Consider the following 57,671-nt stretch of genomic DNA (forward strand, 5'->3'; position numbering starts at 1 on the left):
GAAAGATTCCGTGACAATAGCGGAGGGGTCACACCTGTTCCCATGCCGAACACAGAAGTTAAGCCCTCCAGCGCTGATGGTACTTGGACGGTGACGTCCTGGGAGAGTAGGTCGTTGCGGGATTTTTGTTCCTCAGTAGCTCAACGGTGGAGCACTCGGCTGTTAACCGATAGGTTGCTGGTTCGAATCCAGCCTGGGGAGCCATTTTTTAGCCTGGCCCCTTGGTCAAGCGGTTAAGACACCGCCCTTTCACGGCGGTAACAGGGGTTCGAGTCCCCTAGGGGTCACCATTTATTTTTAAAAGATTATCTATATCACTATGGCCCGGTAGTTCAGTTGGTTAGAATGCCAGCCTGTCACGCTGGAGGTCGACGGTTCGAGTCCGTTCCGGGTCGCCATTTAAATAAATTAAATATATTTTATGCTGGCGTGGCTCAACGGTAGAGCAGCTGACTTGTAATCAGCAGGTTGTAGGTTCGATTCCTATCGCCAGCTCCATATATTCTTTGAAGTAACTTTGGATTTGTTAGAGATTTCATTATTAACTGGAGGGATTCCCGAGTGGCCAAAGGGAGCAGACTGTAAATCTGCCGGCGGAGCCTTCGAAGGTTCGAATCCTTCTCCCTCCACCATTATGATCTATGACACTCAATATCTACCTGACCCATTAGCTCAGTCGGTATAAGTAGGGAGCCAAAATCATGAAATGATTTTTCGCGAGTCACTTAATTCCGATGATATTTTAGAGTGAAGCTCATATTTAATAGCAACAAAGGCACGTAATATCTACTTGACCCATTAGCTCAGTCGGTAGAGCACCTGACTTTTAATCAGGGTGTCCGGCGTTCGAGTCGCCGATGGGTCACCATTTTTTTATTTTATCTGCGGGAGTGGCGGAATTGGCAGACGCGCTAGACTTAGGATCTAGTGTCAAATGACGTGCAGGTTCAAGTCCTGTTTCCCGCACCATATAACCTGTGCCTGTAGCTCAGCTGGATAGAGCAACGGCCTTCTAAGCCGTAGGTCCGGGGTTCGAATCCCTGTAGGCACGCCATAAGAAATTTCGTGACAATAGCGAAGGGGTCACACCTGTTCCCATACCGAACACAGAAGTTAAGCCCTTCAGCGCTGATGGTACTTGGACGGTGACGTCCTGGGAGAGTAGGTCGTTGCGAGATTTTTTCTTTTTTTTTGAAGATGTTAGTGGGATTTTTCTTTTTAGAGGTAGACGATATTGTCTACCTTTTTTAGTATGTAAAAACATAAAAACTTATATAATCAAAATAAAGGCATACAATAAGGACATATGTCCTTATTGTCAAGGAGAAAATTATGCTATAGTGATGAGGAGGTGCGTAGATGATACACCATATATGGAAAGAAATATCCCAAATTCCCGATGCTAAAATTAAGGAATTTAAAGAAATTTTTAAGGAAAACCCCAATGAAATCCTGGATTTCTGCCAAGTTGTTACAATACAAACGGGAACAAGGTTTATAATCGCTGACGAGGATATAAGCACAATATGGATTCTATTATCTGGCAAAGTGAAAGCATTAGAAGAGTATGCTACGGGGGAAATCTACACCTTTCAGAAATTTCCCGCTCCAGAAGTATTTGGAGAAATGGAAGCCCTATCGGATATATCAAAATTTAGAGCAAGTTTAATAACAGAGTCAAAATGTACTTTTATAACCCTTCCTGTAAATACCTATATAGATTTTTTGAAAAATCATTCCCAATATCTATATAGGAGAACAAGAATTACATTAAAACGTGTGTTGGACGAGCAAAAACAGCAAAGAATTTATCTAATGTTAAAAGCCATTGATCGCATTAAAATATACCTTATACAACACTATAAATTAAATATTAAAAACAATCTCTCTATCCTAAAGATTACACGGGGGCAAATGGCGGAGGAGACAGGGTATGCTGTTAAAACTGTAAATCGTGTAATGAAAAAACTGGAAGGTCAAAATTTATTAAAGATAAAAGGTCAGAGGATAATCATTACAGAGAAACAGTATAATGATATGGTAAAAAGTGTGGAGAATTTCATGAAATTTTAATATTAATTTTTATAAAAAAGGATGATGCAAAATGACTGATGTATTGGATTTGATAAAGTCTAGAAAACTTGCTTATGAGCAAAAAGTATTATCTTTGGCCCATGCCGCAGAGAATAGTGTCGATGTACTTCACATACCAGAAAAGACAAAATATTATTTTGAAAAAAATGCAATTGATCATTTATTCGAGGGGAACGCTCCTTATCGGCCACGCTATATATTACCGGACTATGATAAGTTTATTGAAAATGGTAGCGAGTTTTTACAATTAGATCCACCCAAGGATTTGGATGAATTGCTAAATTCTTTGATGATTCTTTATCGCCATGTTCCATCTATTACTAGCTTTCCGGTTTATTTAGGGAACTTAGACAAGATGATTGAGCCTTTCATTGCAGAATATAGTGATGATGAAGTACGGAAAAAATTAAAACTTTTTTTAAATTATCTGGATAGAACGATTACAGATAGTTTTTGTCATGCTAACTTGGGTCCTGAATATACCCGTGCAGGAAGGTTGATATTGGAGGTAGAAAAAGAAGTACAAAATGCTATACCTAATCTGACATTAAAATATAATCCAGATATTACTCCTGATGAGATGGGTGAATTAGCCCTTAATACAAGTCTTTTTTGTGCTAATCCGGCAATTTGTAACCATAAGCTCAATAAAGACACCTATTGTTGTGACTATGGAATAGCAAGTTGTTATAATATTTTGCCCTTGGGGGGAGGAGCTTACACTCTTTCGAGAATCGTACTCCCAAAGGCGGCGAAACTGGCTAAAAATATTGATGACTTTTTTCATACTATACTTCCTGACTGTCTTCAGTCCATGGGGGACTATATGAATGAACGGGTAAGTTTTTTAGTAGAAGAATCAGGATTTTTTGAAAGTTCCTTCTTAGTTAAAGAAGGACTTATTGACAAGGATAAATTTGTTGGCATGTTTGGGATTGTGGGTTTAGCAGATTGTACAAATATCTTACTAGAAGGTACGGGCAAACGTTATGGACATGATGCTGATGCAGATGATTTAGCGGATAAAATTATGCATACCATATCTGATTTTGTCACAAGTTTCCCTGCAAAATACTCACCAATTGCTGAAGATCATTTTATGCTCCATGCTCAGGTAGGAATGGATTATGATAAGGATGTAACAGCTGGAGTAAGAATTCCTGTGGGAGATGAACCGGAGAATATATCAGATCACCTTCGTCATAGTGCACGTTTTCATGAATTAATTCCAACAGGATGTAGTGATATATTCTCTATGGAAACTACTGCTAGAAACAATCCCGCCGCTATGTTGGATATTGTAAAAGGAGCCTTTTCTTTGGGCGTAAAATATATAAGCTTTTATGAAGAAAATAGTGACTTGGTAAGGATAACAGGATATTTAGTCAAGAAAAGTGAGATGGAAAAATACAGAAATGATCAAGTAGTCTTACAAAATACTACGCAACTAGGAGCACCAAATTATGATAGCAATAAATTAGATCAGAGAAAGGTGCGAGGGGTATGAAACCAGCCCTAATCCATAAGATCATCCCCCACAGCATTGTAGATGGGCCAGGAAATCGTACTTCTATATTTGTACAGGGCTGTAATCTTAAATGTGCCTATTGCCATAATCCAGAGACACAACAAGTTTGCTCTAACTGTGGAATATGTGTGGAGAAATGTCCTACGGGATCTCTCTATTTTGAAAATGGAGAGGTTCTATGGGAGGAAGAAAAATGTGATTCCTGTGGCAGCTGTATACAACATTGTCCTTATCATTCATCCCCAAAGCCTAAGTGGATGACGGCGGAAGAAGTGTTTAAAGAGGTAGAAAAGAATATTCCCTTTATACGGGGGATTACCGTCTCAGGAGGGGAATGTACTTTATACCCAGAATTTTTACAAGAACTGTTTATCCTTGCTCAAAAGGCCCAACTATCCTGTCTTATTGATAGTAATGGAACCACGGATTTATCCCAATATCCAAAACTTATGGAAGTCTGCAGTGGAGTTATGTTAGATGTTAAAGCTTGGGATAGGAAGAAATTTAAAAGACTTACGGGTGGAGAAAATGAGATGGTAAAGAAGAATCTAAAATTTCTAGCCCATACCAATAAATTAGAGGAAATGAGAATTGTATGTATTCCTGGAGAAGTAGATGTTGAAGACATCTTAGAAGGAATTAAAACAACAATTGGAGACAAAAGCAGGAATATAAAACTAAAGCTAATTAAATTTAGAAATCATGGAGTCAAAGGAAGATTAAAAAATACAAATAGCCCTTCTGATGAATATATGAAGGATATACAGCGGAAAGCATTGGAAATGGGATTTCAACATGTAAACATTACCTAGTGAAATCAGACTCATATTCATGTATCATAGAGTATAGGGCTAAAATGGCCCAAGATAGAAAGCTAACAAAGGAGGGAAGATATGACAGATAAACAATTGATAAGAGAGGCATTTATTGCGCGAGAAGCTTCTTATGCTCCCTATTCTAAATTCCATGTAGGGGCGGCACTATTAACAAAAAAAGGAGATATTTATAGGGGCTGTAATGTGGAAATAGCTGGCCAAAGCTCAAGCAATTGTGCGGAGAGAACTGCCTTTTTTAAGGCCATTTCTAATGAAGAAAAAGAATTTGAAGCAATTGTCATTGTAGGGGGACCAGAAGGGACCCTGCAAAATGAATATGACTATTGTGCTCCCTGTGGAGTATGCAGACAAGTTATGGCGGAATTTTGTGATCTAAAGGAATTTAGGGTGATTTTGGCAAGAACAGAAGAGGATTATAAAGTTTACTCCCTAGAGGAATTATTACCTTTAAGTTTCGCCCGAAAAGATATAACAAAATAGAAGATAGAATTATTTTAAGAATATTGATGGAATAATTCTATTAGGAAAAGTGTGTATAATTTTATAGCAAAGGATGGTGAAAAATTTGCCACCACTTAGTTTGCTTATTAAACCTTCTTCAAGTGAATGCAATTCAAAATGTAAATATTGCTTTTACAACTCAATATCTGAACTCAGAAATGAAAAATCATACGGTCTAATGTCCTTAAAAACATTGGAGATTATTGTTGAAAAGGCCTTAACCTATAGTGATTATGAGTGTACTTTTATGTTTCAGGGAGGAGAACCTACTCTTGTAGGCTTGGAATTTTATGAGAAACTAATAGAATTTCAAAACAAATACAATAACAAAAATATAAAAGTATATAATGCAATACAAACCAATGGTATAAATATAAATGAACAATGGGCTATGTTCTTTCATGAACATAATTTTTTAGTAGGTATTTCCTTAGATGGGCCTAAAGAGATTCATGATAGGAATAGAATGAATTTGGCCGAAAAAAGTACTTTCAATCAAGTAATGAAGGCCATTGGTTTACTTGATAAATATCAGGTTGAGTACAATATATTATCTGTTATCAGTGGTTATGCTGCAAAACATGCTCAGAAAATATATAGTTTCTTTAAACGACAAAACTTTAAATATTTGCAATTTATCCCTTGTTTAGATCCCTTAGATGAAGTACCAGGAACTCTGGACCATTCTCTAACTCCAGAAAACTATACAATATTTTTAAAAGAGAGTTTTGATCAATGGTACAGAGATATTATGAAGGGGGAAATAATAAGCATAAGATATTTTGATAATTTGCTTGCAGTATTACTAGGTCATTCCCCTGAAGCTTGTGGGATGTCAGGAAAATGTTCCTGCCAGTTTGTAACAGAAGCTAATGGGAATATCTATCCCTGTGATTTTTATGTAACAGATAACTGGTATTTAGGAAATATTGCAAAACATGATTTTGAAGAAATAAAAAATTCCCAAAACAGTAAAAAATTCATAGAAGAATCCTATAATATAGGAAAGGAATGTCGGGATTGCAAATGGTTTAATCTATGTAGGGGTGGGTGTAAAAGATATAAAGAACCAATGGTAGATAATCAGCCATCTGAAAATTATTTTTGTACATCATATAAGGAATTCTTTGACTATGCCTATGACAGATTATATAAAATAGCATCAATGATATCCCAAAGGCAATAATACAAAGCTTTAATGCCTCGAAACACTCTTCTATAGGAAAATATAGGGAAAAGGAATAGCACAGAAAAGACTGTCGAGATTTGTTGAAAATTATACCTGAAATCGTTGACAGGATGTATCGGTGCTATTATAATAAAAAAAGGCACTTAAACGATTAAGAAATCTAGAGAATAACAAATTTATTTATCCCGCATGAATAGGTGAAAAAAGCCTATTTAATAATATAAAAAAATAATATAAAAAACAAAAGGGGGAACTAATGAATGAAGTTTTCAAAAAAGATTATTGTGATTGCTGTTGTATGCATGCTAGTAATCGCTACCTTTGCAGGATGCAGTGGAAAGCCTGCGACAAATGATTCAGAACCTTCCGGCGACAAAAAAGTTAAGGTAGGTCTTATCGCATTAGAATTTGGTACACAAAGTTTCAATGATGATATACTTAAAGGTTTAAAATCCGCTGAGGAGGACCTAGAAGTAGAGGCGATGAGTCTAGAAGTTCCTGAGGTTTCAGATGTGGCCAACAGTCTTAGAACATTGATTGGACAAGGTGCAGAATTTTTAGTTGTCTCTACCTCTGAATTTAAAGATGGAATGTTAGAAGTTGCTCAAGAATTCCCAGATGTTAAATTCCTTTATTTATCAGAAGTTCTAGAGGGATATGATAATGTCATGTCTATTGCCTATAAGGAACATGAAGCTGCATTCCTAGCAGGCGCTTTAGGAGGACTAATGACAGAAACGAATACCATTGGTGCTGTCCTTGCCTTAGAAGAAGACATTCAATATCGTTATCAAAATGGCTACAAGGCTGGTGCAATGGCAGTGAATCCTGATGCTAAAGTCTTAACAGCGTTTACCAATAGTTATTCAGATATTGGAAAGGGCAACGAAGTAGCAAATGTTATGTATAGCAAAGGTGCAGATTTTGTAGGAACTTACGCTGGTGCTTGTAATCTAGGTGTATTTAAAGCGGCAGAGGATGCTGGTGAAGGAAAGTATGCCTTCGGTGCTGCAAATGGACAATTTGACCAATCTCCAGAAAAAATTGTTGCTTCCGTTGTAAAACCTATAGATCAAGCTATTCATGGGATTATTGAAGAATATCTTGCAGGAAAATTTGATACTTCAGCTCCAAAGGCATTAGGACTTAAAGAATCAGGTGTAACCTTGTTATATACTCCAAATGAGGAGTTATTAAAGACCATCCCAGAAGATGTAAAAGCCATTATGGATGACCTTACAGAAAAAGTTATTTCAGAAGAAATAAAAGTTCCTAGTTCAGAACAAGAACTTAAAGATTTCAACTATAAGTATGAAAAATAGAGTTTTAAAAGCAATTGCTAGAAAAATATATCAAGTTTAAAAGTATATATACTTTATACCCCAGCGGAAAGACTTCAATCTTTCTGCTGGGATTGAATCATAAAGATGGGAATAATACAACCTTACATGCATAGAATGAAAAATTTCACATTAAAAAGTATAAATAATTTTGTAAAGAAATTATTTATTTTTTCATTCATAACTTAAACGTTTCAAAAGAAAATCTTATTTGAGGTGAGAAAATGGGGTATATCATCCAGCTTAAAAATATTACCAAAGGCTTTCCAGGAATAATAGCAAATGATCATATATCCATTGATATTGAAGATGGAGAAATTCATGCTTTAGCCGGAGAAAATGGAGCCGGAAAATCTACCTTAATGAATATCCTTTATGGATTATATCAACCAGATGAAGGAGAAATCATTATCAATGGACAGCCTGTAAGATTCAATAGTTCCAAAGATTCTATTGAGCAAAAAATAGGAATGGTACATCAGCATTTCATGCTAATTCCTAAGCTTACTGTTGCGGAAAATATTATTGTAGGCCAGGAAATTGGCAACAAATTTAAAATAGATCGTGAAAAGGCTGAAGAGAAAATCACAAAATTATCTGAACAATTTGGACTAAAGGTTGATCCAAGGAAAAAAGTAGGACAAATGTCCGTTACAGAACAACAGAGGGTGGAAATTTTAAAAGTTCTTTATCGAGAAGCCCAGATCTTAATTTTTGACGAACCTACAGCGGTTTTAACTCCCCAAGAAATTGATGAATTTTGTGAGATTATGCTCAACCTGAAAAAGATGGGAAAAACAATTATTTTTATTAGCCATAAACTAGCTGAGGTAATGAAAATATCTGATCATATTACTGTAATTAGAAAAGGTAAAGTGATAGGAACGGTGGAAAAATCTTCAACAAACCCTGATGAATTAACTCGTATGATGGTAGGAAGAGATGTTGATTTAGGGAGAAAGGAACGACCACATTTTGCCCATTATGAAAATCTCTTAGAACTAAAGGATATTCATTATGTGAATAGGGAGAAAATTGATAAACTTAAACATATTAATCTATCCCTAAGATCTGGAGAAGTATTGGGGATTGCAGGGGTAGATGGAAATGGACAAGAGGAATTGGTACAAGTGATTTGTGGACAATTGCCTGTTGACAGCGGTTCCTTATTGCTTAAAGGTAAAGACATCACCCAATCCAAAACTAGAGAGCGAAAAGATCAGGGTATTGGACTCATTCCTGAGGATAGGCATAGAGACGGGCTGGTATTAGATTTTTCCATAGCGGAGAACCTGATTTTAGGCTTACATTATCATGGACAATTTGCTAAAAATGGTTTGTGGATTGATGATAAAACTGTGAAAGAGAATGCCAAAAAGTTGCGGGAAGATTTTGACATACGATGTGCCAATACTGAAGTAAACGCGGGAACCCTTTCTGGAGGAAATCAGCAAAAAATTGTTATTGCCCGAGAAGCTACTCGAAACCCTGATGTTTTTGTTGCAGTACAACCCACAAGGGGCCTAGATATTGGGGCAATTGAATTTGTACAAGAAACTCTTTTGAAACAGCGTAATAATGGTAAAGGTGTCATTCTGTTCTCCCTTGAATTAGATGAAATTCTTTCAGTCAGTGACCGAATTGCCATTATGTATAAGGGAGAGATAATTGACGTAGTGGATGCCGAAAAAATAACCCGTCAGGAATTAGGATTAATGATGTTAGGCTCTCGAAAAAAAACTAAGGATGGTGAAAAAAATGTTGCAGGCTAAAAAACATTCTACGATGTTCATTAATCTTCTTATTTCTCTTATATCCTTATTTATGGCAATTGTTGTAGGGGCTATAATCATCGCTTTATTGGGGAGCAATCCTTTTGAAGCCTATGGTGCCTTGCTAAAAGGAGCCTTCGGCACACCTATGGCATGGACTATTACGCTTACAAAATCTGTACCTATGATTATAACAGGTTTGGCTGTTGCTCTTGCTTTTAAATGTAGTGTGTTTAATATAGGGGTAGAGGGACAATTACTTCTTGGGGCCATGGCAGCCGCTATAGTAGGTGCCCATATAAAACTTCCCACTTTTTTGCATATCCCCGTAGTTTTGATTGCTTCAATGATAGGTGGGATGTTATGGGCATTTATACCAGCTCTTTTAAAAGAAAAAAGGAATGTCCACATTGTTATCAGTACCATTATGTTTAATTATATAGGACAATATCTAGTTCAATATTTGATTATGGGACCCTTTAAGGGAGAAGGAGCAGCCTTAGCCACTAAGGCAATTCATGACACTGCAAGGTTACCTAAATTCCTTCCCCCTCCTTACGTATTAAATCTGGGTATTGTGATTGCTATCTTTGGTATTTTCGTAGTGTATATTCTTCTCAATAAAACATCCATAGGCTATGAGATGCGAGCAGTGGGTTTAAATAAACATGCAGCCCGCACCAATGGGATTAATGTAGAAAGAAATATGTTCTTTGCCCTATTATTTAGTGGAGCTATAGCAGGTTTAGCGGGGGGAATTGAAGTCACTGGTTCCTTAGGGAAAATTGTCAATGGCTTTTCACCAGGATATGGATTTAATGGAATACCCGTTGCCCTTATGGCACGAAATAATCCCTTTATGATTTTTTTCACTGCCCTATTAATTGGGACCATGCGTAGTGGATCTTTGATGATGCAGTCTAGCGTAGGAGTTTCTCAAAATATGGTAGATATTATTCAGGGTTTGATTATTGTATTTTTATGTGGTGAACATGTAATTCGATATTATTTAGTGAAAAAACCAAGCAAGGGAGGTAAACAGCATGCTTAGTTTTATAATGTATATGTTAACATCTACCATAAGAATGGGTACCCCCATTGCTTTTACTGCCCTTGGGGGAGTAATGTCTGAGCGTTCTGGGGTAGTCAATATTGGACTAGAGGGAATTATGTTAGCCAGTGCTTTCGGAGCAGTAATAGGTTCTTATTTGAGCGGGAATGCTTGGGTAGGAATTTTAGTGGCTATACTTTTAGGAGTATTCATTTCAGCTATCCACTCTATGATCGCCATCACATGGGGGGGAAACCAATCGGTAAGCTCTATGGCACTGATTTCTTTGGCCACAGGATTTTCTGGTGTAGGACTGCAAGCTATTTTTAAGCAACAAGGAAGCTCGCCTAGAGTTGCTAATATGGCAAGTACCCCAATATTGAAAGGAATACCCGTTATTGGAGATTTTCTTGCCTCCCTTTCTCCCTTGGTATATTTAGCTTTAGTTGCCCTATTTGTAGTGCATTATATATTTAAAAAAACGCCCTTAGGGCTTAGAATTATAACTGTGGGTGAAAATCCTAGGGCTGCAGAAACTGCTGGAATTTCTGTGCATAAAATAAGATATCTATGTGTAATCGCTTCAGGCATTTTAGGAGGACTAGGAGGAGCATTCTTATCTATTGGTCATATGAATCTATTCCAAGAGGGCATGGTAGCTGGTAGGGGTTATCTTGCTTTAGGAGCTGTAACTATGGGCAGATGGACACCTCTAGGTTCTTTTGCTTCTGCAATGTTGTTTGGATTTTTTGAAGCCGTTCAACTTTATGTTCAAACCATCCCCAACAATCCTATACCTAGTGAATTTATACAGATGATACCTTATGTTGCCAGCTTGGTAATTCTTACTGGTGCATTGAAAAAAGAATCTGATGCAGGAATTTCATCCAGTGGAAAACCCTATACAAAATATGTACAACAAAGATAATTGTAGGATGTTTTAATTATAATATTGAGGACTAGAAAGGTGATCATTATGCCAACAATTAAGGATATTGCCCAAGCAGCTGGAGTTTCTATTGCTACGGTGTCTATGGCCTTAAATGGGAAAAAAGGTATTTCCCCTAAAACCAGAGATAGAATATTGGATATTGCTCAAAGCATAAACTATGTGCCTAGTGCTGCAGCTAGGGCCTTAAAAACAAAACACAGCTATACCCTTGGAATGATCATCGGGCAACTTAGTAACTCTTATTCCATAGACATTATTACAGCTGCGGAAAAGGTGGCTCGGGAACGAGGCTACAACATTTTTATTTTAAATGCTGAGTTAAGCATAGAAAAGACCATTGAGTGCCTCAGAATATTAGATCATCAAGAGGTTGATGGTATTTTAGTTTCGGTGTTTTTATACTCGGAGCAATCCTATATTGAGGAAATACACAGACTAATGAATAAGGGCATTCATGTGGTTTCCTTAACACGAAATCTAGAAGGCTATGGTATTCCTGTTGTCAGTTATAAGGAGGATCAACAGGTTTATCAATCCCTTATTGAACTAATAGAATTAGGCCATCGTGATATTGGCTTAGTTGCTGGTCCTAAGGGATCTCTAATGAATATCTATCGCTTTAGTACATTCAATAAAGCCTTAAGAGAATATAATTTATATAATAAAGACTACATTACCTATTCTCAATTAGATATGTATAGTGCTAAGGAAAAAACAATTGAATTGTTAACAAAATTCCCAGAGATTACCGCAATATATGCGATAAACGATATGATCGCTTTAGGGGTATTACAAGCAGCTTATCACCTTGGCCTTAAAGTCCCCCAAGACCTATCCATATTAGGGACCGATGGTATACCTTATGTGAACTTTACAATTCCCAATATTACTACCATTAAAACTCCAAGATATGAAATAGGGAAATGGGGAACAGAGATGTTGATTAATAGAATAGAATCAACAGACACGGATGAAAATGAAATTATTTTATTTCCCTGTATTCCTTCTAAAGGCGAATCGGTGGCATATCCACCCTTTATAACAAAAGATAGGAGAGTGAAGTGATATGGACAAAAAACCAAATATAATTTTTATACAAAACGATCACCAAGCATACTATAGATGGGGTTGGGATGAAGGAACAAAGCCAAAGCGGCCAAATTTTGATCAATTAGCAAAAGAGGGGGCTACTTTTAACAATACCTATTGTGCTACCCCACTTTGTGGTCCAACGAGAAGAACCATGCTTACAGGATTACTCTCTCATACCCATAGGCAAACCCATAACTATAGCGATCCTCCATATAATCACGAAGTATATCTAGATACCCTTGCTGAAACAGGATATCAGAATTATTATTATGGCAAATGGCATGCTGGTCCAGGTGCGGCCAATGATCATCAATGTGAAGGATATTCCCAGACGGATTATGGAAATCCTTATACCGGCCAAGCCTATGCAGACTATCTTGAACGTTACAATTTACCAAGGGCTGTCCATCATATCAAAAAGGCTTTTGAGATTCCAGAGATTACTGCCCAAGGAGATTTTCTAAAATTAAAGGAGGGGGCAGATTATCAATGTGAATCCTTCTGGTGTGGGGAACATGCCATAGGAGTAACCACTACACCAAAGGAAACCCATGAATCCTTCTTTTTGGCAAAGCTTGCTTGTGAACAGCTTGAAAAATTAGCCCAGGATAAAAGCGGAAAACCTTTCTCTTTAAGGGTAGACTTTTGGGGTCCTCATCAACCTCATTTTCCCACTCAGGAATTTTTGGATATGTACCAAGACTTTGATGTGCCTGAATATGGGAGTTTAGCTAGTGATTTAACAGGAAAGCCAGACTTTTATCATAGAGAAAGAAATATTCCTCTAGGTAAGGACAATCAAATTATCCATCCTACTCCTCTTTCATGGAATGAGTGGAAAGAAATTGTGAAGTATTGCTATGCTCATATCTCCATGATTGATGCTGCAGGGGGAATGATTTTAGATAAGATAAAAGAGCTTGGATTGGATGACAATACGCTGATTATCTGGACAACAGATCATGGAGATGCTCTTGCAAGCCATGGAGGCCATTTTGATAAAGGTTCCTATATGTCCGAGGAGGTCATGAGAATCCCCTTGGCCATGAGTTGGAAGGGAAAAATACCTTCAGGTCAGGTAAGGGATGAATATGTCAGTACCATAGATTATCCAGTGACTATTTTGGATGCTGCAGGTACAAAATTTACAAAAAATAAAATCCATGGGCAAAGTCTATTGCCTTTAGTCACAGGAGAAAGTGATGAGTGGCGAGAGGACATTATGTCTGAAACCTATGGACATGGATATGGCGAGGATATTGTAAGCAGAATGATTGTTCACGAAGATTATAAATATATAGCCACCAAAGATCATATCCATGAACTGTACAATTTAAAAGAAGATCCCTTTGAATTAGTCAATCTTATTGAACATCCGGAATATGCGGATATACTTAAGGATATGCAAGAAAGGCTTATTAAATGGCAGTCAAAAACCGATGATCCTGAAAAGATCCTATAATGAATTTTAAGAGGGATAGATTAAGGACATTTATATTTATCTAATAAAATCAAAGTTTTGTTATATAAGGAAATTGTAATATTACAATTTCCTTATATGATTTATACAATATTAAAAATGAATTTTATACAAATGTGAAGGAATGGGAGGAACATATTATGAGAATGTATGACCTAATAAAAAAGAAAAAGAATGGGGAAGTATTAACAGAGGAGGAAATAAAGTTTTTTGTGGAGGGATATACAAAAGGAAATATTCCTGATTATCAGGCTTCTGCTTTTATGATGGCCGTATACTTTCAGGGAATGAACAATCACGAGACCTCCACATTGACGAAATATATGGCCCAATCAGGGGATACGGTAGATCTTTCATCCATTCCTGGGATTAAAGTAGACAAACATAGTACAGGAGGGGTGGGAGACAAAACAACTATGGTCATCGGACCTATTGTAGCTTCCTGTGGCGTTCCCGTAGCCAAAATGTCGGGTCGAGGCCTTGGGCATACAGGAGGTACTTTAGATAAACTGGAATCTATACCCAATTTGACTACTGCGGTATCGAGGGAAGACTTTTTGAATCAAGTAAAGACTATGGGACTTAGTGTAATTGGACAGACTGGCAATCTTGCTCCAGCCGATAAAAAACTTTATGCCCTAAGAGATGTTACCTCAACAGTAGATAATGTTTCCCTCATTGCAGCAAGTATTATGAGTAAAAAAATTGCTGCAGGTTCAGATGCAATCCTGTTAGATGTGAAGACGGGTAGCGGTGCATTTATGAAGACCATTGAAGATTCTATAGGATTAGCTCAAATCATGGTTTCCATTGGTGAGCATGTAGGGAGAAGGACCATTGCACTCATTACTGATATGGATAGGCCTTTGGGGAATGCTATAGGAAATTCACTAGAAGTTATGGAAGCGGTAGATACTTTAAAGGGAAATGGGCCGGATGATTTTACCGAAGTCTGCTTACATCTTTCCGCCAATATGCTATATCTTGCTCAAAGAGGGAGCTTAGAAGAATGTATGAAAATGGCTGAGGAAGCATTAAATAGTGGTAAAGCCTTTGAAAAGTTCAAGGAAATGGTAGTTGCTCAAGGGGGCGATGTATCCTTTATTGAAAATACTGACCAATTTGAAAAGGCCCCAATAATTCATGAAGTAAAAGCCCATCAAGAGGGTTGGATTGATAAAATAGATACCGAAAGCTGTGGAATTGCTTCTGTAGTCTTAGGAGCAGGAAGAGAAAGCATGGAAGATATTATTGATTATAGCGCAGGGATTATTCTAAAGGCAAAACTGGGCGAAAAAATCACAAAAGGACAAACTTTTGCAGTGATATATACGGCAAAGGCAAAAGCTGTGCAGGAGGCTGAAAATATGTTAAGAGAAGCAATACATATTGGCTCAATTCAGCCTCAAATTACTCCTTTGATCCATGCAAGAGTCACTAAGGATTCCATAGAAAGATTCTAAAAGTTTCATATATTCATTGACGGTTTATAAGGGGGGAGATAAATTGACAAAAGAAAGTAAAAGAAGGTTGCTTATCGAAATTTTTATGAGCTTCTTCAAAGTAGGTTTATTTACCTTTGGAGGAGGCTTTGCTATGATTCCTCTCATCGAAAAAGAAATGATAGACAAAAAAGCTTGGGTAGAGGAGGAAGAAATTATTGATATTTTTGCTCTATCCCAGTCAGTACCAGGTTCCATAGCGATTAATTCTTCTACATCTATAGGCTATAAAATCGCTGGAACCTATGGAGCCGTTGTGGCTACCATTGGAGTTGTCCTTCCCTCCTTTATGATCATTACCATTATTGCAGCATTCTTGAGTAATTTTCAAGATAATGCTATAGTCCAAGCTGCTTTTATGGGGGTGAGGTCGGCAGTAGTGGGCCTAGTACTTATGGCTGCTATTAAGATAGGCAAAACATCTATAAAGGATGCTTTGGCAGCCCTTATCACCATCCTAACCGTTATTCTTATTCTTGCCATCAACCTTAATGTGATCTTTGCAATAATCGGTGGTGGATTAGTAGGATGGATAGTGGGTTATATCATTCCTTTGAAAAAGAAGGAAAAATCACACAAAGAAGGTCATAAAGATGGTTTATCTTAAACTTTTTCTTACATTTATGAAAATTGGTTTATTTAGTTTTGGAGGAGGCTATGCCATGATCCCTCTTATACAAGGGGAGATCGCATCCAATGGCTGGTTAAGTTCCTCAGAATTTATAGATATTATTGCGGTGGCAGAGATGACTCCTGGACCGATTGCAGTTAATTCAGCTACTTTCGTGGGGTATAAAGCGGCGGGCATTTTAGGAGGGGCTGTAGCTACAATCGGGGTAGCATTGCCATCTCTTCTAATTCTTCTTATCCTATCAAAATATCTATTTAAGTACCAAAAACATCCAGCAAATACAGCCGTGTTTTATGGCATTAGGCCTGTAATCGTGGCATTGATTATAACTGCAGCGGTATTCGTAGCTGAAACAGCCATATTTAAGGATACTTCATCAATAAATAATATTTGGAGTGCCTTAATGACTAAGCCTTTGGGAATTATTAATATAAAAAGTATAATAATCCTGGCAGCCACACTTATAGTACTTTTAAAATATAAAATTAATCCTATAGTAGCAATTATTGGTTCTGGTGGTTTAGGAATTTTATTATTTTATGTCCTATAATAAATCTTAGAAAAAAACAATAAATTTATTAGAACTAAATTATAAAAAGATCTGAAAATTTTCAGATCTTTTTATAATTTAGGAAAGTTGGAGTTGCTAGTAAGGACTAAACTTTCCTAGATCAGTAGAGCGGAAATGGCCGCCTTCCTATAGAATTAGTTTTAAATTTATTATTTGTAAAGCATAAGTTATTAGAAAAGAATTAACTTTTCCTTAGGAAGATTTATCAATAAGGTTTGTTTCTCATAAGGAGATTCGGATTTACTAAATTCAAAGCGAAGAGGCTTATGTCCTGTATCGAATATCAAAACTTGATTGAACATTTCCTCAATAGTATTGGCTACGGGAAAAGAGAAAGTATTTTCCCCTTTAGTTTTCCCCATTTCCAGATGGTTTGCCCGAATAGCTACATGGGTGATACTGTCCTTAACCTGTTCCTCTGTATGAAGTACAATATTCCAATCCAATGCTCTTAGGCTATGATGGGATATTTTTTTTGCCCGGGATATATTTTTACACCCAGATAATATGGTAGCTGCCAATGTTTTTGGGAACTGAAATAATTCATGTTTTGTACAAGGTCTTTCACTTTTACCATTGTCCATAACCACAATCCTATTGCACAATCTGTAGACCTCATCTCGATTATGAGATACAAAGAGCACAGCGCCCTTATAGTCCTTTAATATATTCATCATTTCTTGCTCTAATTGCCATTTTAAATAGCTATCTAAGGCAGAAAAGGGTTCATCGAGCATGAGGAGCTCGGGCTGAGAGGCAAATATTCTTGCAAGAGCCACTCTTTGTTGTTGGCCTCCTGATAATTGGGAAGGATATCTTTTTTCTAAGCCCTTTAGCTGAAATCTTCTTATATATTCTGAGATAATTTCTGAGTTGCCCCTTTTCCCCAAACCACAACCTATATTTTTCTCCACTGTCATATTGGGAAATAGGGCATAATTTTGAAATAGATAGCCTACTTTCCGCTGTTGAGGAGGGAGATTGATGCCCTTAGTGGAGTCATATAAGACTCTTCCATCTAATTCAATTCGTCCTTCATCGGGCTCAACAATTCCTGCAATACACTTTAAAGTTAAACTTTTACCACAACCTGAGGCTCCCAATACCCCTAAAATTTCTTTGTCAGCTTCAAAGTCTACATTTAGGAGGAAGTCACCGAATTTTTTCTTGATATTGACCATTAAACTCAATTTAGTTCCTCCTTTTTTGTACCCGTTGATGTTGATTAAAATAGTTCATACCTATGATCATAACAAAGGAAATGACTATAATGACGAAAGTCCATTTATAAGCTGTGGCTCGATCTCCACTTTGTACCGCACTATATATAGCAATGGGGATGGTTTGGGTTTTTCCTTTAATATTTCCAGCTAACATCATCGTAGCTCCGAATTCCCCTAAGGCTCTGGCATAGGCCAAAATAATTCCCCCCATAATTCCCGATAGAGCATTAGGGAGAATCACTGTCCAAAATATTTTGATATTGCTCATTCCCAAGGTCTGGGCTGCAAAAATCAGATTTTCATCTACATCGTCAAAGGAACTTAAAGTAGAGCGGTACATCAAAGGGAATGCTACTACGGCAGCTGAAATTACCGTAGCTTCCCAAGAAAAAATAACATTGATATTTAGAGTGCCTAAAAACCTACCCAGTATACTGTTTTTGCCAAAAAGAATAAGGAGAAAAAAACCTAAAACCGTTGGTGGCAACACCATGGGGAGAGTGAATATTCCATCAATTAATCCACGAAATCTATTCATTTTTCTCACCTTATTGGCAGCGAATAAACCCAAAATAAAGGCAAAGAGTGTAGAGAGTAGAGAGGTCTTAAGAGAAATGATCAATGGTGTAATATCCATGAGTAGCCCCCTTTCTATTTTGTTTCTTTCTCTTTAATTACAGGGTAGAAAAACCATATTTTTCAAATACTTCCTGTGCTTCTTTGGTGGATAGAAAATCTAAGAAAGATTTAGCAGCTTCTTTATTTTTCGAATCTTTAATAAGGGCAGCAGGATAAATAACAGGCTTATGAGAATCTTCTGGTGCCTCAGTAACTACCTCTACCTTATCAGTAGTAGCTGCATCAGTTGCATAGACAATACCACATTCTACTTCACCTGTTTCTACCCATGAAAGAACTTGACGTACATCGGTGCCATATACTGCTTTTGCCACTGCTTGATCTTTAATATTTAAAGCATCAAAAACTTCTTCAGAATATTGTCCTACAGGGACACTTTCAGGTTCTCCTAGAGCAATTTTCTTTACTTTATCAGTAGAGATATCTTCAAAAGTTTTAATATCGGCATTGGAATCTTGGGGAGTAATTAAAACCACCTTGTTTAACAATAAATCCTTACGGCTATCTTTGTCAATCATATCTTTTTCCTCTAAAGAATCCATTTGCTTTTGGGCCGCGGATAAAAACACATCTACAGGGGCACCTTCTTCAATTTGAGATTGAAGAGCACCAGAAGCTCCAAAGGTAAATTCAAAAGTTGTATTTGAATGATCCTTCTTATACAATTCTTCAATTTCCTTCATGGCATCTGTCAAACTGGCAGCAGCTGCTACTGTTAGCTCTAGGGCTTCCTCATTAGATTGTTCAGGATTGTTCTCAGGGTTTTGCGTATCTTGAGAACAACCCATAAACATAGTGGCAACCAAACCTAAAATGATGAATAACACTAAAGATTTTTTCATTTTCTTTCCTCCTGGCATAATAAATGATGGGATAAAACATGACGATACATGATGAAAAGAATATTTTATGTAATGTTATGTCACGTTATCACCCGTTCTACATTTTAAAGTATAACGACAATTTATAACTTAGTCAAGCAGTTATTCTAGGGGAGGATAAATATTCAAATGTTACCAACAATGATATAATGAAATATATCAATTTTATGTTGGGAAAGGTGGGATATGAGGTGAAGGATAAGGCTTTGAACGCCCAAGAGGTAGCAGATATTTTAAAAATTGCCAAAAACACGGTATATGAATTGGTAAAGCGGGGAGAAATCAATTCCTATAAAGTAGGGAGAAATCTACGATTTACCTTAAAGGATGTCGAAGATTATATTTCTAATTCGAAAAATCTTCAGCCTACAAAGAAAGCTAAAGTAGAAGGGGCAGTGGAAAACCTACCCTCCCCTACTTTAGAAGGTTTAGGTAAAGGGTTTGTGATCTCTGGCCAAGATTTAATGTTGGATATTTTATCAAATTATATAGAGCGTCATCCTAAAGGAGTTCGGACTCTGCGGTCTTATATTGGTAGTTATAATAGTTTGATTGAATTGTATCGGGGGAATATTCAAGTGGCTTCTACTCATTTGTGGGATGGGGATACTGGAGAATATAATATTCCTTTTGTCAGAAGATTGCTCCCAGGTATTCCTGCTGTCATTATTCATCTTACTTATCGTATGCAGGGTTTTTACGTTGCAAAAGGAAATCCCAAAAATATTACAACGTGGGAAGATTTAAAGAGAAGCGAGATTACCATGGTCAACAGAGAAAAGGGGGCAGGTTCTCGGGTACTTTTAGATGAAAACTTACGATTGCTAGGTATTTCTGGCTATGGGATTAAAGGCTATCAAAATGAGAGCCCTTCTCATTTTGCCTTAGCCAGTGCTGTAGGACGAGGAGAAGCAGATGTAGCAGTAGGAATTGAAAAGATTGCCAGTCAAGTAGAAGGGATTGATTTTATTCCTTTACAAAAGGAACGCTATGATCTAGTGATTAAGAAAGAGGATATGCAGCTCCCTGTTGTTCAGGCTATTTTAGAGATACTGGCTTCCCATGAATTCCAAATTGAATTTAAGGGAATAGGAGGGTATGATATTAAGGAAATGGGTAATATTGTAGCAGAAACCTAAAATATACATTACTACTCTTGTAATAGGAAATTTTCAATTCATGATTTTTAACATTCATGGAAATACATACTAGGAGGAAAATCATTGCGACCACGGGATTTTATTGAAGTAAAAAAAGTCATATTGAATCATATTCCATGTTTATTGGTGAGACCTACATCCTTTGAGGGAAAGTTACCTACTTTATTTCACTATCATGGATGGAGCTCTAGTAAGGAAAGACATCAATTTCTAGCAACAATCATAGCCCAATATGGATACCAGGTCATACTACCTGATTCAAACTTTCATGGAGAAAGAAATCCATTGGAAGAATATACTTCCAAAAATATATTGCAATATTTTTGGACCATTGTAAAACAATCAGTGGATGAATTTAAGGGAATGAGGGAAGAAGTACAGGAGCAATACGATATGGACCCAGAGGCTATTGCCCTATCGGGAAGCTCTATGGGAGGGTACATTACTGCGAGCATTTTTGCCCAAAATCCCGATATAAAAAGTTTGATTACCTTTAATGGGGGATGCTCCCTTTTTAAAACCAAGGAACTTATTAGTGAAAAATTAAATATAGATTTAGACAATAAAATGGATAGGGAAGAAGTAGAAAAATATGATCCCCTTACCTATAAAGATTCCTTTTATCCCCGCCCCATATTAATGCTCCATGGGGATGCGGATACATCCGTGCCTATTGAGATTCAACGGTATTTTTTAGAGGAAGTTTCTCCTTTATATCAGGAGGATAAAGGTAGAATTGAGCTAGAGGTATATAAAAATATGAATCACCATATTAGCATTAGAATGGTAAAGTCTGCTGTATCCTGGCTAGAAAAATATTTATAAAACATGGAAAGAGAGAAGGCTATAGGATGGGTCCATCCTATAGCCTTCTCTCTTTTATACATAATATAAGTTTATGTTAAAGCTTAAATTTTCTGTCCCGAATAATGAAATCAATGATAATTTTATCAGAGATTGGGAAATTCCTGTGGATTTTTTTATATTTTGTATTTTTACACAATTCCAGATGATATTTATTTAAAACTTTGGCCCATTTATAGTCTTTGATGTCATCCCAAGGAACTAATTTGGGAATGTCTACAAAGAGATATAAACCTTGCTCTGTGATTACTAATCCAGGATATTGAGAGTAAATGATAAATAAAAATAAATAATTAGAATACATGATGATATTTATGAATATCGCATGATTACTGTTAAGGATAAATTCATTCAATCCCTCTTGGAGGATTACGCTAAGGGTAATGCCTAACAAAAGTAAGATGAGTAAAGTAAAGCCGATAATGAATATTTTGTTTTGCAGAGTAAAGAGTAGGTAGTTTGGTTATAGTAGCTAAAAATCCGTCCTTTGTGGTAGAATAGTTATATTAATGTATGAAGATGGGAGAAGGTTTTTGCGATGAATACGAAGGAACGAGTCATAGAAAGCTTACAAAAAGCCTCATTGGAGGAAATTTTAGATAGAGAAGATATTGCAAATTTGGATTGGTTTTGGATTAATCGAGATATTTTTGGGGATATCCTGAAAAATATTTCGGGATTTGATTATTATGAGCAGGAAGAAGAGGTCACTGAACTTTTAAAATCGATGAAAGACGAAAATTATATCCAATTGTTAAGACCAGAAATAGAGAACAAAGGCTTTATAGAGATAAGCCAGCAACTTTTTGCCAAATTAGATCAAGATTATACCATTGTACAAGAGATTGATACCTGGATATTTATAAAGGAATCCTATTACAATAAATTATGGATCAAAAAATCCATGGAGTTGGAATGGGTATTAAAGGCCATGAGCATTGATATTTATCAAAGATTTGATATGCCTTATTCTAGTTTAAAAGAAACCTATAAAGAACTATTTGAAAACAATAATCGAGTTATAGAAGAAATAGTAGAAACAAAACAATATGTTTTAGACAGTGGAAAATGGAAATTAAGTGAAACCGAAACGGTGCTTACTTTTTATAAGAAAGAAAAGAAATTTTATGAATGGAGCCAAGGTGAGGTAGAATTTAAGTTTGATGATTTACAAGGATAATAAAAATTTGCTATTAGATGAAAATAGATGTAGGTGAGAGTATACTTAATCATAGGAAACATTTATTATGAAAATCCTAATGGGATAAAATTCTCCTCACAATAATATCCTCCGAAATATTATATTTACACTATGAATCTTACATAACCCCATCATTTTCCTAATAATTTAGAAATTGATGGGGTTAAGTATTATTTCTGTACTTTTTGTAGATATTCTAATACATCCATTACCTTCATCTGAAAGCTCTCTAGGATTTCCTTTCTACCTGGCAATACGGCCTGAAAGCATTTTTGTGGGACCAACTCTTTATCAAATACAGGTTCATTTAAACCAAGCATCTTTGAAAGATCGATTTGGAACTGCATATAATTATAGGTGTCCTTGGTCCCAATATGAAATATTCCTCTAAGATCTTCTTTGAGGATGTATTCAATCCATTCTGCAATTTGAATATTTGTTGTGTAATTAACATAGAAATCCGGATAAGTTACAATGGGGGTATTATTTTTGGTATCCTCTATCAGTTTTAATAGTCTTGGACAATCCTTTCCCCAAATCTGTGGTACGCGGATAATAATACATTTATTCCTTAACTTGTCTTGTAGCATCTGTTCACAATTGATTTTAAAATTTCCATAATCAGTTTGGGAATGGGGTTTATCCAGTTCATAATGAGGCTCCTCTTTTCTTGCATCAAAGGCATTGGCAGTAGATAGATAAATAATTTTTCCATCCCTAATCCCGGATAAATAATCGACAATTTGACTATGAGCCGCCAATTGTAATTGGAAATTTCCCGTCAGGCTTGAAATAACAATTTGTGGCTGCACACAATCTAAAATCCATTTCAGGGTATCCATATCCCCAAGTTTATATTGAAACATTTTGTTATTATTATGATGCTTCTTTGTTTGTGTATGATAGGTTCCATATACTTCATGATTTTTTTCTAATCTTTGTGCAATTGCTTGCCCAGCATAACCACTTGCCCCTAATATTAAAATCTTCATAAAATCATCCCCTTATCAAATTTTTGCCTATCCCTAAGTCTTGAGTAAATATAGACGTTACCATTTCAATTCTAAGGACTTTCGTAGGATATCTTCATCGGCTTACCAAAACTTTGGAGAATTCCTTCTCGTAGCATTTATATATAGTCTAAACTTTTAAAAAGAAATTTTCAATACACATAGGATAGGCACAAGAGCAATAAACAAAATATCCAATAGTTTATGTTGCACTTTTAATAGCATAGGATGTTTTAATCTTATTTTTTATCGCCAAATATCTTAATAGCAGGATGGATCTCTATGGTTTTGCTGTGAATAATATTTTTTAAAATATTGACAATCTTTAAAATGCATGATAATATATAAACGAAAAAAGAGAAAACGTTATCATACTAAAGCTACTCAAGCTTAGCTAATTTATATAATCTATACTTTAAATGTCATCAAAGCTTTTTAATTGGAGTCATGTAGTTTATATTTTCCACAATATTTCGTCTTCATATGAATCATTTGTATTTATATTATTAAGAAAAAGAGGTGGTTTATATAAGAAAATACTCTGAAGACTCCGTCTACTTTAGTACTACTTCAAAATTACCTTCGGGTGCTCCATCGGAACAGGTATATCATGCTTTAGATATTGGATTAATTATTAATTCAAAAACAGGAGTCATCGAAGACATTTCTGCAACTTTATTAACCGAAGAGACAAGGGATTTTTTAAAGGAACTTATTATAGGATTTAATTTACATGAGACAGATTTAGAGGTATTGTTGAACAGGTTAAAATTCAGGTATTTTGGATACGCTCAAAAAGCGATATGTGTTGCAATAAAACATATTAATTTTAATTACCTTAAGTATAAAGGAGAAATTTGATTATTAACGTAAGCCCATTCATCTATTAAAAAAGTTATCATTATGAAAATTTTATTATGAAATAGTTGCTTCAATTGAGAGAATGTATTTTGCCATACATTTATACAATCGATTGAAATCCAGCTTAATTAGTAGTATTTTACTGCTATTTGAGCTGGATTTTTTATTTTCAAATTAATTTCTGTCAGTGAAAGAATCTATAGGAATTTATAAAAGAAAAGTCCTTGTAATGAGAGCAAAAGAAGGTTATTCGTTCTTATAAATTCGACGATAAGCTTGATTCAATGGGCTTATACTAGAATTTTATATAAAAATAAACAAGGAAGGTGAATGCTTATGGGAGAAAAGGCGAAAAAAAGAAGACTTAAATTATGGCAAAAAATCTTTATTGGACTCATCTTGGGAGTTATTGTTGGCATGATTCTAAGTAATATGGGAGGCCCAGAAAATGCCCTTATTGCAAGATTAATGAGCTTCTTTGGTTTCTTAGGGGATTTGTTTATTCGATTAATTAGAATGGTGGTAGTACCATTAGTGTTTTTCTCCATTGCATCAGGGGTTATTAACCTAGGGGATATTAAAAGATTAGCAGGTACAGGGGTAAGAACAATTGCATTATTCCTTGCTACATCAGCAGGTTCTGTATCCATAGGGCTTATATTAGCCAATATTATTAAGCCAGGTTCAAGTGTTCAATTAGGAAGCATTTCAACTGAAGCCCAGAGAGAATTGGCGGAGATTCCTAGTGTATATGAACTTATATTGGATTTCTTCCCTGAAAATCCTATTGCCTCTATGGCTGATGGCACCATGCTTCAGATTATTGTATTTGCTATTTTTATAGGAATTGCTCTAGTGATGTTAGAAGACAGAGCAAAACCTGTAACTGAAATTCTGAATATATGCTCTGATGCTATGTTTAAAATTATTGATATTGTAGTAAAGTTTACTCCTATAGGAGTATTTGGTTTAATGGCTAAGGCGATAACTCAGTTTGGAACAGATATTTTTGGACCTATATTTAAATTCATACTTACGGATTATTTATCAGCGATAATCTTTACCATCCTTATATTGTGGGGAGTTTGTTTATTCTTATACATGAAGGTTAATCCTTTGAAATTCTTCAAAAGGGTTTTTGAACCTTGGTTGATCGCCTTTAGTACCTGTACTTCATCAGCGGCACTACCCGTAAGCATGAAAGTAGCCAAGAGAATTGGAATTCCAGACGAAAATGCAAGTTTTGTCCTCCCTCTAGGAGCTACTATGAATATGAATGGGACTTGTATATATTTTGGAGTAATTGTAGTATTTGCAAGTCAACTTTATGGAATAGATTTAAGCATTAGTTCACAGATAATGCTTGTATTACAAGCAACATTACTTGCCGTAGGGGCAGCTGCAGTACCGCAGATAGGATTGGTAATTAGTATTACATTAATAGAAAGTATGGGATTGCCATTAGAAGCAGTAGCTCTAGTAGCGGGGATTTATCGTATTGTGGATCAAATTCATACCGCAACAAATTCCCATGGAGATTTAGTCGTAGCAGCCCTTGCTTCAAAGATGGAAGGGAGCTTTGACTATGATAAATATAATCGCGACATAGAAGAATTAAGTAGTGATGTAGATGCTTAATTGAATAAATCTTTGTATTCATTATTCTCTATAATTTTCATCCAATCAGCATAAACAGGGGGGATTGAAGTGAGAAAGATTTTAAAACTTTCTGAGGCAATTAAAAAATTTGTAAAAAATGGGGACTGTATAACTTTTGGTGGATTTACTACTAATCGGAAACCCTATGCAGCTGTTCATGAAATTATACGTCAAGGGTTTACCGACTTTGTTGTTGAGGGCGGGACAGCTGGTGGAGAAGCTGATTTACTCATTGGAGCTGGTAGAGTAAAGGTTTATATCAACTCATATACGGCAAACTCTGGTTTTTCCAACGTCAGCCGTCGTTATCGAAGGGCAATTGAAAAAGGGGAAATTTTATATGAAGACTATTCCTTTGACACTCAGCCCATGATGTTTCATGCTGCTGCATTAGGTTTGCCCTATATACCCGTACGTCAATTATTGGGTTCTGATCTTGTTGAAAAGTGGGGAATTAGCGAGGAAGAACGGAAAAAAATTGATAAAATTTCAGATAAAAAACTAATTATACAAGATAATCCATTTAAACCCGGTGAGAAGGTTTGCTTGTTGCCTACTCCTCAATTAGATATTGCCATTATTCATGTCCAAAAGGCTTCTCCAGACGGAACTTGTCGTATTGAAGGTGCACCACTCATTGATATTGATATAGCCATGGCAGCAAAACATTGCATAGTGACCTGTGAAGAGTTAGTTACCAATGAGGAAATTCGTAAAGACCCTGGAGCAAATTCACTTCCTGGATTTGTAGTAGATGCAGTAGTTCATGTACCCTTTGGGGCTCATCCTTCTCAATGCTATAACTATTATGATTATGATAAAGATTACCTCAAGACTTATGATATAGCGGGTAAGACAGATGAAGAGTTTGAAGCCTTTTTACAAGATTGGGTCTATGGGACGAAAAATCATGAAGAATATCTTAATAAGCTTGGTGCAACTCGTTTAGAAAAATTGCGTGTAATACCTGGACTAGGATTTTTCTCTAACAAATTATAAAGGAGAGGGATATGATGGCAGATTATACAAATTACACAAAGAGAGAAATGCAGGCAATTGAGATTGCAAAATGTATTAAAGATGATCAAATTGCCATTGTAGGCACAGGACTTCCTTTAATCGGAGCTTCACTTGCAAAAAGGTGTTTTGCACCAAATTGTGCATTAGTAGTTGAGAGTGGAATAATGGATTGTGCAGCTGTGGAAGTTCCGACCAGTGTCTCAGATTTACGCTTTATGGCGTACTGTGCAGTACAATGGGAAAATTATCGTTATATAGGCTTTCAGGTTAATGAGTGGCTGAAAGGACATGACCGTTTAATTGCATTTATTGGTGGTGCACAGATTGACCCCTATGGGAATGTAAATTCTACTTGTATTGGAGATTATTATAAGACAAAAGCTCGCCTGACAGGAAGTGGCGGGGCCAATGGTATTGCAACCTTTGTCAATACCATCATTATGATGCAACATGAAAATCGTCGTTTTGTTGAACAGGTTGATTATATTACAAGTCCTGGTTGGATTGATGGACCTGATGGTAGAGAAAAAAAAGGTTTGCCTGCAGATCGAGGTCCAATGATGGTTGTTACTGATCGTGGAATTATGAAGTTTGATGAAAAAACAAAACGTATGTATTTACACGGTTATTATCCTTTCTCTTCTATTGAAGAAATTGTTGAAAATACAGGTTTTGAAATAGATGTTTCCAGAGCCATTAGACTGGAAGAACCTGACCCTGAGATCATAAAGATTATTCGCGAAGAGATTGATCCAGATGAGGTTTTCATTAAACGACCCATTTAATTATCAAAGGAGGATATCAAATGTGTGACCATTTATACTCTATGCCATCTTATTTTCAGAATATGCCCATTGTTGGCACCCCATTAAAATCTGCAAATGCTGAAAATAAGGCAGAAATTAAGGAAATTGAAAAACAGATGGATACATTAACTGCTGAAGCCGTTGCGGCAGGTCGGTCAGATGAATCCTTAAATGCTACTGAACAAATGACCGCACTTCAAAGAGTCAAAGAGCTTGTAGATGAGGGAACTTGGTGCCCGTTAAACAGTCTTTTCAATCCTGCTGAAAATAAAAATAAGTCAACAGCAATTATCAAAGGACTAGGTGCAATTGATGGAAAATGGGCAGTGATTGTAGCTTCTGACAATAAAAAATTAGCAGGAGCATGGGTAGCCGGGCAAGCAGAAAATTTACTTCGTGCATCGGATACGGCTAAGCGTCTGAATATTCCCCTTGTTTATTTGCTAAATTGTAGTGGTGTTAAGCTAGATGAACAGGAAAAAGTTTACGCTAATCGTCAAGGGGGTGGAACACCTTTTTATCGTAATGCAGAGCTTCAACAGTTAGGCATTCCTGTGATTGTTGGGATTTATGGTACCAATCCTGCAGGAGGTGGCTATCACAGCATCAGTCCTACTATACTCATAGCCCATAAAAAAGCGAATATGGCTGTAGGTGGTGCCGGAATTGTTGGGGGAATGAATCCTAAAGGATATATAGACAGGGAAGGAGCTCAGCAAATTATAGAGGCCACTAAAAAGTCTAAAAATGTTCCTCCTGGCTCAGTATCTGTTCATTATTTTGAAACAGGCTTTTTCCGTGAGGTATATACTGAAGAAATTGGTGTAATTGAAGCCATTAAAAAATATATCAATGATTTGCCTGCATATAACCCAGAGTTTTTTCGTGTAGATCAGCCTAGAGAACCTCAATTTGATTTAGAAGACCTTTATAGTATTGTTCCACTAAGTCCCAAGCGACCTTACAATGTATATGAAATAGTAGGACGAATTTTCGACAATAGTGAATTTCTAGAATATAAAAAGGATTACGGCCCTGAAATTCTAACGGGTATTGCAAAGATAAATGGTTTGCTTGTAGGTGCTGTGGTCAATAAACAAGGACTACTCATGAATTATCCAGAATATAAGGAGAATGCTGTTGGTATTGGGGGTAAGCTCTATAGACAGGGATTAATTAAGATGAATGAATTTGTAACCTTTTGTTCCCGCGATCGCATTCCTATTGTATGGATCCAAGATACTACAGGAATTGATGTGGGTGATGATGCAGAGCGTGCTGAACTGTTAGGGCTTGGTCAATCTCTAATTTACTCTATTCAAAATTCAGATCTTCCACAGATGGAGATAACCTTACGAAAGGGTACTGCAGCTGCACATTATGTTATGGGTGGACCTCAAGGTAATGATACCAATGCATTTTCCCTTGGAACCGCCGCTACAGAGATCTATGTAATGAATGGGGAAACCGCAGCTGTGGCAATGTATTCAAGGAGATTGGCTAAAGATCAGAATGCAGGAAAGGATTTGCAACCTACCATTGATAAAATGAATAAACTTATTGAAGATTATCATATGAAATCCAGACCAGATTTTTGTGCACAAGAAGGTTTCGTTGACGAGATAGTCAAGCTGCCGGAAATGCGTAAATATATAGCAGCTTTTGTAAATGCTGTTTACCAAAATCCTAAATCTATTTGTGCTTTTCATCAGATGCTCCTCCCAAGAATTATACGGGATTATAATCATCTAGCCCAACAATAGTAAAGGGAAAATGGATCTATTTATCGGATGCATACCTTAGGCTAAATATGTTTGCCTTCTTGTATTTCTAATACATAGGTAGACTTATTTATAAAAATAAAAAATTTAAAGGGGGATATTAAAAAATGGATAACAGAATAATTGAGTGTATTGAGCGAGCAGATTATTTAGTGTCTAATCTACTAGGAGTAAAACCGGGAGAAGAGGTTCTCATTGCAATTGATCCACAGACAGATATGCGTATGGCAAATGCTGTAGCAGCAGCGGCTTTAAAGTGCGGAGCCGAATATAACATTAGTATGATGCCGGTTCGTGGCAAAGACAAAGCGACAATATTTCCTAAAACCCTTGAGAAAGCTATGGAAGCATGTGACGTGTTTGTAGGAATGACGACTGCATCTGGTGCTGCAATCTATAATAATAGACTGAAAGAGCTAATGAATGAGAAAAGATTACGGGAGGTTTCTATCTGCTTAAGAACCATTGACAACTTTACCCGTGGTGGCGCACTGGCTGATTATGAAAAGGTCTATGCTGAGGGGAAGAAATTACAGGAAATTTGGAGAGGAAAAAAAGTTGCAAGGGTAACTACACCAGCGGGAACAAATATTACTATGGAAATGAATCAAATGGAGCCAATTATAGAATGTGGTATTGCTAGAAAGCCAGGAGATGCAATGGCTTTCTCAGATGGGGAAGTTTCCATCGGACCCGTTATTGGGACTGCTGAAGGTACCATTGTTGTTGATGGCCCAATATGTTATTATGGCTGTCCAACTATTCCAGTGGAGCTCAAAGTGGAAAAGGGTAGAATTGTTGAAGTTGTAGGAGGGGATCCAAAGATTTGTAAGGAAATTAGGAGACAAATCCAAGAAATAAAAGATAGTGATAATATTGCTGAAATTGGACTTGGATTAAACCCTACTTCTTTATTTAATGGAGACTTTGAGGAAGAGAAGAAGGCCCGAGGGACTTTACACTTTGCTATGGGTAATGGCTTTTATTATGGTCAACCAGCCCGCTCTACTGTACACATTGATATGGTTTTATATAATCCAACGGTTTATTTTGATGATGTGTTAATTGAAAAGGATGGTAAACTGGTTTGTTTTGGTGAAGAATAATCATAAACAACTCTAAAATAAATATTTTCTAAGTTATAAAGCCCGTTTCCTTACTACATCAATAGGAAACGGACTTTATACATTGAAGAAGTTTGTTCTATTTAAATGTAGAACAAGAGGTGTTCCAAGAATAATCAGAAAAGAAAGTTTAAAATGATTTGAGACTGCTTAAAGGAGAGAAGGTAGAGTGATAAAATGATTACAGAATCAATGTCCCTAAGTACTAAACTAATAAATAGTATGGGCTTAACCATAGTGGGAATGGGTGTTGTATTTCTAGTATTGATTGTCTTATCTTTTGCCCTAGATTTTTTACGTGTTATTGTAGGCCAGGAAAATAAAAATAAAGAAGTGCCTAGTAGGAAAAATGCAAAGGATCAAGAATCTGTAGAAGTGTCTTCCATTTTCCCGAAAGAGGAGGAACAGGAAGGGGTGGCCGTGATTGCAGCGGCAATTGCGGCGTGCCAGGAAACCACTACAGAAAATATTAGGATAAGTTCCATAAAACCTATACCTCGAAAGAAAACTGTAGAGATAAAGGCAGGTAGCTAGCAGTAAATAGACGACTGTTTAGAGTCTATCTCTTTAAAATAAAAGGAGGAAATAAAGAATGAAAAAATATGTAATCACTGTAGAGGGAAATTCCTATGAAGTAGAAGTGGAAGAAGTAAAAGGTGGGGCTGCAAATGCTGCCTCAAGACCAGCAACCCCAGCACCTTCTGCCCCAGCAAGAGCAACTAGCGTAGCCGATGCACAACCTAAAACAGCTCCAGCGCCTAAAGCAGCTCCAGCTCCAGTAGCCGTTGGTGGCAGCGTAACTGCGCCCATGCCAGGAACCATTTTCAAGGTGCAAACAAGAGCAGGAGATGCAGTGAAAAAAGGAGATGTTCTCATTATATTAGAAGCCATGAAAATGGAAAATGAGATCTTTGCACCAACAGACGGAACAGTTGCTTCAGTAAATGTCAACGAGGGAGCATCGGTGAATGCAGGAGACATTCTAGTTACCTTTGAATAAAAAATTCATGTTAAACACGACAGAAAGCGGGGAAAAATAAATGTTAGAAGCTTTAGGAATAGGGTTAGAGGGATTCCTAAGTAGCATGGCCTTTGGACAGCTTACGGTTGGAACCATCATTATGCTCTTAGTTTCCTTTGTACTCTTATATTTAGCGATAGTAAAACAATATGAACCATTATTATTACTACCCATAGCCTTTGGGATGCTATTGGCTAACCTGCCCTTGGCGGGATTAATGGCTGAACCTACAGGAGTATATGGAGAGCCTAGTTTCCAGGCCGGAGGACTTTTATATTACCTTTATCAGGGAGTAAAATTAGGGATCTATCCTCCGCTAATCTTCTTAGGGGTAGGCGCCATGACAGATTTCGGACCACTTATTGCCAATCCGAGAAGTATCCTTTTAGGCGCAGCAGCCCAATTTGGTATATTTTCAGTATTTATTGGGGCTATTCTTCTTGGATTTACAGGTCCAGAGGCTGCATCCATCGGGATTATCGGTGGTGCCGATGGTCCAACAGCCATATACTTGACCTCAAAATTAGCACCCCATTTATTAGGACCTATTGCCGTAGCGGCATATTCCTATATGGCCTTGGTACCGATCATTCAACCACCAATTATGAAAGCCCTTACGACCAAGGAAGAAAGAAATGTTGTAATGGAGCAGTTAAGACCCGTATCCAAAAAGGAAAAAATCATTTTCCCAATTTTGGTTACCGTATTGGTTGCATTAATTCTTCCTTCTGCAGCACCATTGGTAGGAATGTTAATGCTTGGAAACCTATTTAAAGAATCTGGAGTAGTGGATCGTATCAACAAAACGGCTCAAAATGAATTGATGAATATTGTTACCATCTTTTTAGGAGTAACTGTAGGAGCCACTGCCAATGCAGAAACCTTCCTACGACCACAAACATTAATGATCATAGGCCTTGGTCTATTTGCCTTCTGCCTTGGTACTGCTATGGGAGTACTCTTCGGTAAGATTATGTATAAACTCACAGGAGGTAAGGTAAACCCACTTATCGGTTCTGCAGGGGTATCGGCTGTACCAATGGCTGCCCGTGTATCCCAAGTGGTAGGACAAAAAGAAAATCCATCCAACTTCCTACTTATGCACGCCATGGGACCAAACGTTGCAGGAGTTATTGGCTCGGCGGTAGCCGCAGGATTATTATTATCCATATTTGGTTAAAGAAAAAGGTTATGTCCTTTCCTTGGGCATAGCCTTTTTTATGAAATGAAAGTTATATAGAGATAAACATAGAATAGCTATGGTATCTAAAGGCTAGAAGAATAGTTCAGGTTCTTTTCTCTTAGAAAAATTGGTTTCTAATTCATTTTTATGTTTTATGTAGTTTGAATCATCAAAGTATTTAGCTTGAGTGGGACAAGATTTAATACATGCACAGCATTTAATACATATTCCATTTAATGTTGACACATCTTCCCTATTTATGGAGCCCATAGGACATAGATCAACACAGGCCTTACAATCAATACAGTTACTACTGGTTTTAGGGGTGATTTTTCTGAAATCGAAAAAATTTCCGTTTATATCTGTAGGTTTATAATAGGGTCTTAAGGGTTGTTGACCTGAAACGGAAATTTTTTTGGCATTTGGAAGATTATATAATCTCTCAAGGATTTGATCTGCAAATTGTTCTACAATTTTTAAATCCTTTTCATCAGGTCTATTCTTGGCTAAGCTATCCGAAAAGGAATGCTCTCCGATAAAAGCTGCTGCAGCTATAGGAATAAATCCATTTGCTTCCAAAATATTTTTTAATTCTAATAATGCATCATCATAATTTCTATTTCCATAGACGACTAGGGGTATAGCGATGGTGTCAGAACCAGTAAGGGTATTAAGATACTTTAATAATATATTAGGGACTCTACCAGCATATACAGGAACCCCTATAATAAGAAGCTCTTTTTTGCCAAAAGCAATAGATTTTTCTCTTATTATAGGTGGGGTAAAATCAATATACTTCACCTGAGTTTCTTCATTTAATTTCTTGCAAATTCTTTTGGAGAGACTATCTGTAACTTTTTTTGTTGTACCAGTAGGACTAAAGTACATCACATTAATTTTCATAGAAACCTCCTTCATTTTATTGAAGAATATCTTTGTAAAGTTTAAAGAATAATCCTTTGAATTTTAACAGGGTTTTTGCATGATTTTATTGTTTATATTAATCCAATTATAGGAAATATGAATGTTTTTTAACAGGATTTTGTGATAAGATTATATGTGAGATAGATTGTAATGAGTTATGGATAAATACATACATAGGGAACAGAAAAAAATGGAGCTAGTGGTGGGAATTGAACCCACGACCTGCTGATTACGAATCAGCTGCTCTACCCCTGAGCCACACTAGCACTTATATATAGTTTAAACCTTTAAAAGGAAAAATTCAATAGACAATTAAGGATGACGAGAAGAGAAAATCATGGGAGCTATGAGGACGGATGAAGCAAGGCCGGATATATATAAATGATTATTCTTTACAAAATTAAGTGTGAGGGAAAGATATTAAGGATATAGATAAGATTAGAAAGTATGATTATGAAGAACATATTAAGGGGAGGAAAACATAGTGAATAATTTAAAGACAAAAATTGAAGAAGCAAGAGCATTTATTGAAAGACAAGGAAATAGTAAGCCTGCCATTGGGCTCATTTTAGGCTCCGGTCTTGGTGTTTTAGCAGGGGAAATTGAAGATGCAGTAAAAATACCTTATGAAAAAATACCTCATTTTCCCGTTTCCACTGTAGAAGGCCACGTAGGACAGCTAGTGATAGGCCATTTAGAAGGGAAGCAAGTGATTGCCATGGAAGGGAGATTTCACTACTATGAAGGGTATTCTATGCAGGAGGTCACTTTTCCAGTAAGGGTGATGAAAGCTCTGGGAGTGGAGATGTTATTGGTTACCAATGCCTGTGGAGGTATGGATCCCAAGCTCTATCCGGGAGCTCTGATGTTTATCACCGATCACATCAATTGGATGCATGATAATCCTTTGATAGGACCAAATGATGAAGAATTAGGGGGAAGATTTCCTGATATGTCCACAGCCTATGATAAAGATTTAATTGCCCTAGGACAGAAAGTAGCGGAGAAATATGCCATTAAAACCGAGGAAGGGGTTTATGGTGGAATTAGTGGACCTTATTATTTACCTAAAGCTGAATTAAAAATGTTGAGAATGCTAGGAGCAGATACAGTAGGAATGTCTACAATACCAGAAGTTATCGTAGCTAGACATAGCCATCTAAAAGTATTGGGTATATCCTGTATCACAGATATGGCCATTGCTGATGAGTTGGTGTCCATAAGCCATGAAGAGGTATTGGAGGTGGCAAAGGAAGCAAGACCTAAATTCATACAGCTGGTAAAAGGAATAATAAATGAGGTGGCACTATAATGAATATGTACGATATCATCTTAAAAAAGAGACAAGGGCAGACCTTAGATAGAGAAGAGATTGATTATTTTGTTACAGGATTTACCCAAGGGGATATTCCCGATTACCAGGCCTCAGCCTTTATGATGGCCTTATTCTTTCAAAAAATGAATAAGGAAGAAACGGTATATTTAACAGAAGCTATGATGAATTCTGGTGATATTTTAGATTTATCAGAAATAAAGGGGATAAAAGTGGATAAGCACAGTACAGGAGGAGTAGGGGATACCACTACTCTTGTACTTGGACCTATGGTAGCGGCGGCTGGTGCTCCAGTGGCTAAAATGTCAGGTAGAGGTTTGGGACATACAGGGGGCACTATAGACAAATTGGAATCCTTCCCGGGCTTTTCAGTGGAAATGACCAAGGAAGAATTTATACAACATGTAAATGATATCCAATTAGCAGTAAGTGCCCAGACTGGGGATTTAGCTCCGGCGGATAAAAAACTATATGCCCTAAGGGATGTAACGGCCACAGTAGACAATATGTCCTTAATTGCTGGGAGTATTATGAGTAAGAAATTAGCAGCTGGGGCCGATGCCATAGTATTAGACGTAAAAACAGGCAGTGGGGCTTTCATGAAAGAATTGGATGATTCCTTTGCCTTGGCCAAAACTATGGTGGATATCGGAAATGGTATGGGACGGGATACCATAGCTGTTATTTCCAATATGGACCAACCCTTAGGAAGAGCAGTGGGAAATAGCCTAGAGGTGAAAGAAGCCATTGAAACCCTACAAGGAAAAGGTCCAGAGGATCTTTATGAGTTGTGTTTAAGCTTGGGAACACAAATGCTCATCCTAGCCAAGATAGCCCAAGATGAGGGAGAAGCCAGGGAAAGATTACAAGAAGTTATACATAATGGTTTAGCCCTAAAAAAGTTTAAGGAATTTATTACAAGACAGGGAGGCAACAGCCAACTCGTGGACAATCCACAGTTATTGCCTACTGCGAAAAATATTATTGAACTAAAAGCAACTCAAAATGGCTATGTCCAGCATATAGAAGCCGATGAAGTAGGTATGAGTGCCCTAGAATTAGGTGCCGGCAGACAAACCAAGGAGAGCATACTTGATTTATCTGTAGGAATAGAGTTGATAAAAAAAGTAGGAGATGAGATACAAATAGGTGAGACTATTGCAAAAATCCATAGTAATGAAGAGAAAAAAGCCCAAAAAGCAATGGAAAGATTATTAAAGGCCTATATTTTTTCCCAGGAGAAGATAGCCCCACCTCGGCTGATTTATGGAATTGTAACAAAGGATGGAGTACAAAGAACATAAAGCCAATGACCGATTGAAAAGATCGGTCTTTAATTTTTGTTCATCAGCACCTATAAACTTTTTCAATAAATTGCCGATAAAGGTGCTAAGGGATTGTTAAATTTTTTACAAGAGTAGTGGAAGGTGGGAAGACATTGAGAAAAATTAAAAATAAGATTGTTATTTCAATTGCTGCTTGTTGTACCATACTGGCATTAATCGTAGGAGGAATGAGTATGGTACAAAGCAGCAGGATTATTACTCAAGAAGCCAAGGAGAAACTATTACTAATGGCAGAGAGTAATACCAACATGATGGATAAAACCATAGTGGAAACAGAAAAAAGTGTACAAGGATTAGTCACGGCTATCCAGGCAACTTTCCAAAAAGAAGAGTTACATAGTAACCCCCATTATATGGAGAGTTATATTAAAACCATTGATCCAATTGTTAAAAAATTTGCAGAATCAGCCCAGGATGTAGTAAGTGCATATGTTACCTTTAATCCCAATTTAGTCATGGGGGTTTATGAAAGTTGGTTCATAGATGAGAAGGGTAAGGGAGAGTTCGATAAGAGTAATCAATCGCTCACCCTTGAGGATTTTGACAGTAACAATGCCGATATGGCCTATTATTATGATACAGCTTCTACAATGAAGCCTATGTGGAGAGAACCAGAATTTGATGAAGGCACTGGAAAGTATTTACTTACTTATAATGTCCCCGTGTATGTAGAAGGACAGTTAATCGGAGTAACGGGAATAGATGTAGACTTCGATAAGTTTTATAACACCGTATCATCAAATGAAGTATATACCAGTGGATATATGGCTCTAATGAACCAAAAGTTTGATTTTTTACTTCACCCATCTTTTACAGGAAATACTAGCCCTGAGGGGCAAGCTGATCAAATAAGTGAGGCAACCAAGGGTGAATCAGGGGAACAGGTTGATGGGATGAGTGGAGCAACTAGGCGAGAAGTAGTCAATATGACCACCATGGAGGATGGCGCTTTAAAATTTGTCACAGAGGAGATAGCCAAGGAAGATAAAGGAGTCATTGAATATACCTACCAAAAGGATAAGAAACTACTGAGTTTTAGTCATTTGAGCAATGGACAAATTCTATTGGTTACCGTTCTAGAAAAAGAAATATTATCGGGATTATTTGGTCTTGTTAAATATCTTATCTTTACCGTCATTATAGGTGTGCTATTGGCCTGCGGAGGGGCTTTATTCATAGGCAATATGATCACCAAACCCATATTAAAAGTCATAGAGATTCTCAATAAAACTTCTCAGCTGGACGTAGCAGAGGATGATACTTATGATTATCTTATGGACAACAAGGATGAAACAGGGATCATGGCAAAATCAGTAGCCGTCATGAGAAAAGCTATGAGGGATATGGTTTACAATCTTATGGAATCCTCACAGAGCCTTGAAAAGAATGCCCAAGGGGTAAAAAACCTTATGGATGAACTTAGAGAGGATGTCGACGGAACAAATATCATTACCCAAGAGGTAGCCGCAGGTATGCAAGAAACCGCCGCTTCCAGTGAAGAAATTACAGCGACTATGGAAGAAATGGAAAAAGCCATGTCAAATATTACCCTAAAGGCTGAAGAGGGTACACAGATTAGCAATGACACCAGTGATAGAGCAGAGAATTTAAGGGAAACAGCCCGTGTTTCCAATGAAAATGCTCAAAAACTCTATCAGCAGGTAAAGAAAGAATTAGAATCGGCCTTAGAAAAATCCAAAAGGGTAGCTCAAATAGAGGAGCTAGCTAAAGCTATATTGGATATTGCAGGACAGACTAATCTCTTGGCCTTAAATGCAGCTATTGAAGCAGCCAGAGCAGGGGAGGCAGGCAGAGGATTTGCTGTTGTAGCTGATGAAATAAGAAAATTGGCAGAGCAATCCACCCATACAGTGGAAGAAATCAACAAAATCGTAGGGGTTGTTCACCAATCTGTAGGAGATCTTACCCTGTCTTCTGAGAATATAATGAATTTTATTGATCAAAATGTTTTGGAGGATTATAAAGAATTCATAGAGACGGCAGAATACTATAATAAAGACGCCCGTACCTTCAATGACATCATGGTAGAATTCAACGCTTCTGCTGAAGAAATGCACGCTTCTATCTCCAATGTAGTATCGGCGGTAGAACAAGTAGCAGCTACAGCCAATGAAGGGGCAAATGGAATGGAAGACATCACATCAAAATCTAGAACCATGTTAGAAAAGGCCAATGAGGTTCAAAATAATACAGAGGAAAATATTCAACATGCAGAGCAACTAAAGAATTTAATAGCCAAATTTAAAGCTTAGGAACTAATCCTAGGCTTTTCCTTTTCCCTATGATCATTTGAACGGCAGGGGAAAGAAATATATAATATAACTAACATGACAGAGGAATATGCTTTTTACCCAAGGGGAGGTGTCTGAAATATCTACTATTACAAAAATTACTCAACAAAAGAAAAATCAAGATTACTATAATATCTATATTGATGAGGAATATGCTTTTAGTATTCACGGAGAACTGGTTATTCTCCATGGAATAAAAAAAGGAAAAAAAGTTGATGTAAAAGAACTAGAGGCTATTCTACAGGAGGATGCTAAAAAAAGGGCCTTAAATGCCTGTCTGCATTATTTATCTTATACAAGAAGAACCCAATGGCAATTGGAGGAATATCTCAGAAAAAAAGAGTATGACCAAGGGGTTATTGAAGGCACCATAGAGAAGTTAAAATATTATAATATGATTGACGATGAGGCCTATGTGAAAGCCTTTATCCAAGAAAAAAAACTAGGAAACCCAACGGGAAGGAAGAAGATACACTACGATCTTAAAAATAAGGGGATTCCGGAAGGAATTTTGAATAACCTAGACCAATGGTTTTCAGAGGAAGATGAATATATAGAGGCCAAGAGGTTGGCAGAAAAATATAACAAGAAATACCTTAAACATCCCCTTAGGGAAAGAAAACAAAAAATTGGGCAAGCAGGACAAAGAAGGGGATTTTCCTGGCAACTAATGAAAACTGCAATAGGAGAAATTATACAAGATAGTGAAGAAGAAGGGGGGCAGTATAGCCAAGAAATAGATCGAGATAAAGCAATAGAATGGGCAACGAAATATAAAGGAAGATATGAAAAAAAAGGATTAAAGGGCTACCCCCTAAAGCAAAAGATTGCCCAGGCAATGATGGGTAGGGGGTATAGATGGGAAATGATAGAGGAAATCTTAAGAGAGATTTTGATTTAATACTCTACTTCCACCAAATATAGCCCTTTGGGTGAAATAGTAGGTCCTGCCAAGGCACGTTTTTTGTGCTGGAGAATTTTCCCCACATCCTTAGGGTTTATGTTGCCACATCCTACCTCTAATAGAGTCCCAGTAATAATTCTTACCATATTGTACAAAAATCCATTGGCCCTTAAGGTGATTTCCAGTAAGGGACCCTCCCTATGTATATCAATAGAATAAATAGTACGCACATTAGATTTTTTCTTAGATTTAGAGGAACAATAGCTTGTAAAGTCATGGGTACCTGTAAGAATAGCTGCCGCCTTTTTCATCTGATCTATATTTAACCTTTGGGGAACATGCTCTGCATATTTTCTTAAAAAAGGGTTGTGAAGAGTATCATTCCAAATTTTATAAACATAGGTTTTAGAAACAACATTGTACCGAGCATGAAAATCCTTCTCCATCTCTTGCACATCAATGACCAGGATGTCTTCAGGAAGATAGGTGTATAAATATTTTTTTATTTCATGGATATCCATAGAGCTATTGGTTTTAAAATTAGCCACTTGCCCATAGGCATGGGCACCAGCATCTGTTCTTCCAGATCCGATGATCTCCACATTCTCCTCTGCCATTCTACTTAATACAGATTCAATCTTTCCTTGGATAGTATTGCTATCATTCTTCAGTCTTTGCCAACCCCGATATCGAGTTCCATCATATTGTATAGTTATTTTTATATTTCTCATGGAAGTACCATCCTCTCTAATGACAATCTCTATTATTATATACAGTCAGAAGGTATTTAACAATAAAGGTCAGAAATTTCTAATGCATGTCACTAAATAGAATTGTGGTTAATAGTTTAACGACTATAATTTTGTCCTGTAAAGAACTCTAGAAAATTCAGAAGAACAAATAGGAGGATAGTGAATGATAAGGAAAAATCATTGAGAAAAGAGAGACAAAAGAGAAAATATCATAAAAAATGTCTATATAAACAGAAGGAGGAGTAGATTTTATTCTTCTACAATGGGCAAGTTCGTGTTATAATGGTAACTAACAATTCGTTTTTATATCAAGTTGTTGGATGTAAAAAGAAGCAATAACATGACACTAAAGAACAAAATGACTCTATAAGCACAAATACATCATGAAAGTTGTGGGAGGAGAAAATCTAATATGTCAAATGGCTCAGAGCAATTTGAAAGAGTATTATCAACAAAAGATGTTTTAGCTCTTGCAGTAGGAGCTATGATAGGATGGGGATGGATTGTATTAGCCGGGGATTGGGTAGAAACAGCAGGATCTTTGGGAGCTATAGCCGCCTTTATCCTAGGAGGGATAATGATTATTTTTGTAGGATTAACCTATGGAGAATTAACAGCAGCCTTACCCGAATGTGGAGGGGAGCATATTTTTAGTTATAGAGCCTTGGGAAGGAATATGTCTTTTATCTGTACCTGGGCTATTATTTTAGGGTATATTTCTGTGGTGGCCTTTGAAGCAGTGGCTTTTCCCACAGTATTGGAATATTTAATGCCCTCTTATGTAAAAGGGTACATGTATACGGTATCTGGATATGATGTGCATTTTACTTGGGTATTAGTGGGAGTTGCTAGTTCAATTATTATCACCATTATAAATTATCTAGGGGTAAAACCAGCTGCCTTCTTACAGGTGGTACTCACCATTGTCATAGCTTCAATAGGGCTAATATTTATGGGGGGAGCGGTTTTTAACGGAAATATTGAAAATATACAACCTTTGTTTGCTACTGGTTCCAAGGGAATTCTTTCAGTATTGATTATGACACCTTTTATGTTTGTTGGTTTTGATGTTATTCCCCAGGCAGCTTCGGAAATCAATGTTCCCCTAAAAAAGTTAGGGAAAATCATTGTGTTTTCCGTAGTTATAGGAATTCTTTGGTATGTGATGATTATACTTGGAGTATCTTTATCCCTTAACCATGCTGAAATGAACGCTTCCAATATGGTGACTGCTGATGCGATGAAAAAAGTATTTTATGGCAGCAATATAGCAGCAAAGGCAATGATTGTTGCAGGGATTGGTGGAATTTTGACCAGTTGGAACTCCTTTTATGTGGGAGGAAGCAGGGCTATCTACGCCATGGCTGAATCAAAAATGCTACCTAAATTTCTAACAAAAATACATCCTAAGTATAAAACCCCTACCAATGCGATTCTATTGGTAGGAGTAATAACTACCCTGGCCCCTCTATGTGGACGAAGTATGCTGGATTGGTTAGTGAATGCAGGAGGAGTGACTGTAGTATTGGCCTATTTTATGGTAGCTTTATCCTTTTTGGTATTAAGATATAAAGAGCCAGATATGGAGAGACCCTATAGAGTAAAAAGAGGTAAACTTGTAGGGAGCATAGCCAGTCTGCTTAGCATAGGGATGTTTATTCTCTACTTACCAGGGGCACCTGCAGCCTTACAATGGCCCTATGAATGGCTTATCATACTCGGGTGGACCTTATTAGGTCTTGTATTCTACTTATGGGCTAAGGTTGCCTACGAAGATGTAGAAGATGTGCAGGAGAGGATGAATGGCTATTCTTCCCAAGTAGGAATACAGATTCCCGGAAATAAATAAGAGAGTTTAAGAAAATGAACCCGTAGTATCTAGGTATTCTAGACGCTACGGGTTTTCTTGTGCACAAAAACCATTATTCTTTTATTTACATAACGAAATGAAAAAGGTATAATATAATTATATAGATAAACAATAATGATCATTTTTTTCTATAGATAAATGAGAGGATGAAGTTTTAAGGAGGAGTTAAAATGAGGGATGGGTGGTTAAGAAATATTGAGTACTTAAGAATATCCATAACCGATCGATGCAATTTAAGATGCTTTTACTGTATGCCAGAAGAAGGCGTACAAAAGCTTTGCCACAAGGAGATTTTAAGTTTTGAGGAATTATATTCTATTGTAAAGACCGCTGTAGAATTGGGAATATCCAAGGTAAGAATTACAGGAGGGGAACCCTTAGTAAGATTAGGAGTAGTAGACTTTATTAAAAGGATTTCAAAGCTTTCGGGACTTAAAGATATTGCTATGACAACCAATGGAATTTTACTAGAAAAGTATGCAAAGGATTTAAAGGAAGCAGGACTACACAGACTAAACATTAGTATGGATACTTTAAAAGAGGATAGATTTAAACAAATCACCCGTGGAGGCGACCTAAACCAGGTGCTGAAGGGAATAGAAATAGCCAATAGTGTAGGGCTGGGACCTATAAAAATAAATACCGTTATCATGAAAGGGATTAATGAGGATGAAATAGAAGCTTTTGCAAAACTCACCCTTGATCAGCCTTATCAAATACGCTTTATTGAGCTCATGCCCATGGGAGAAGCAGAATCCATAGAAGATGATCGCTTTATATCCAATCAGGAGATTATGAGAAAATTACCAGAGCTTATTCCTGTGATAAAAGAAAATGATGCAGGACCTGCTAAATATTATCGACTGCCCAAGGCTAAGGGAAAGATTGGATTTATTAGTCCTATGTCTCAACATTTCTGTAGTAGTTGTAATCGTATAAGATTAACAGCTGATGGCAAGATAAAGCCTTGTCTTCATTCCAATCATGAAATTGATTTGAAAACAACCCTTAGACATCATCCAGAAAAGATTAAGGACATCCTTATTCAATCTATTTTATCCAAACCAGAAAGACATCATTTAAATGATGATAGAAAATCAAGTCATAGAAGGATGTATCAAATTGGTGGATAGAGTTTATTTTCACATAGGAAAGTTGGTTTTGTCCCTCTGGGAGCAAACTTTTCTATTTTACTAGAGCGGTGATAGCCGCTGTCTTTATAGAACAATAGGGGAGGTTATTATATGGCAAAGGTAGTAGCTGTAAATATTAGTGAAAAAAAGGGAACGGTAAAAAAACCCATAGAAGTGGGAAATTTTAAGATAAACCATGGACTAGAGGGAGATGCCCATGCAGGGAATTGGCATAGACAGGTAAGTCTTTTAGCCCAGGAAAGTATAGATAAAATGATTGCCCTAGGAGTAGACGGCTTAGATGCAGGAAAATTTGCAGAAAACATTACTACCCAGGGGATAGAACTACATACCCTACCGGTAGGAACCAGGCTTAAAATCGGAGAAACCCTCCAAGAAGTAACCCAGATTGGAAAGAAATGCCACAGTGGCTGTGAAATTTCCCAACAGGTAGGAATGTGCATTATGCCTACTGAGGGGATTTTTACCATAATACTCAAGAATGGAACAGTCCGACCAGGAGATGTAATACAAATTTTAAATGAGGAAAATTAAAGGATATTTTTTCGAGAAAGATATTGACAAAATTTAACAGACTATTGTATGATAGAAGTAATCAAAGAGAAATTACTTAAAATAGTAGTATCTAAATAGAAAAGGTGTGTTACTGATTTTGATCAGGCATAAACCTATGGATGGTAATATAAGATTACTGTATATAGGGTTATGCCTTTTATTATTTTTACCTAAAGGGGTGAGTGCTTGTCTATAAAAAGGGACTATATGATCTCGAAGGTTTTGAATAATAATGTTATATTGGCTGTGGATAAAAAAACTAGACAGGAGCACATCTTAGTAGGGAAAGGGATTGGTTTTGGAAAAAAGGATGGGAAAATGGTTAGATTGAGTAATCATGACATAGAGAAATCCTTTATTGCCTATGATAAAAGAACAAAAAAAGAATATCTGCAGCTTCTCAATCAACTAGATGGAAAGATCATCGGCATGAGTGAGGAAATTATCTCTCTGGCAGAGAAAGAATTGGGTCATCTTAATTCTCATATTCATATTGTATTAACTGACCACATTGCCTTTGCTATTGAAAGAATACACATGCAATTAGAGATTAGCAATCCCTTTCTTTATGAAATAAAAGCCCTTTATCCAGAAGAATTTCAAATCGGATTAAAGGCTGCTCAACTTATCAAAGAAAGATTAGAGGTAGATATTCCAGAAGCAGAAATTGGATTTATTGCCCTTCATCTTCATTCCGCAAGGCAAAATAAAAAAGTCAAAGACACCATGAAGGATACAAGACTTTTAAAGGAAGTGGTGGATTTAGTTCAAAAAGAAATAGCGATGACTATCGATAATCAAGATTTAATGTACACTAGATTAATCAATCATTTACGAGTAGCCATTATTAGAACAGAAGAAAAAAAGCCTATAGATAACCCCTTATTGGAAAGTATAAAGGAGCAATTTGAAGTATCCTATAGGATTGCCCAAAAAGTTGGAGAATATATTAATGAGAAAAAGAATATTGATGTAAAAGAGGGAGAAATAGGTTATTTAGCTCTACACATTGAGAGAATTAGACGATCTTCTAACTAAATAGTTAAGCGTGTTACTGAGTCATATCAGGCATAAGCTTTTTTCATACAGATTTTTTGTATGGAGTTAGTTTATGCCTTTTTCATTGCAGCAAAATCCATAAAAATATTAAGATTCTTAAAACTAGGAGGTATGAAATGTTTAACTTCTTTAAGAAAAAAAACACCTTCTCTCTTATATCTCCCATGACGGGAGAAATTATAGCAATAGGTCAGGTGCCTGACAGCGTATTTGCAGAAAAGATGGTAGGAGATGGATTGGCCATAAAACCAACGGAAGAAATTGTAGTGGCACCTTGTGATGGTAAGATTATACAGATATTCCCTACAAAACATGCCATTGGTATAGAGACCTCAGAGGGCATACAAATTTTAATACATGTGGGTTTGGATACAGTTGCCCTAAATGGAAGGGGATTTGAAAGTTTTATACAAGCTGGGGATGACGTAAAGCAAGGAGATAAATTATTGAAAATAGACTTAAAGCTTATACAAAATTATGCATCATCTGCCATAAGCCCTATAGTCATCACCAATATGGATAAGGTGGAAGAGTTATCTGTAGAACAAGGAAAGGTGACAAGGGGAGAGAGTAAGATCATGGATATTTATCGAAAATAATTTTTATGGATTAGGTGGGTCAAATAGCTCTTCTATTAATTTGCCATAAAAATGCAAAGATCCTAGGGAATAATCTTTTTATTATTTCACTTACTTAATCCAAATTTAATATAAAAGGAGGAATTATAAAGTGAAGAAGTATTTACAAAGACTTGGACGTTCTTTGATGTTACCCGTAGCGGTGTTACCTGCTGCAGCTATTTTAATGGGTATAGGTTATTGGATTGACCCTTTGGGTTGGGGAGCAGGCAGTCCTATAGCAGCCTTTCTCATTAAAGCAGGAGGTTCCATTATTGACAATATGTCCATTCTATTTGCTGTAGGGGTTGCACTGGGCATGTCTAGAGAAAGAGATGGGGCAGCAGCTTTAAGTGGCTTGGTTGCCTACCTTGTTGTCACCACATTACTTTCTACAGACGTTGTAGCAATGTTATTGAGTATTGATGTGGGCGAAGTTAATGCAGCCTTTGGGAAAATAGAGAATCAATTTATTGGTATTCTCTCGGGATTAGTCGCGGCATCTATGTATAATCGCTTTAGCCATGTAAAATTGCCCGATGCTCTAGCTTTCTTTAGTGGAAAGAGATCAGTCCCTATCATGACATCTGTATTGATGTTACCTATTACCTTTGTTTTATTCTTTGTATGGCCAGTCATTTATACTTGGTTAGTAAACTTTGGTACAGCAATTAGTGGAATGGGGCATATTGGAGCTGGAATATATGGATTTTTTAATCGGTTATTAATCCCCACAGGATTACACCATGCTCTAAACTCAGTATTTTGGTTTGATGTGGCTGGAATTGATGATATCGGTAACTTCTGGAATGGTACCGGTGTTAAGGGGATTACAGGAATGTACCAAGCAGGATTTTTCCCCATTATGATGTTTGGACTGATAGGAGCAGCTTTTGCTATGTATCATACCGCTAAGCCAGAAAAGAAAAAAGAGACAGCATCCCTAATGTTAGCAGCAGGATTTGCTGCCTTCTTTACTGGGGTTACAGAACCCCTGGAGTTTGCCTTCATGTTTGTGGCACCTGCTCTATATCTTGCCCATGCAGTATTAACAGGCATTTCCCTAGCCATTTCTGCATTTTTCCAATGGACGGCTGGATTTGGCTTTAGTGCAGGATTTGTAGACCTTTTCCTGAGTTCAAAATTACCCTTGGCCAATAAGCCCTATATGTTAATTCTCCAAGGGTTAGCCTTTGCCGTCCTTTACTATGTAGTATTTAGGTTCTTGATCACTAAATTAAATTTAACCACTCCAGGTAGAGAAGAAAGTATTCCTGAAGATATGGAGGGTGAAGGAATGACCAACCTATCTGCCCATGAAAAATTTGCTCTAATGGCGTCTATTATCTATGAAGGACTAGGTGGAAACGCTAACGTAACCTCTGTGGATAATTGCATTACTCGTCTAAGAGTAGAAGTAAGGGATATGGATATTGTAGACCAAGAAAAAATTAAAAAAGCAGGTGTACCTGGTATTAAGGTTATTGACCGTCACAGTATGCAAGTTATTGTAGGTCCCCAAGTACAATTTATAGCTGATGAAGTAGAAAAAATCCGAAGACAGAGTAAGCTTATATAAATCAGAAGAAGAGAAAGATGAAAATATAGTGTTGATAAAAAAGAGTTTTCTTTGGAAAACTCTTTTTTATCATAGGAAAAGGATTTTTAAATAATATGTGTAGAAAGAAGATCAATATAAATCATTTGGGAGAGATGGCTATGTGGACGCGAAAAGAATTGAAAACAAGGGCAAAATCAGCTTTGAAAGGATCCTACTGGAAGGCTTTTATTGTGAGTTTAGTTTTGAGTATTGTAAATGGATTTAGTAGTGACCATGGCAGTGGGGATGGAATCATCAAATACAGATATGAAAATAGTGAGATGGGCCATTATCTATCCAATATGAAAGAGGAATTTTTCGAATTTTTTTTCACTTCAGCTTTTGCTATAGTGATTATAGGCGCTATCCTATGGATTATTTTTAGAGTGGTTTTAGGTTATCTATTAGAAATAGGAGGTCGGAAATACTTTGTAAAAGCGGCAGAGGATAGAGTGAATATGAATCACTTGGTATATTTTTTTCGTAAAGATTATTATATGAATATCGTAGGGACTATGTTTTACCGAGATGTTTTGCTATTTTTCTGGACACTTCTGCTTATTATTCCGGGTATTATAAAATCCTATTCCTACCGCATGGTCCCCTACATCTTAGCAGATAATCCTCAAATAGGGCATGAAAGGGCAATCACATTAAGTAGGGACATGACTGAAGGAGAAAAATTCAATATTTTCGTCCTAAACCTTTCCTTCATAGGATGGTATATATTAGGGGTATTGGCATTATTTATAGGAGGACTATTTGTTGCTCCTTACGAGAATGCTACTAATGCAGAGCTTTATTTAGAATTAAGGCAAAGGGCTTTAGATAGAGGATTATGTAGATATGAAGAATTGAATGTAAGGGGATAGCGAATAGATGAAAATTATTGATTTAACCCATACTCTGTATGATGATATGCCTGTTTTTCCAGGAGATGAGCCACCAGAGTTTTATTCAATATGCACAGTAGAAGAAGAAGGTTTTGCCCAGAAAAAGCTAATTATTTATTCCCATACAGGCACCCATATTGACGCTCCTGCCCATATGTTAATCCAGGGTAGATCTTTAGAAGAGGTGGATGTCAATCAGTTTTTTGGTAAGGCTATGGTGATAGATTGTGGTGGTGGGAAAAAGGATAGAATTGAACTAGGGGATTTATTAAACTACAAAGATAAGATACAAAAGGTAGATTTTGTATTATTTCATACAGGCTGGAGTAAATATTGGGGAAGTCAATCGTACTATGAAGGCTTTCCAACCTTGACCGAAGAAGCTGTTCAATGGTTATGTTCTTTTTCTGTAAAAGGAATAGGCATAGACACCCTGTCGGTGGATGAACTCCATAGCCAGGAATTTTCTAATCATTATGCACTCTTAAAAAACAATATCATCATTATAGAGAATCTTACCCATTTAGGCAAATTGCCGCAAGATAACTTTCTTTTTTCTTGCCTACCTCTAAAGTATAAGAATGCCGATGGCTCACCAGTGCGGGCAGTGGCCATAATAAACCAGTAAAGCCAAAAATATACACCACTATACAATTAACAAAAATAACCATCACAATAAAGTGAGGTTAATATTATTTAAAACGGAGGGGAAAAATGAAAAAAATCATATTACTTCTTCTATTAACTTTATGTATGTTCTTTGTAGGGTGCCAGAGTAAAGATGTCAATAGGAGTAATGAGTCGGGAAAGTTTTTTCATAAGCTAGAGACAAAAACTACTGCTACATCAATAGTGCAGGAGTTTTCCCAAGATTATTATGCCGTGTTAGACAAAAGAAAAAAAGCAGTGGAAAATAATTTTCAGTGGTATAAGGAGTATACAGAAAACAACAGATATCCTTGTCCCTATGATGAGGAGTTAGGGATAACAGAAATGGAATATAATAATTTAATGAATGGAAAGTATATTTCATTAGTAGAGGATAAGAATATACCTTTTACATGTGAAAAAGAAGACGCAGATGTTTATCATATTGTCATTAAGGGGGACAATCCCTTAGAATTCACTATGGATCTCAATGAAAATGGAATTAAATTATCCTCAGGAAAAGTGTTAGAATATTCAAAAGAGGTAAAGGAAAACAATGAAATGCAGCATCTTACGGGAGAATGGGAAGGATATACCTATACTTTTTTATCCTCGGATATGGATGTAGAGAGTCTTGGCGAATATAATATTCATGATGACACGTATAATATTGGATATGAAGATATTGTGCCAGAGTTATTGGATAAGGAAGTTGAAGCACAATTACTTAGTATATCTATAGGTAAATTTAAAGATAAAGATCAATATCTTATTTATTATAGAGAAATAGATATTGCAAATCAAAAGGGAAATCCTAACTATAATCTATATTTTATAAAGTAAAAATCATTATAAATGTTCCAACAACTAAAATGCAGCGCTAAAAAAGAACACAGCAGATGAATACAATAGAAAAGATGTGGCACGGATACTTGTTGAATATGAGCCCATGGATAGAAGGTTACTATCCATGGGCTCATATCTTTTGTATTATATTTTAACGAGCTAATTGTGTATAAGGTGGCTCTATTCTTTCCCTGTTTTTATCTTAATTCCTTCAAGGCTTGGGTAATAATCTTTCTTGCCATAGGTGCTGCACTGCTGCCTCCAGTAGAACCATGATTTTCTAATATCACGGCAATAGCTACCTGGGGCTCTTCTGCTGGAGCAAAGCCCACAAACCATGCATGGGCATTCTCATGGGCATTTTCTGCCGTACCTGTTTTTCCGGCAATTTGCACAGCGGAAGTTTTGGCATTTTTACCTGTTCCTTGGTTAACTACATCCACCATCATATCTTTTATGGAACGGGCAATCTCAGGAGAAATGGCTGTGGATAGGACTTCAGGCTCCTTTGTAGAAAGACTTTTACCTGCGGGGGTAAGGATTTCTTTTACGATATTGGGCTTCATTATTTTCCCATCATTGGCAATGGCTGAGGCCATCATGGCCATATTTAATGGAGTTACCAGAGTCTTACCTTGACCAATGCCCGAGGCACCCAAATCTGCTTTACTCATTTTAGATTTGGGAAAAGTGGACTGTTTGGTATCTAGATCAAAGGGGATTTTATGATTTAACATAAACTTTTCAGAGGTTTCTTCTAATTTTTTTCCTCCTAATTCTACACCTATTTGGCTAAAGGCTACATTACAGGATTTCACCAAGGAGTCATGCAAATCCACATGACCATGGGCAATTCCATTATAATCCCTCAGAACATAACCATCTATATTTACCTGACCCTTACAATCAAAGTCAGTGTTTATGCCTTCACTTTCTAAAGCCGAAGAGGTAGTAATGACCTTGAAGATAGAACCAGGAGTATATAAACCTGAAGTGGCCCTGTTTAGCAAGGGACTATCTGGATTTTGGAGGATACTATCCCAATTTTCCTTTAGATGATTAGGGTCAAAGTCCGGATAGCTGACCATGGTATAGATTTCACCATTAGAGGGATTCATTACTACAATAGAGCCCTTTTGTTTTCCTAGCAAATCCTTAGCATATTGTTGCAGACCATGATCTAGGGTGAGAATTAAATCATTACCTCTTAACTCCTTATCCATGCTGGCGATAACTTTTTTAAATTCATTTAAAGAATTGCTCTCACTTAAATTGATCAGGGCATCGTTATAGGTTTTTTCCAAGCCTTCTTTCCCTAATTCTCTGTGGGTATAGCCAATAATATGGCTGTAGAGATTTCCATACTTGTAATCCCGTTCTTGATTTTGTTCTTTGTCCCGGGTACTAGAAGCAAGCAAGGTATGATTGCGATCATAGATGCTTCCGCGCGTCACATATTCTTCTTCCAACCAGACCCTACGATTATAGTTATTATTTTTTATAGAGGCTGCTTCAAATACCTCAAAATAACTAAGATATACAATTAAGGCAATAAAAACTAGGCTTAGGGAAAACAGTACAATGATTATTCGATTTTCTTCCTTATTCATCTTCATCATCTTCTTCCTCAATTTCCTCATTTTTATCTTCCAGCACCTCTGAGGTAGCCTGGAGAATACCTAAAGAAGCAAAACTGGCAACTAAAGAACTTCCCCCATAGCTTAGAAAGGGCAAGGTAATGCCGGTGAGGGGAATCATCTTGGTTACGCCTCCCAAAATGATGAAGGCTTGAAATCCAAAGACCAAAGTAATTCCCAAAGCAATAATTCGATAAAACTGGCTCCTTTGCTCTAGAGCTATCTTAATGCCTCTATAGACTAAAATGATATACAGCATAACCACGGCAATGCCCGTCAAAACACCCATTTCTTCACAAATAGCAGAAAAGATAAAATCGGTGTGAACTTCAGGAATAAACTTAGGGTGCCCCCTACCAATCCCTGTGCCTAAAAAGCCACCGGCTGCAATGGCGAAAAGGGATTGAGTGATCTGATAGCCCTTTCCAGAAATAGATTTCCAAGGGTCAATCCAAGTTTCTACTCTTACCCTTACATGGCTGAAAATAAAATAACTAAAAACAGCCATAATAGAAGCCGCACCTAGGTTATAGAGAATAAATAACCTTTCTGCTTCGTACACATACATTACGGTAATAAACACCATGAAAAAAAGCATGGCCGATCCCAAATCCTTTTGTAAAAATAGAAAAACAATATGGACATAGACGATAGCGAAAAAAATGTATTTATTTTGGTATTTTTCTCTATTGGAATAATAAGAGGCTAAGAAAAATACAAATAAAATTTTGATCAATTCCACAGGTTGAAAACTATGACTGCCTATTCTAATCCAGTTGGTGGCCCCTTTTATATTACTACCAAAAATAAGGGTAGCCAGAAACAATACAAGGGATAGAGCCACATATAGGATAATCCATTGGGACCACTTTTTATTGAATTTTACAATAAAATAACTAATAAATAAAGTAATAATCCCTACAAGAAACCAAATAACTTGTTTAACTCCTAAGGCCGGATCCAATCTATATATCATAATAATCCCTATACTCATCAACATACTGACCACTAAGAAAATATAGTGATCTCCCTTAGATATTTTTCTCAATAGAAAATTGGATAAATAGATGATCAATATTAACCCTGCAGCTACGGCCAAAGAGAGTCTGTCTAATTGATGGTTGTAAAGAATGACCAAGAACAATCCAATGAGATTGAGGCTAATTAATATATTTTGAGGAAACTTATAGCTGATTAATTGTTTGATCATATTGGAAGTTACACCTCCTTCTCCCATTTGTCATCACTGACAAATAAAAAGTTGACCTGTCCTATTTTTATGCTATCCCCATGTTCCAGACGAATAGAATTAAGCACTTGCTCATCATTAACAAAGGTACCATTAGAGCTACCTAAATCTTTAATGAAATAGAATTCATTTTCCTTTTCGATAAGAGCGTGCTTTTTTGAAATATAAGGATCTTTAATGACAATGTCATTGTTAGAGGATCTACCTATGGCGGTCTCATCTCCTAAAGAATAGGACTCCTCTACTTTAAAATAAAGATCATCCTTGCGGTTAATTAATTTTAAATAAGTAGATTCTTGAAAAGCTCTTTTTTTTATGCCTTTAATATCTAGGTACATTAATCGAATAATACCGAACATAAAAAGATATATCAGTAAAATAAAAAGATATCTAAAAATTAAAGATAAAATGCTATACATGATCTCACCCTCTATTTGATAGTTTCTCTTTCAAGATTATGAACATAAGATTATTTTATCATACAAAGAAGAAAAAAATGAAAAAGAAACGCTAGGATTACCTTATGCTCCTCCTTCTGGCATTATTTCATTAGAGAAATTTCAGCTTCCTTCTTATCAATATGTATATTATATAATAAGCCTGCACCAATAAGGCTAACCCCCACTACTTTACCCAAAGAAAAGGTATGGGTAAGAAATATGTCCATGGTGATGCCTACAATCATTTGTCCCAAAAATGTTAATAAAGTAGTATAAATAACAGGTATTTTAGGTGTAACAATATTGGATAAAATGACAACACTTACTCCAATAGCTCCACCTAAAAATGCCCACCAAGGGATTTCATTAAAGGGAAGCAGGAAGAGGTTTTTCATTTGTCCGGTAAAGAGCAAAGGGAAAAACAGCCCCATAGATGCCACGAAATAATTCATAAGTGTACTTTGTAGTATACCAATTCTCTTTCCTAACTGGGCATTGAGAATCATAGACAAAATAGTAAATCCTCCTGCCAATAAGGCTAAAAAACTTATCCATATCATAAAAATTCCTCCTATAAAAACATCATAGTGAGAATACCCGCTAAAACCAAAGCAAAGCCAGGTATCTTTTTCACTTCAAATTTTTGAATGGGCATACCAAGTAGGCCAAAGTGATCAACGAAAGTGGAAAGAATAGATTGCCCTAAAAGACCAATGGAAAGTGTTAAAGATACGCCTAGGGTATCAAAACAGAGGTTATTTAAGGTTACAAGAATTATTCCTACAATTCCTCCACAAAACAAATAAAGAGGGATGCTTCCTTTTTTAATTTTAAGCTGTTTTGTACTGACAAGATAAATACTGATGATGATAAGACCGACTAAATGAATGATAAAAGTGGCTAAATAGGCATTGGTAAATTGACTTAAAACTCCATTAAAAGTAACCATAATAGCGATCAAAGCCCCTATGATTATCCCACCTAATTTATACATGATTTCACCCCATATCTTAAGAATGACTTGATGACTTTGTATTTGCTCTTTCATTATACAATTCTATTGATAAAAAGCAAAACAAGGCAGAAGAATACTAGTATTCTTCTGCCTTGTTTTGCTTTAAAGAGTTTATGTAAGGGCTGGACCTATCCCGCTCCTATTGATCTTAAAACTCGTAATCTGCCATCGTTTTAAAAACATAATCCTGAGATTGAATATATTCAATCATCCTAGGAAGAGCATCTATAGTTGTCTGCTTGGTATTGGCATCATGCATTAAAATCACAGCAGACTTTTTATTCTCTAGGGTTTCCATAAGTCTGTTTAATTGTTTGGCAGGAGGAATATTATTTCCTTCGGCATCCCCACTCACTACATTCCAATCAATATATTGGTAACCTTCATTTATAACAGCTTTACGGGTAGCAGCTTTGCTTTTACCAAAGGAGCCACCAGGGAAGCGAATAATCCCTGTCTTGGAATAATTAGATAATAGTTCATCCAATAATTTTTCATTTTTCTCCAGATCCTTTAGGAAGTTTTTAGGGCTGGCATAGAGATATTTATAATTATGACTAAAGGTATGATTTGCTACCATATGTCCTTCGGCCTCTATACGTTTTAAAATCTCTGGGTTCTCCTGAGCCTGACTACCGATGACAAAGAAGGTTGCCTTAATTTGATATTCTTTTAAAATATCTAAAATATATGGAGTTACATTCTTAGAGGGTCCATCATCAAAGGTAAGATAGGCTACCTTTTGTTCTTCAACTTCTTTAGGGGGAACAGCTTCATGATCATTTTGTGTTTCTGAAGAAGATTTTTTATCTTCATTGTTTTTTTCTGTTTCATGAGGAGACTTTTGACCTTCCTTATCTTTTTGTGTCCCAGAGGAGGTCTCCTCATCAGCTTTATCCTTAGAATAGTTTTTTTCCATCCCTTGCTTTTCTTCTTGTTTAGGAAGGTTTTCAGACTGTACCTTTTCCTCAGCGATCACCACTGTATGCTCCCCTGGAAGAAGAGAAAGAGGATTAAAAATCATTAGAAGGATAAATATAATTATTGCTATGGGAATAATAAACTTGTAATTTAAAAAGGTTTTCACTTTAGTCACATCCTTCGTCCATGTTATCTTATTTATAGTATACAAGGTTTTTTTCTACAATGTTTTACAAAGTTATTAAAAAAAGTTACAAAAGGTTTAAGGAATGAAAAAAGTGTATTTTTTTGTAGAATAGGATTTTGGGGTATAGTACAATGAACAGGTCAAGTAAAAAAGGAGAGAAGAGATAATGGATACAGCTAAACCCAAGGTGCTCATTGTGGAAGATGAAACATCCATAAGAAAGTTTATTTCTATTAACCTAAAGAGGGATCATTTTGATGTTTTAGAAGCTGGGGATGGAGAAAGTGCATTAGAGGTGCTGCAACAATATTTTCCCCAGGTCGTTGTTCTAGATGTTATGTTACCTAAGATGGATGGCTTTGAGGTTTGTTATAAAATTAGAGAAATCATGCCGGAATGTATTATCATTATGCTAACGGCCAAAGCTGAAGATATGGATAAAATAATGGGTTTGGAATTGGGGGCGGATGATTATATGGTAAAGCCCTTTAACCCCCTAGAGCTAGTAGCAAGGATTCGGGCCAATTTAAGGAAGGTGTCCAACGCTAGGCAAAAAAAGAGGAAGATCCTCTTTTTTCAGGATTTGAAATTAGATATTGAAGAACAACGTTTTTATAAGCACAATGTTGAAATAGAACTAACGCCTACAGAATTTTTCATCATGAAAATATTATTGGAGAGTCCCGGAAAGGTTTTTAAACGGGAAGAAATTTTAAAAATCATTTGGGGAGAAAATTATTATGGGGATATGAAAACAGTAGATGTGCATATAAGAAGAATACGGGAAAAACTTGAAGAAAACCCTTCCATTCCTCAATGGATTGAAACCGTGTGGGGAGTGGGATATAGATTAAAGGGAGATAAGACCAATGAATAGCATAAAAAGTAGAATGGTCATGAACTTTATGTCTATCATCATCATTACGGTGGCTATTTTGGAAATATTTTTAATTAGCAGTTTAAAACAAAACTATTATAAAAATTTGGAAGATACACTGTTTAATCAATTACAAATTTCTTCTGATCTATATGTAAAGTACTTTTCTGATGCCACTTTGGATGAAAATGTATTGAACAATGTAGATACTTTTTGGAAACAGGTAACTGCCCAGGTAGAAATTATAGATATGGATGGAAATATATTGATGGATTCCATGGGAATTATGGATGAAAATGTCTCCAAAATAGAGGATGTGAAAAAGGCTTTACAGGGGCAAAGGGGAAAATGGATTGGGAAGGTGCCTTATGATACAAAAAAGGTATTGGCCATTTCCTATCCCCTAATTGTTGAGGAAAAGCCCATAGGGATTTTAAGGTTTATCGCTTCTCTAGGGGAAATTGATAAGGAAATTCAAAGGATTGCTTTAAATTTTATTATTTTTGGATTTTTGGTGGTTTTGATATCCGGTTTAATAAGTATTTTAGTGGCCAATAGCATTACTAGCCCTCTCAAGGAAGTCACTTCAGTGGCAGAAGAAATGGCCAGAGGAAATTTCAAAGTAAAAAGCAAGGTAAAATCTAAGGATGAGATTGAAAAATTGTCGGGTACTCTTAATTACATGGCAGAGGAAATACTAAAAAAAGATGAAATTAAAAATGATTTTATTTCTTCTGTATCTCATGAACTTCGGACTCCTCTAACATCAATAAAGGGATGGGCAGTGACTTTAAGACAGGGATATATCAATCAAGAAATGCTTAAAGATGGATTAGATATTATTGAAAATGAAAGTGATCGATTGACCCATATGGTAGAAGAGTTGTTGGATTTTTCCAAATTTGTATCGGGACAAGTTTCCTTACATTATCAAGAAGTATATCTGCCCAATCTCCTAGAACAGATAAAAAGGCAATTAACTCCAAGAGCCACAAGGGAAGAAAAATATTTTGATATTACTTATGGAGATGAAAATCCAACCATTCTTATGGATGCCAATAGATTAAAGCAAGTATTTATTAATCTTCTGGACAATGCCTTTAAGTTTACCGAACAGGGAGGAAAGGTATTGCTTTCATCAGTTTATGAAAATAATCAATATATATTTATTATAGAGGACGATGGTTGTGGGATAGCTCAAGAGGAGATTCCAAAGGTAAAGGAGAAATTTTATAAAGGGAAGTCCAGCAAATCTCAAAATGGCATTGGGCTATCCCTATGTGATGAAATCACGACCATGATGGGAGGAACTTTGGAAATAAGCAGCAAGATCAATAAAGGTACCCAAGTTAAAATTACTCTGCCCGTGGAAGAAGTGGTGAATTAGAATGAAAAAGAGGATAAAATTTATAAGCTTTTTTTTAATTTTAGTCATACTGTTTACAGGATGTACCCGTGGTACAGAGGACTTTGTTCAGCGAGTTATCCCTCCTAAAAATAGGAATATTCCTATTGAAGGAACCTGGGAAGTAACTGCTGTATTAAAAACTGACAATACCA

The 57,671-nt window shown here is 36.4% G+C and carries 55 protein-coding genes, 9 tRNA genes and 2 rRNA genes (1 of these 66 running past the window's edge); 52 read left to right on the forward strand and 14 right to left on the reverse strand.

Going from position 1 to position 57,671, the window contains the following annotated elements:
* Positions 1–6: 6 nt before the first annotated feature.
* From rrf (NSA47_RS11225) to NSA47_RS11340, 24 genes are all read left to right on the forward strand, one after another.
* Positions 7–123: ribosomal RNA gene (gene rrf / locus NSA47_RS11225) — 5S ribosomal RNA — on the forward strand.
* A gap of 6 nt (positions 124–129) precedes the next feature.
* A tRNA-Asn gene (locus NSA47_RS11230) sits at positions 130–204 on the forward strand.
* 11 nt (positions 205–215) lie between these two features.
* A tRNA-Glu gene (locus NSA47_RS11235) sits at positions 216–290 on the forward strand.
* A 31-nt stretch (positions 291–321) separates the two neighbouring features.
* Positions 322–398: transfer RNA gene (locus NSA47_RS11240), tRNA-Asp, on the forward strand.
* 25 nt (positions 399–423) lie between these two features.
* Positions 424–498, forward strand: a tRNA-Thr gene (locus tag NSA47_RS11245).
* A 49-nt stretch (positions 499–547) separates the two neighbouring features.
* Positions 548–632 (forward strand) — tRNA-Tyr (locus NSA47_RS11250).
* A gap of 160 nt (positions 633–792) precedes the next feature.
* Positions 793–868 (forward strand) — tRNA-Lys (locus NSA47_RS11255).
* Between the two features lie 16 nt (positions 869–884).
* Positions 885–969 (forward strand) — tRNA-Leu (locus tag NSA47_RS11260).
* A gap of 8 nt (positions 970–977) precedes the next feature.
* A tRNA-Arg gene (locus NSA47_RS11265) sits at positions 978–1,054 on the forward strand.
* A 7-nt stretch (positions 1,055–1,061) separates the two neighbouring features.
* Positions 1,062–1,178, forward strand: a 5S ribosomal RNA gene (gene rrf, locus NSA47_RS11270).
* A 181-nt stretch (positions 1,179–1,359) separates the two neighbouring features.
* The gene (locus tag NSA47_RS11275; RefSeq protein ID WP_257532041.1) at positions 1,360–2,073 is read left to right on the forward strand and encodes a Crp/Fnr family transcriptional regulator; all 714 of its coding nucleotides are present in this window, start codon (positions 1,360–1,362) and stop codon (positions 2,071–2,073) included.
* Positions 2,074–2,104: 31 nt separating this feature from the next.
* Positions 2,105–3,601, forward strand: a complete 1,497-nt coding sequence (locus NSA47_RS11280; RefSeq protein WP_257532042.1) for a YjjI family glycine radical enzyme — start codon at positions 2,105–2,107, stop codon at positions 3,599–3,601.
* On the forward strand, positions 3,598–4,434 hold the full coding sequence (locus NSA47_RS11285) for a YjjW family glycine radical enzyme activase (protein ID WP_257532044.1): 837 nt from the start codon (positions 3,598–3,600) through the stop codon (positions 4,432–4,434). The genes NSA47_RS11280 and NSA47_RS11285 overlap by 4 nt, the downstream gene beginning before the upstream one ends.
* Before the next feature lie 81 nt (positions 4,435–4,515).
* Positions 4,516–4,938: a cytidine deaminase gene (gene cdd, locus NSA47_RS11290; RefSeq protein WP_257532046.1), complete on the forward strand. Its 423-nt coding sequence runs from the start codon at positions 4,516–4,518 to the stop codon at positions 4,936–4,938.
* An 85-nt stretch (positions 4,939–5,023) separates the two neighbouring features.
* Positions 5,024–6,145: an anaerobic sulfatase maturase gene (locus tag NSA47_RS11295; protein ID WP_257532048.1), complete on the forward strand. Its 1,122-nt coding sequence runs from the start codon at positions 5,024–5,026 to the stop codon at positions 6,143–6,145.
* 263 nt (positions 6,146–6,408) lie between these two features.
* Positions 6,409–7,470, forward strand: coding sequence for a BMP family lipoprotein (locus NSA47_RS11300; RefSeq protein ID WP_257532050.1), 1,062 nt, complete (start codon positions 6,409–6,411; stop codon positions 7,468–7,470).
* A gap of 242 nt (positions 7,471–7,712) precedes the next feature.
* Positions 7,713–9,260 (forward strand): ABC transporter ATP-binding protein, encoded by a 1,548-nt coding sequence (locus tag NSA47_RS11305; protein ID WP_257532052.1) that lies wholly within the window; start codon positions 7,713–7,715, stop codon positions 9,258–9,260.
* Positions 9,247–10,311: an ABC transporter permease gene (locus tag NSA47_RS11310; RefSeq protein ID WP_257532054.1), complete on the forward strand. Its 1,065-nt coding sequence runs from the start codon at positions 9,247–9,249 to the stop codon at positions 10,309–10,311. Before NSA47_RS11305 ends, NSA47_RS11310 begins: the two co-directional genes overlap by 14 nt.
* Positions 10,304–11,239: an ABC transporter permease gene (locus NSA47_RS11315; protein WP_257532056.1), complete on the forward strand. Its 936-nt coding sequence runs from the start codon at positions 10,304–10,306 to the stop codon at positions 11,237–11,239. The genes NSA47_RS11310 and NSA47_RS11315 overlap by 8 nt, the downstream gene beginning before the upstream one ends.
* 48 nt (positions 11,240–11,287) lie before the next feature.
* On the forward strand, positions 11,288–12,328 hold the full coding sequence (locus NSA47_RS11320) for a LacI family DNA-binding transcriptional regulator (RefSeq protein ID WP_257532058.1): 1,041 nt from the start codon (positions 11,288–11,290) through the stop codon (positions 12,326–12,328).
* A 1-nt stretch (position 12,329) separates the two neighbouring features.
* Positions 12,330–13,817, forward strand: a complete 1,488-nt coding sequence (locus NSA47_RS11325) for a sulfatase-like hydrolase/transferase (protein WP_257532060.1) — start codon at positions 12,330–12,332, stop codon at positions 13,815–13,817.
* 158 nt (positions 13,818–13,975) lie between these two features.
* Complete coding sequence (locus tag NSA47_RS11330) at positions 13,976–15,298, forward strand: pyrimidine-nucleoside phosphorylase (protein ID WP_257532062.1); 1,323 nt, start codon at positions 13,976–13,978, stop codon at positions 15,296–15,298.
* 43 nt (positions 15,299–15,341) lie between these two features.
* The gene (locus NSA47_RS11335; RefSeq protein ID WP_257532064.1) at positions 15,342–15,944 is read left to right on the forward strand and encodes a chromate transporter; all 603 of its coding nucleotides are present in this window, start codon (positions 15,342–15,344) and stop codon (positions 15,942–15,944) included.
* Positions 15,945–15,999: 55 nt separating this feature from the next.
* Positions 16,000–16,518 carry a chromate transporter gene (locus tag NSA47_RS11340; protein ID WP_257532066.1) on the forward strand — a complete coding sequence of 173 codons (519 nt, stop codon included), beginning with the start codon at positions 16,000–16,002 and terminating at the stop codon, positions 16,516–16,518.
* 191 nt (positions 16,519–16,709) lie between these two features.
* Here the strand turns inward: NSA47_RS11340 and NSA47_RS11345 are convergent, their stop codons facing one another.
* From NSA47_RS11345 to modA, 3 genes are read right to left on the reverse strand one after another with little or no spacing between them, the layout of a single operon-like run.
* Positions 16,710–17,720: a sulfate/molybdate ABC transporter ATP-binding protein gene (locus NSA47_RS11345; RefSeq protein WP_257532230.1), complete on the reverse strand. Its 1,011-nt coding sequence runs from the start codon at positions 17,718–17,720 to the stop codon at positions 16,710–16,712.
* A 10-nt stretch (positions 17,721–17,730) separates the two neighbouring features.
* Entirely contained in the window at positions 17,731–18,399 is a 669-nt protein-coding gene (gene modB, locus NSA47_RS11350) for a molybdate ABC transporter permease subunit (RefSeq protein WP_257532068.1), read from the reverse strand.
* Between the two features lie 37 nt (positions 18,400–18,436).
* Complete coding sequence (gene modA / locus NSA47_RS11355) at positions 18,437–19,243, reverse strand: molybdate ABC transporter substrate-binding protein (RefSeq protein ID WP_257532070.1); 807 nt, start codon at positions 19,241–19,243, stop codon at positions 18,437–18,439.
* Positions 19,244–19,431: 188 nt separating this feature from the next.
* Between modA and NSA47_RS11360 the strand changes: the two genes are divergently transcribed.
* Positions 19,432–20,421 (forward strand): substrate-binding domain-containing protein, encoded by a 990-nt coding sequence (locus NSA47_RS11360; RefSeq protein ID WP_257532072.1) that lies wholly within the window; start codon positions 19,432–19,434, stop codon positions 20,419–20,421.
* Between the two features lie 84 nt (positions 20,422–20,505).
* Positions 20,506–21,267, forward strand: coding sequence for a prolyl oligopeptidase family serine peptidase (locus tag NSA47_RS11365; RefSeq protein WP_257532074.1), 762 nt, complete (start codon positions 20,506–20,508; stop codon positions 21,265–21,267).
* Positions 21,268–21,343: 76 nt separating this feature from the next.
* Here NSA47_RS11365 and NSA47_RS15545 read toward each other — a convergent pair whose 3' ends face one another.
* The gene (locus NSA47_RS15545; RefSeq protein ID WP_506323680.1) at positions 21,344–21,610 is read right to left on the reverse strand and encodes a DUF5673 domain-containing protein; all 267 of its coding nucleotides are present in this window, start codon (positions 21,608–21,610) and stop codon (positions 21,344–21,346) included.
* 234 nt (positions 21,611–21,844) lie between these two features.
* On the opposite strand from NSA47_RS15545, the gene NSA47_RS11370 reads away from it, so the two are divergent.
* The gene (locus NSA47_RS11370; RefSeq protein ID WP_257532076.1) at positions 21,845–22,486 is read left to right on the forward strand and encodes a hypothetical protein; all 642 of its coding nucleotides are present in this window, start codon (positions 21,845–21,847) and stop codon (positions 22,484–22,486) included.
* Between the two features lie 191 nt (positions 22,487–22,677).
* Here the strand turns inward: NSA47_RS11370 and NSA47_RS11375 are convergent, their stop codons facing one another.
* Positions 22,678–23,499, reverse strand: a complete 822-nt coding sequence (locus NSA47_RS11375; protein ID WP_257532078.1) for a sugar nucleotide-binding protein — start codon at positions 23,497–23,499, stop codon at positions 22,678–22,680.
* A gap of 537 nt (positions 23,500–24,036) precedes the next feature.
* Here NSA47_RS11375 and NSA47_RS11380 point away from each other — a divergent pair.
* The 9 genes from NSA47_RS11380 (at position 24,037) to NSA47_RS11420 (ending at position 32,969) form a co-directional block, all read left to right on the forward strand.
* The gene (locus tag NSA47_RS11380) at positions 24,037–24,378 is read left to right on the forward strand and encodes a DUF3870 domain-containing protein (protein ID WP_257532080.1); all 342 of its coding nucleotides are present in this window, start codon (positions 24,037–24,039) and stop codon (positions 24,376–24,378) included.
* 336 nt (positions 24,379–24,714) lie between these two features.
* Positions 24,715–26,016 (forward strand): dicarboxylate/amino acid:cation symporter, encoded by a 1,302-nt coding sequence (locus NSA47_RS11385; protein ID WP_257532082.1) that lies wholly within the window; start codon positions 24,715–24,717, stop codon positions 26,014–26,016.
* A gap of 69 nt (positions 26,017–26,085) precedes the next feature.
* The gene (gene gctA, locus NSA47_RS11390; protein ID WP_257532084.1) at positions 26,086–27,036 is read left to right on the forward strand and encodes a glutaconate CoA-transferase subunit A; all 951 of its coding nucleotides are present in this window, start codon (positions 26,086–26,088) and stop codon (positions 27,034–27,036) included.
* Positions 27,037–27,050: 14 nt separating this feature from the next.
* A complete protein-coding gene (gene gctB, locus NSA47_RS11395; protein WP_257532086.1) occupies positions 27,051–27,842 on the forward strand; it encodes a glutaconate CoA-transferase subunit B in 792 nt (263 codons plus the stop codon).
* 20 nt (positions 27,843–27,862) lie between these two features.
* On the forward strand, positions 27,863–29,626 hold the full coding sequence (locus NSA47_RS11400; RefSeq protein ID WP_257532088.1) for an acyl-CoA carboxylase subunit beta: 1,764 nt from the start codon (positions 27,863–27,865) through the stop codon (positions 29,624–29,626).
* A gap of 125 nt (positions 29,627–29,751) precedes the next feature.
* Positions 29,752–30,750 carry an aminopeptidase gene (locus tag NSA47_RS11405; protein ID WP_257532090.1) on the forward strand — a complete coding sequence of 333 codons (999 nt, stop codon included), beginning with the start codon at positions 29,752–29,754 and terminating at the stop codon, positions 30,748–30,750.
* Between the two features lie 195 nt (positions 30,751–30,945).
* On the forward strand, positions 30,946–31,302 hold the full coding sequence (locus tag NSA47_RS11410) for an OadG family protein (protein ID WP_257532092.1): 357 nt from the start codon (positions 30,946–30,948) through the stop codon (positions 31,300–31,302).
* Positions 31,303–31,360: 58 nt separating this feature from the next.
* Entirely contained in the window at positions 31,361–31,768 is a 408-nt protein-coding gene (locus NSA47_RS11415) for a biotin/lipoyl-containing protein (protein WP_257532094.1), read from the forward strand.
* Positions 31,769–31,853: 85 nt separating this feature from the next.
* A complete protein-coding gene (locus NSA47_RS11420; protein WP_257531049.1) occupies positions 31,854–32,969 on the forward strand; it encodes a sodium ion-translocating decarboxylase subunit beta in 1,116 nt (371 codons plus the stop codon).
* Positions 32,970–33,062: 93 nt separating this feature from the next.
* Here NSA47_RS11420 and NSA47_RS11425 read toward each other — a convergent pair whose 3' ends face one another.
* Together NSA47_RS11425 and NSA47_RS11430 are read right to left on the reverse strand one after the other, a co-directional pair.
* Positions 33,063–33,875 carry an EFR1 family ferrodoxin gene (locus tag NSA47_RS11425; protein ID WP_257532096.1) on the reverse strand — a complete coding sequence of 271 codons (813 nt, stop codon included), beginning with the start codon at positions 33,873–33,875 and terminating at the stop codon, positions 33,063–33,065.
* A 212-nt stretch (positions 33,876–34,087) separates the two neighbouring features.
* Positions 34,088–34,162 (reverse strand) — tRNA-Thr (locus NSA47_RS11430).
* Positions 34,163–34,380: 218 nt separating this feature from the next.
* Here NSA47_RS11430 and NSA47_RS11435 point away from each other — a divergent pair.
* The 4 genes from NSA47_RS11435 to NSA47_RS11450 all read left to right on the forward strand — a co-directional run bounded on the left by NSA47_RS11435 (position 34,381) and on the right by NSA47_RS11450 (position 39,788).
* A complete protein-coding gene (locus NSA47_RS11435) occupies positions 34,381–35,208 on the forward strand; it encodes a purine-nucleoside phosphorylase (protein WP_257532097.1) in 828 nt (275 codons plus the stop codon).
* Positions 35,208–36,533, forward strand: a complete 1,326-nt coding sequence (locus tag NSA47_RS11440) for a pyrimidine-nucleoside phosphorylase (protein ID WP_257532099.1) — start codon at positions 35,208–35,210, stop codon at positions 36,531–36,533. Before NSA47_RS11435 ends, NSA47_RS11440 begins: the two co-directional genes overlap by 1 nt.
* Before the next feature lie 134 nt (positions 36,534–36,667).
* Entirely contained in the window at positions 36,668–38,848 is a 2,181-nt protein-coding gene (locus NSA47_RS11445) for a methyl-accepting chemotaxis protein (protein WP_257532101.1), read from the forward strand.
* A 109-nt stretch (positions 38,849–38,957) separates the two neighbouring features.
* Positions 38,958–39,788 carry a RecX family transcriptional regulator gene (locus tag NSA47_RS11450; RefSeq protein ID WP_257532103.1) on the forward strand — a complete coding sequence of 277 codons (831 nt, stop codon included), beginning with the start codon at positions 38,958–38,960 and terminating at the stop codon, positions 39,786–39,788.
* Here NSA47_RS11450 and truA read toward each other — a convergent pair.
* The gene (truA, locus tag NSA47_RS11455; protein ID WP_257532105.1) at positions 39,785–40,522 is read right to left on the reverse strand and encodes a tRNA pseudouridine(38-40) synthase TruA; all 738 of its coding nucleotides are present in this window, start codon (positions 40,520–40,522) and stop codon (positions 39,785–39,787) included. The two genes, NSA47_RS11450 and truA, sit on opposite strands and share 4 nt — an antisense overlap.
* A gap of 433 nt (positions 40,523–40,955) precedes the next feature.
* On the opposite strand from truA, the gene NSA47_RS11460 reads away from it, so the two are divergent.
* The 9 genes from NSA47_RS11460 (at position 40,956) to NSA47_RS11500 (ending at position 49,782) form a co-directional block, all read left to right on the forward strand.
* Positions 40,956–42,392 carry an APC family permease gene (locus NSA47_RS11460; protein ID WP_257532107.1) on the forward strand — a complete coding sequence of 479 codons (1,437 nt, stop codon included), beginning with the start codon at positions 40,956–40,958 and terminating at the stop codon, positions 42,390–42,392.
* Positions 42,393–42,583: 191 nt separating this feature from the next.
* Positions 42,584–43,546: a GTP 3',8-cyclase MoaA gene (gene moaA / locus NSA47_RS11465; RefSeq protein WP_257532109.1), complete on the forward strand. Its 963-nt coding sequence runs from the start codon at positions 42,584–42,586 to the stop codon at positions 43,544–43,546.
* Between the two features lie 111 nt (positions 43,547–43,657).
* Entirely contained in the window at positions 43,658–44,101 is a 444-nt protein-coding gene (locus NSA47_RS11470) for an MOSC domain-containing protein (protein ID WP_257532111.1), read from the forward strand.
* A gap of 228 nt (positions 44,102–44,329) precedes the next feature.
* Positions 44,330–45,160 carry a PRD domain-containing protein gene (locus NSA47_RS11475; RefSeq protein ID WP_257532113.1) on the forward strand — a complete coding sequence of 277 codons (831 nt, stop codon included), beginning with the start codon at positions 44,330–44,332 and terminating at the stop codon, positions 45,158–45,160.
* Positions 45,161–45,297: 137 nt separating this feature from the next.
* Positions 45,298–45,780: a PTS sugar transporter subunit IIA gene (locus tag NSA47_RS11480; protein ID WP_257532115.1), complete on the forward strand. Its 483-nt coding sequence runs from the start codon at positions 45,298–45,300 to the stop codon at positions 45,778–45,780.
* Between the two features lie 130 nt (positions 45,781–45,910).
* Positions 45,911–47,377, forward strand: a complete 1,467-nt coding sequence (gene nagE / locus NSA47_RS11485) for an N-acetylglucosamine-specific PTS transporter subunit IIBC (protein ID WP_257532117.1) — start codon at positions 45,911–45,913, stop codon at positions 47,375–47,377.
* Between the two features lie 140 nt (positions 47,378–47,517).
* Positions 47,518–48,270, forward strand: coding sequence for a DUF975 family protein (locus NSA47_RS11490; protein ID WP_257532119.1), 753 nt, complete (start codon positions 47,518–47,520; stop codon positions 48,268–48,270).
* A 7-nt stretch (positions 48,271–48,277) separates the two neighbouring features.
* Positions 48,278–48,919 carry a cyclase family protein gene (locus NSA47_RS11495; protein WP_257532121.1) on the forward strand — a complete coding sequence of 214 codons (642 nt, stop codon included), beginning with the start codon at positions 48,278–48,280 and terminating at the stop codon, positions 48,917–48,919.
* A gap of 86 nt (positions 48,920–49,005) precedes the next feature.
* Positions 49,006–49,782: a hypothetical protein gene (locus NSA47_RS11500; RefSeq protein WP_257532123.1), complete on the forward strand. Its 777-nt coding sequence runs from the start codon at positions 49,006–49,008 to the stop codon at positions 49,780–49,782.
* A 200-nt stretch (positions 49,783–49,982) separates the two neighbouring features.
* On the opposite strand, the gene NSA47_RS11505 is transcribed toward NSA47_RS11500, so the two are convergent.
* The 6 genes from NSA47_RS11505 to NSA47_RS11530 form a co-directional block, all read right to left on the reverse strand.
* The gene (locus tag NSA47_RS11505; RefSeq protein WP_257532125.1) at positions 49,983–51,401 is read right to left on the reverse strand and encodes a peptidoglycan D,D-transpeptidase FtsI family protein; all 1,419 of its coding nucleotides are present in this window, start codon (positions 51,399–51,401) and stop codon (positions 49,983–49,985) included.
* The gene (locus NSA47_RS11510; protein ID WP_257532127.1) at positions 51,388–52,632 is read right to left on the reverse strand and encodes an FtsW/RodA/SpoVE family cell cycle protein; all 1,245 of its coding nucleotides are present in this window, start codon (positions 52,630–52,632) and stop codon (positions 51,388–51,390) included. Before NSA47_RS11510 ends, NSA47_RS11505 begins: the two co-directional genes overlap by 14 nt.
* A gap of 8 nt (positions 52,633–52,640) precedes the next feature.
* Positions 52,641–53,090: an FHA domain-containing protein gene (locus NSA47_RS11515; RefSeq protein ID WP_257532129.1), complete on the reverse strand. Its 450-nt coding sequence runs from the start codon at positions 53,088–53,090 to the stop codon at positions 52,641–52,643.
* Positions 53,091–53,212: 122 nt separating this feature from the next.
* Positions 53,213–53,671 (reverse strand): DMT family transporter, encoded by a 459-nt coding sequence (locus tag NSA47_RS11520; protein ID WP_257532131.1) that lies wholly within the window; start codon positions 53,669–53,671, stop codon positions 53,213–53,215.
* Positions 53,672–53,682: 11 nt separating this feature from the next.
* Positions 53,683–54,105 (reverse strand): DMT family transporter, encoded by a 423-nt coding sequence (locus NSA47_RS11525; protein ID WP_257532132.1) that lies wholly within the window; start codon positions 54,103–54,105, stop codon positions 53,683–53,685.
* 169 nt (positions 54,106–54,274) lie between these two features.
* Entirely contained in the window at positions 54,275–55,213 is a 939-nt protein-coding gene (locus NSA47_RS11530) for a polysaccharide deacetylase family protein (protein WP_257532135.1), read from the reverse strand.
* 187 nt (positions 55,214–55,400) lie between these two features.
* Here NSA47_RS11530 and NSA47_RS11535 point away from each other — a divergent pair, with 187 nt between their 5' ends.
* The 3 genes in view from NSA47_RS11535 to NSA47_RS11545 are tightly spaced (at most 1 nt apart) and all read left to right on the forward strand, a layout consistent with a single transcriptional unit that may run on beyond the window.
* Positions 55,401–56,111, forward strand: a complete 711-nt coding sequence (locus tag NSA47_RS11535) for a response regulator transcription factor (protein WP_257532136.1) — start codon at positions 55,401–55,403, stop codon at positions 56,109–56,111.
* On the forward strand, positions 56,104–57,498 hold the full coding sequence (locus NSA47_RS11540; protein ID WP_257532138.1) for a HAMP domain-containing sensor histidine kinase: 1,395 nt from the start codon (positions 56,104–56,106) through the stop codon (positions 57,496–57,498). Before NSA47_RS11535 ends, NSA47_RS11540 begins: the two co-directional genes overlap by 8 nt.
* Before the next feature lies 1 nt (position 57,499).
* On the forward strand, positions 57,500–57,671 hold the 5' end (the start) of the coding sequence (locus NSA47_RS11545) for a hypothetical protein (protein WP_257532140.1). Its footprint extends 1,313 nt past the window's final position; only the first 172 of its 1,485 coding nucleotides appear in the window; the start codon lies at positions 57,500–57,502; its stop codon lies beyond the right edge, outside the window.

It is taken from the genome of Irregularibacter muris (genome assembly GCF_024622505.1).
GTDB classification, from domain to species: Bacteria; Bacillota; Clostridia; order Eubacteriales; family Garciellaceae; genus Irregularibacter; species Irregularibacter muris.

Coding starts and splice junctions, on each gene's coding strand:
- NSA47_RS11275 (WP_257532041.1), top strand. CDS start 1,360: ATGATACACCATATATGGAAAGAAATATCCCAAATTCCCGATGCTAAA.
- NSA47_RS11280 (WP_257532042.1), top strand. CDS start 2,105: ATGACTGATGTATTGGATTTGATAAAGTCTAGAAAACTTGCTTATGAG.
- NSA47_RS11285 (WP_257532044.1), top strand. CDS start 3,598: ATGAAACCAGCCCTAATCCATAAGATCATCCCCCACAGCATTGTAGAT.
- cdd (WP_257532046.1), top strand. CDS start 4,516: ATGACAGATAAACAATTGATAAGAGAGGCATTTATTGCGCGAGAAGCT.
- NSA47_RS11300 (WP_257532050.1), top strand. CDS start 6,409: ATGAAGTTTTCAAAAAAGATTATTGTGATTGCTGTTGTATGCATGCTA.
- NSA47_RS11305 (WP_257532052.1), top strand. CDS start 7,713: ATGGGGTATATCATCCAGCTTAAAAATATTACCAAAGGCTTTCCAGGA.
- NSA47_RS11310 (WP_257532054.1), top strand. CDS start 9,247: ATGTTGCAGGCTAAAAAACATTCTACGATGTTCATTAATCTTCTTATT.
- NSA47_RS11315 (WP_257532056.1), top strand. CDS start 10,304: ATGCTTAGTTTTATAATGTATATGTTAACATCTACCATAAGAATGGGT.
- NSA47_RS11320 (WP_257532058.1), top strand. CDS start 11,288: ATGCCAACAATTAAGGATATTGCCCAAGCAGCTGGAGTTTCTATTGCT.
- NSA47_RS11325 (WP_257532060.1), top strand. CDS start 12,330: ATGGACAAAAAACCAAATATAATTTTTATACAAAACGATCACCAAGCA.
- NSA47_RS11330 (WP_257532062.1), top strand. CDS start 13,976: ATGAGAATGTATGACCTAATAAAAAAGAAAAAGAATGGGGAAGTATTA.
- NSA47_RS11340 (WP_257532066.1), top strand. CDS start 16,000: ATGATCCCTCTTATACAAGGGGAGATCGCATCCAATGGCTGGTTAAGT.
- NSA47_RS11345 (WP_257532230.1), bottom strand. CDS start 17,720: ATGGTCAATATCAAGAAAAAATTCGGTGACTTCCTCCTAAATGTAGAC.
- modB (WP_257532068.1), bottom strand. CDS start 18,399: ATGGATATTACACCATTGATCATTTCTCTTAAGACCTCTCTACTCTCT.
- modA (WP_257532070.1), bottom strand. CDS start 19,243: ATGAAAAAATCTTTAGTGTTATTCATCATTTTAGGTTTGGTTGCCACT.
- NSA47_RS11360 (WP_257532072.1), top strand. CDS start 19,432: ATGAAATATATCAATTTTATGTTGGGAAAGGTGGGATATGAGGTGAAG.
- NSA47_RS15545 (WP_506323680.1), bottom strand. CDS start 21,610: ATGTATTCTAATTATTTATTTTTATTTATCATTTACTCTCAATATCCT.
- NSA47_RS11370 (WP_257532076.1), top strand. CDS start 21,845: ATGAATACGAAGGAACGAGTCATAGAAAGCTTACAAAAAGCCTCATTG.
- NSA47_RS11375 (WP_257532078.1), bottom strand. CDS start 23,499: ATGAAGATTTTAATATTAGGGGCAAGTGGTTATGCTGGGCAAGCAATT.
- NSA47_RS11385 (WP_257532082.1), top strand. CDS start 24,715: ATGGGAGAAAAGGCGAAAAAAAGAAGACTTAAATTATGGCAAAAAATC.
- gctB (WP_257532086.1), top strand. CDS start 27,051: ATGGCAGATTATACAAATTACACAAAGAGAGAAATGCAGGCAATTGAG.
- NSA47_RS11400 (WP_257532088.1), top strand. CDS start 27,863: ATGTGTGACCATTTATACTCTATGCCATCTTATTTTCAGAATATGCCC.
- NSA47_RS11405 (WP_257532090.1), top strand. CDS start 29,752: ATGGATAACAGAATAATTGAGTGTATTGAGCGAGCAGATTATTTAGTG.
- NSA47_RS11410 (WP_257532092.1), top strand. CDS start 30,946: ATGATTACAGAATCAATGTCCCTAAGTACTAAACTAATAAATAGTATG.
- NSA47_RS11415 (WP_257532094.1), top strand. CDS start 31,361: ATGAAAAAATATGTAATCACTGTAGAGGGAAATTCCTATGAAGTAGAA.
- NSA47_RS11420 (WP_257531049.1), top strand. CDS start 31,854: ATGGCCTTTGGACAGCTTACGGTTGGAACCATCATTATGCTCTTAGTT.
- NSA47_RS11425 (WP_257532096.1), bottom strand. CDS start 33,875: ATGAAAATTAATGTGATGTACTTTAGTCCTACTGGTACAACAAAAAAA.
- NSA47_RS11440 (WP_257532099.1), top strand. CDS start 35,208: ATGAATATGTACGATATCATCTTAAAAAAGAGACAAGGGCAGACCTTA.
- truA (WP_257532105.1), bottom strand. CDS start 40,522: ATGAGAAATATAAAAATAACTATACAATATGATGGAACTCGATATCGG.
- NSA47_RS11460 (WP_257532107.1), top strand. CDS start 40,956: ATGTCAAATGGCTCAGAGCAATTTGAAAGAGTATTATCAACAAAAGAT.
- moaA (WP_257532109.1), top strand. CDS start 42,584: ATGAGGGATGGGTGGTTAAGAAATATTGAGTACTTAAGAATATCCATA.
- NSA47_RS11470 (WP_257532111.1), top strand. CDS start 43,658: ATGGCAAAGGTAGTAGCTGTAAATATTAGTGAAAAAAAGGGAACGGTA.
- NSA47_RS11475 (WP_257532113.1), top strand. CDS start 44,330: ATGATCTCGAAGGTTTTGAATAATAATGTTATATTGGCTGTGGATAAA.
- NSA47_RS11480 (WP_257532115.1), top strand. CDS start 45,298: ATGTTTAACTTCTTTAAGAAAAAAAACACCTTCTCTCTTATATCTCCC.
- NSA47_RS11490 (WP_257532119.1), top strand. CDS start 47,518: ATGTGGACGCGAAAAGAATTGAAAACAAGGGCAAAATCAGCTTTGAAA.
- NSA47_RS11495 (WP_257532121.1), top strand. CDS start 48,278: ATGAAAATTATTGATTTAACCCATACTCTGTATGATGATATGCCTGTT.
- NSA47_RS11500 (WP_257532123.1), top strand. CDS start 49,006: ATGAAAAAAATCATATTACTTCTTCTATTAACTTTATGTATGTTCTTT.
- NSA47_RS11505 (WP_257532125.1), bottom strand. CDS start 51,401: ATGAAGATGAATAAGGAAGAAAATCGAATAATCATTGTACTGTTTTCC.
- NSA47_RS11510 (WP_257532127.1), bottom strand. CDS start 52,632: ATGATCAAACAATTAATCAGCTATAAGTTTCCTCAAAATATATTAATT.
- NSA47_RS11515 (WP_257532129.1), bottom strand. CDS start 53,090: ATGTATAGCATTTTATCTTTAATTTTTAGATATCTTTTTATTTTACTG.
- NSA47_RS11520 (WP_257532131.1), bottom strand. CDS start 53,671: ATGATATGGATAAGTTTTTTAGCCTTATTGGCAGGAGGATTTACTATT.
- NSA47_RS11525 (WP_257532132.1), bottom strand. CDS start 54,105: ATGTATAAATTAGGTGGGATAATCATAGGGGCTTTGATCGCTATTATG.
- NSA47_RS11535 (WP_257532136.1), top strand. CDS start 55,401: ATGGATACAGCTAAACCCAAGGTGCTCATTGTGGAAGATGAAACATCC.
- NSA47_RS11540 (WP_257532138.1), top strand. CDS start 56,104: ATGAATAGCATAAAAAGTAGAATGGTCATGAACTTTATGTCTATCATC.